Raw genomic sequence first — 57181 nt, 5'->3', positions numbered from 1 at the left:
GTGACGTCGATCGTCGTCGCCCTGGTCTGAGCGCGCTGCTAAGGTGCCTCGTATGTACGCGCCGACCAACCAGAACTGGTGGTGGCCCGCTGAACCGGCGGCCCACTTCATCGCGCGTGCCCACTGACGATCTGAAAACGATCTGACCGATCACCGCGAAGGCCGCCCGAGGGGCGGCCTTCTTCCGTTTCCACGGCCGTTCCTCCCTGACGCACTCCCCGCCACGGAAGGAACGCACCGATGGACATCATCAGCAGACTCCTGGACCACGACGACGGCGCCCGCCCCTTCGCCCTGCTTCGCAGGCGCACCCCGGGCCGCGACCGGGACACCGTCGACGTGCTGGTCGGCCCGGTCCACGAGGCCCAGCGGCTCGCGGACATCCCGGTGGGCGACCTGCCCTCCCTGGCTCTGGTGCCGTTCCGGCAGATCAGGGAGCGCGGCTTCGAGGTGCGGGACGACGGCACCCCGCTCGCGGTGCTGGTCGCGGACGAGGCGTACGAACTGCCGACGGACGAGCTGCTCGACCGGCTGCCCGGGCACGAGGTCCACGTCGAGGGCGGCGGCTTCGACATCGGCGACGAGGAGTACGCCCGGACGGTGCGCCGGGTCATCGAGGACGAGATCGGGCGGGGCGAGGGAGCGAACTTCGTCGTCCGGCGCACCTTCACAGGCGAGATCCCCGGCTTCACCCGGTCCGACGCGCTCGCCCTGTTCAGGCGGCTGCTCGAAGGGGAGCGGGGCGCGTACTGGACGTTCGTCGTGCACACCGGTGACCGCACGCTGGTGGGCGCGAGCCCCGAGGTGCACGTCCGGATGTCGGGCGGGACCGTCGTGATGAACCCGATCAGCGGCACCTACCGCTATCCGTCCGCCGGCCCTTCGGTGGAGGGGCTGCTGGACTTCCTCGCCGACCGCAAGGAGACCGATGAGCTCTCCATGGTCGTGGACGAGGAACTGAAGATGATGTGCACGGTCGGCGACAAGGGCGGTGTGGTGGTCGGCCCTCGGCTCACGGAGATGGCGCACCTCGCACACACCGAGTACGAGTTGCGCGGGCGCTCCTCGCTCGACGTACGGGACGTGCTGCGCGAGACCATGTTCGCCGCGACGGTCACCGGCTCCCCGGTGCAGAACGCCTGCCGGGTGATCGCCCGCCACGAGCCCACGGGCCGCGGCTACTACGCGGGGGCCCTGGCACTGCTCGGGCAGGACGCGAACGAAGCACAGACCCTGGACTCCCCCATCCTGATCCGCACCGCGGACATCGCGGCGTCGGGCGCCCTGCGCGTGCCGGTCGGCGCGACGCTGGTCCGGCACTCCGACCCGCTTTCCGAGGTCGCGGAGACCCACGCCAAGGCGGCGGCGGTGCTGGCCGCACTGGGTGTGGTTCGTCCCGGGGCCGCCGCCGGCGAGGCCGGGTCGGTACGGCCCCGGCTGGCCGCCGACGCCCGGGTGCGGGCGGCGCTCGACGCACGCAGGGACGGCCTGGCGCCGTTCTGGCTGCGGATGCAGTCCCTGCCTCCGGAGGTCACCGGGCATGCCCTGGTGGTGGACGGCGAGGACACCTTCACCGCGATGCTGGCCCATGTGCTGCGCGGGGCGGGCCTGGAGGTGACCGTTCGCCGCTACGACGATCCCGGCGTACGGGACGCGGCCCTCGCCCACGAGGGCCCCGTGGTACTCGGCCCGGGACCGGGCGACCCCTCGGACGGCACCGACCCCAGAATGCGCTTCCTGCGCTCGCTGACGGCGGAGCTCCTGGCCCGTGACCCGGCGCCGCACGGGGTGCTCGGTGTCTGTCTGGGGCACGAGCTGATCGCGGCGGAACTCGGCCTGCCGATCACCCGCAAGGAGACCCCCTTCCAGGGCGCCCAGGTGCGGATCGGGCTCTTCGGCGACGAGGAGACGGTCGGCTTCTACAACAGCTTCACCGCGGTGTGCGACGAGGCCTCGCAGGCACGGCTGTCGGCCTGCGGGACCGAGGTCGCCCGCGACGCCCTGACCCACGAGGTCCATGCGCTGCGCGGGGACGGCTTCGCGGGGATCCAGTTCCACCCGGAGTCGGTGCTGACTCTGCGGGGCCCCGAGATCGTGCGCTCGCTGCTGAGGGGACTGGTCCGGGAGCCTTCGGCACAGGACTGAAGTGCGCCCCCGGGCCGGCCCGGCGGCTGCGGGCGGGCCCAGGGGCCGACTGCGAAGACGCGCTCAGCCGAAGAAGACGCCGGCCTCCCGGTACAGCGAGGGGTCGACCGTCTTCAGCTTGGCCGTCGCCTCGGAGATCGGGACGCGGACGATGTCCGTGCCGCGCAGCGCGACCATCTTTCCGTAGTCGCCGTCGCGCACCGCGTCGATCGCGTGCAGGCCGAAGCGGGTCGCGAGCCAGCGGTCGAAGGCGCTCGGGGTGCCGCCGCGCTGGACATGGCCCAGGACGGTCGTCCTTGCCTCCTTGCCGGTGCGTCGCTCGATCTCCTTGGCGAGCCACTCGCCGACGCCCGAGAGCCGCACATGGCCGAAGGAGTCGCGCGACTCGTCCTTGAGGACCATGTCGCCGTCCCCGGGCACCGCGCCCTCGGCGACCACCACGATCGGCGCGTACGAGGCACGGAAGCGGGAGGTGACCCAGGCGCACACCTGGTCCACGTCGAAGCGCTGCTCGGGGATGAGGATGACGTTCGCGCCGCCCGCCAAGCCGGAGTGCAGGGCGATCCAGCCCGCGTGACGACCCATCACCTCGACGACCAACACCCGCATGTGGGACTCGGCGGTGGTGTGCAGCCGGTCGATGGCCTCGGTGGCGATGCCGACCGCGGTGTCGAAGCCGAAGGTGTAGTCGGTGGCGGACAGGTCGTTGTCGATGGTCTTCGGGACGCCCACGCAGTTGATCCCGTAGTCGTCGGCGAGCCGGGCCGCGACCCCGAGGGTGTCCTCGCCGCCGATCGCGACCAGGGCCTCCACCTCGTGCTTGGCGAGGTTCTCCTTGATCCGGCGGATGCCGTCGCTCTGCTTGAGGGGATTGGTGCGGGACGAGCCGAGGATCGTGCCGCCCCGCGGCAGGATGCCGCGCACGGCGGGGATGTCGAGCTGCACGGTGTCGCCTTCCAGCGGTCCGCGCCAGCCGTCACGGTAGCCCGTGAACTCGTATCCGTACTCCTGGACGCCCTTGCGGACGATGCCGCGGATGACCGCGTTGAGGCCGGGGCAGTCGCCGCCCCCGGTCAGTACTCCGACCCGCATGGAAGTTCCCTTCGCCGTCGGTGGTGGCATAGGGGAACCACGCTAGTAGTGACCCAGGTCACTCCGGGACGGCGCGTCAGGTGAATTCCAGTACGACAGGCGGAAGTTGGCGTCCGCCAGTTCACACCGATTCACTCCGAGGAGTGAACCGGTGGAGGGTGGGGATCAGGCGTCGTCGAGCCCGCGCTCGATCGCGTAGCGCACCAGCTCCACGCGGTTGTGCAGCTGGAGCTTGCCGAGGGTGTTCTGCACGTGGTTCTGCACGGTGCGGTGGGAGATCACGAGCCGCTCGGCGATCTGCTTGTACGAGAGCCCCTTGGCGACCAGCCGCAGCACCTCGGTCTCGCGCTCGGTGAGCTGGGGCGCCTTCGGCTCGTCCGTGCCGGCCAGGGGCGCGGGCTCCGCGGCCAGTCGCCGGTACTCCCCCAGGACCAGCCCGGCGAGCCCGGGCGTGAACACCGGGTCGCCGACGGAGGTCCGCCGCACGGCGTCGATCAGCTCATCCGTGCTGGCCGACTTCAGCAGGTAGCCGGTCGCGCCCGACTTCACCGCCTCCAGTACGTCGGCGTGCTCACCGCTCGCCGAGAGCACCAGCACCCTCAGGGCCGGGTTCGCCGCCACCACTTCCTTGCAGACCTGAACGCCGGGCATCCCGGGCAGATTCAGGTCGAGGACGAGGACATCGGGGGACACGGCCCGGGCGCGGCGCACCGCCTGCGGGCCGTCGGCCGCCGTCGCCACCACATCGCAGCCGGCCGCCGCCAGGTCGCGGGCGACCGCGTCCCGCCACATCGGGTGGTCGTCCACGACCATGACCCGGATCGGCGCGTCGGCGGCCCCTGCCGGATCCGTCGCGTCCGGCCCGCCTGTCGTGTTCCTCATCGTTTCGCCTTCCCCCGTGTCCCGCGCGGGACCTTGAGCTCGACTTCCGTTCCCTGCCCCGGCACCGAGATCAGCTCGGCCGTGCCGCCGATGTCCCGGAGCCGGCCGCGGATCGACTGTGCCACTCCGAGCCTGCCCTCTCCCTCGGCCTGTGCCAGCCGTCCGTCCGGGATGCCCGGGCCGTCGTCCCGCACGGTCACGATCACCTCGTGCGACCAGTCCTCCAGCAGGATCCAGGCCTGGGCTCCGTCACCGGCGTGCCTGCGGACATTGTCCAGGGCGGCACCGACAGCGGCTGCGAGCTCCCGCGCCTGGCGCGGCGACAGCAGCACGGGGGATCCGGGTTCGGACAGGGTGACACTGGCACCGGCATACGGTGTGAGCAGGGGCCGCAGATCGCGCGGGGCCCCGTCGCCGTCGGCTCCCGGGCCCTCGTCCGCCTGCTCACCCGGCTCGTTCACCACCCGTACGAACGCGCCCTGCGTCTCGTCCTCCGAGACCCGCGAGGCGGGCAGCAGACCCCCCGCGACCAGGGTCCGCAGGGCGACTTCCTGTTCGCCCGCCATCCTGCCCAGCTCGGCGGCCTCGCCGCCGAGCGCGGTGCCGCGGCGCTGCACCATGGCCAGCACCTGGAGCACACTGTCGTGGATGTCGCGGGCCAGCCGCTCCCGTTCCCGGGTGGTCGCTTCGATCTCCAGGGCGCGTGCCAGGGTGCGCTCCGATGCGCGGGCGATCTCGACGACGTATCCGATGCCGATGGAGGCGACCCACACCAGCAGCACGTTGTGGAAGGTGTCGCGGCTGGGCTCGCCGCGCTCGATGATGTTGGCCACGGCGACGAGCGATGAGGCGAACCCGGCCCAGCGCCAGCCGCCCTTGATCGCGAAGGCGAGGACCGAACCGGCCGTCCAGATCGACGGCAGCGTCGGCAGGTCCATCCGCTGGGCGTCGGTGTCGGCGAGCGGTGTGAGAAGGATGCCGGTGAGGGCGATGGCGATGTCGACGGCGAGGAAGCGCTTGGTGCAGCTCACCGCGTTCGCCACCTTCGGGAGGGTGGCGAGGGTCCACAGTCCCAGGACGGCGAGATAGCCGATGGCGACCCACGGGTGCTCGAACCTGACGCGGCCGAAGACGAACAGCAGCACCGCGTAGCCCGCCGTCAGCAGGCGGTACGCGGTCAGGGCGCGCCACAGCGGCAGCTCGACCGACATCCGGACGACCCGCTCACGTCTGGGCATGTTCCCCCTCCCTGGCCTGTCTTCGCCCGCCTCCGGGTGCGGCACGGGCCGGACGGCGCTACTCGGCGCCGTGCCGCTCCGCGGTGGCGTCCTTCGCCGCGGCCTTCGCCGCCGCTTTCGCCTCCGCCATCTGGCGCTTGGCGGCGGTGGCGTAGATGTCGACGTACTCCTGGCCGGAAAGCTTCATGATCTCGTACATGACCTCGTCGGTCACCGAGCGCAGGATGAAGCGGTCGTGGTCCATGCCGTGGTAGCGGCTGAAGTCGAGCGGCTTGCCGATCCGGATACCGGGGCGCATCAGCTTGGGGACGACCTTGCCGGGGGGCTGGATCTTCTCCGTGTCGATCATGGCCACCGGAATGACGGGCGCGCCCGTCGCCAGCGCCACCCGCGCGAGGCCGCCCGGCTTGCCGCGGTAGAGCCGGCCGTCGGGCGAGCGGGTTCCCTCGGGGTAGATACCGAACAGCTCCCCGCTCCGGATCACATCGATGCCGCTCTTGATGGCCGCCTCGCCCGCGCCTCGCGCACCGGAGCGGTCCACCGGCAGCTGACCCACGCCCTTGAAGAAGGCCGCGGTCAGCTTGCCCTTGAGGCCAGGCGAGGTGAAGTACTCGGCCTTGGCGATGAAGGTGACCTTGCGGTCCAGTACCGCCGGCAGGAAGAAGGAGTCCGAGAAGGACAGGTGGTTGCTCGCGAGGATCGCGGGCCCCTCGGCGGGAATGTTCTCGAGGCCCTCCACCCAGGGCCTGAAGGCAAGCTTCAGTGACCCTCCGAGGGAGAACTTCATGGCGCCGTAGATCAACTCGAATGCCTTCCTGGTGTCCGACGCAAAGACCTTAACCCGTAAGGGGGTGGCGCCCTGCCGCTTGGTGCCGCGCTGAAGCCCCTTCGGACCTAGTCGGTGTCGGCGCCGTCGCGTACCGTGAAGGCACCTTCGGATCGCTGTCGGATCGGCGTTCGGATCAGGTTCGGATCGGATCGGGAATCCCGCCCGGCCCCGGGACCCGGTCCGCTGCTCACAGATCCCCCTGCGATCCCTTGTGATCCCTTGCACTTCTTCTTGCGATGACCTCTCACGAGCACTTCTCACGAACAGGAGACGCCCGGTGCCGGTACTGCCTGGAGCTGAGCCCTACCGCCACGAGGGCGGCGAAGTCGGTGTCCTTCTCTGCCACGGATTCACCGGTTCCCCCCAGTCGCTGCGCCCCTGGGCGGAGTATCTGGCGGAGCGCGGTCTGACCGTGTCGCTGCCGCTGCTGCCCGGCCACGGCACCAGTTGGCAGGACATGCAGCTGACCGGCTGGCAGGACTGGTACGCGGAGGTGGACAGGGAGCTGCGCGCGCTCACGGAGCGGTGCAGCCAGGTGTTCGTCTGCGGGCTCTCCATGGGCGGTGCGCTGACGCTGCGGCTCGCGGCCAGGCACGGTGACGCGATCAGCGGCATCGTGCTGGTCAACCCGGCGAACAAGATGCACGGCCTCGCGGCCAAGGCACTCCCGGTGGCCCGGCATCTGGTCCCCAGCACCAAGGGCATTGCCAGCGATATCTCCATGGCGGGTTCGGAGGAGGTCGGCTACGACCGGGTGCCGCTGCACGCGGCGCACTCCCTGCGCAATTTCCTCAAGCTGGTCGACGGGGAGCTGCCGCAGGTCACCCAGCCGATGGTGCTTCTGCACAGCCCGCAGGACCATGTGGTGCCGCCGGTCGACTCGGCCCGGATCCTCAGCCGGGTCTCGTCCCAGGACGTCAGGGAGATCCTGCTGGAACAGAGCTACCACGTGGCGACGTTGGACCACGATGCGGAGCTGATTTTCGAGGAGAGCTACGCGTTCATCGGTCGGCTCGCTCCGGGTGCCAGCAGTACACCGAGTGGGGGGAGCGGCGGGAAGAAGGGAAGCACATCCGGTGGCTGAGCAGCACGACGCGGACCGGGACGACCGGGAGCCGGAGCCGATCGACGAGGAGGCCGCCTGGGCGGCGATCGTCGCGGGCTACGGCGAGGAGCCGACGGACCCGCCGGGCGCCAGACCCTTCAGGCCCATCGAGGATCTGGCACTTCCCGACGAGTCGGCCATGGTGGAGAAGCCGGACAAGTCGCGGCACGGCGCGCTGCCCGGGTCCGGGGACGACGCTTCCGGGGACGACGAATCCGAGGACGATGACGACGAGGCCGGGCCCGGCTCCGCAAGGCCGCTGGGCAGCTCGATCGTGTTCGCACCGGGCGTCGGCCCCGGCAATGGCCCGCGGGACTATCAGGCGCCGGAGGCCAGCGACGACGACCTTGACGAGTCGGACGAGGGCCACTTCGTGCCGCCCGAGCCGCCGCCGCTGCCCGAGGCCGACACGACGGCGAAGTTCGCCTGGCTCGCCGTGATCGGCGGACCGGTGCTGCTGCTGCTCGCCGTGCTGCTGGAGTGGAACATGACGTGGTGGCTGACCACGCTCGGGGTCGGCGGATTCGTCGGTGGCTTCATCACCCTGGTGGCGCGGATGGCACACGGGGACGACGAGGACGACGACCCAGGGCGCGGTGCGGTGGTCTGATCCGGCCGGGCTCCGCCTCGTCGGCTGGGCCGTGTGTGAGAACTCCCGCCTGGCTCGCGACGCCAGTTCCAAAAGACGGCCCTAGGCCGGGACGCGCAGGGCCGCCAGTACCGGCAGGTGGTCCGTCGCGGCCCTCAGGTCCTGGGCGCTGACCCCGGGGTGGCCGGAAGGCACTCCGCAGCCGAGGACCTCGACACCGGGTGTCGCGAAGATCGCGTCGATGCGCCGCTGCGGGGCGGTGGTCGTGAAGGTGTACTCGCCGCCCCAGGGGCGTACCCGCCAGCAGTCCCGGAGCTCGGCGGCGAGGCGCCGGAATCCGGGGCCGTCCGGTTGTTCGTTGATGTCCCCCGCGACGATGGCTTGCGGTACGTCCAGGGCCGCGAGCCGCTCCAGCAGCATCCCGGTCTGGGCGTAGCGCTCGTCATCGTCCAGGCTCAGATGGCAGTTCAGCAGTCCGATCCTGGCCCGGCCGAACCGTACGACGGCGGTCGCGAAGCCCCGGCGGTGCAGCCCCGGGGTGAGCGGCAGCAGTACGTCCTCGGTACGCTCGACGGTCGTTCGCAGTGAGCACAGCAGCAGCGGCCCCGCCGCGGTCGCGCCGCCGCCCAGCACGACCAGCTCGCTCTTGGCGGCGAGCCGTGCGGCGTGCTTGCGCCAGCGGAAGAAGCGCGGCGCCTCCTGGAGGAACACGAGGTCGGGCCGGCACGCGCGGATCACCCGGGCGAGTGCGTCCTCGTCGTCCCGCATCGAGCGGACGTTGTAGCTGAGCACCCGAACCACCGCCGAACCGTCCGGTTCGGTGCGGGAGTTGGGCAGCGTGTACGGCTCGGGCGTCGGCATGCGGTCAACATAGCGGGGGCACGGGGGTGCCGTAGCCGACGACGCGGACCCGGGACGCAGCGTGCCCGCCGCCCCGGCTCGAGGGGTGGCGGGCACGCGTGCCTACGGGTGGGTCAGCCCTGACGGGCCAGGTCCGCCGCGCCCACCATGCCGGCCCTGTTGCCGAGCTGGGCGGCGAGCACCTGGGCGTGCGGGCGCCACTGGGCACCGATCAGCCAGCGACGGAAGGACTTGCGGATCGGGTCGAGCACCAGCTCGCCCTCGTCCGAGACACCGCCGCCGACGATGAAGGCGGACGGGTCGAAGAGCGAGGCCAGGTCGGCGAGCCCCGCACCGGCCCAGCGCGCCAGCTCACGGAAGGAGTCGACGGCCACCTTGTCGCCCTGCCGCGCCGCCTCACTGACGTGCCTGCCCTCGATGCCCTCGGGCGTGCCGTCGCCGAGGCCGAGCAGGATCCGCGCGTTCTCCGGGGTGGCGCCCGCGCGCTGCTGGGCGTACCGGACGAGGGCGCGTCCCGACGCGTACTGCTCCCAGCAGCCCTGGCTGCCGCAGCCGCACAGCAGTCCGTCGGGAACCACCCGGATGTGCCCGAATTCCGCCGCCACGCCGAATCGGCCGCGGCGCAGTTTGTTGCCGATGATGATGCCCCCGCCCAGGCCGGTGCCGAGCGTGATGCAGATGACGTCTTCGTGTCCCTGGCCCGCGCCGAAACGGTACTCGCCCCACGCCGCCGCGTTGGCGTCGTTCTCCACGACGACGGGGAGGCTGACGCGCTGTTCGACCTTGTCCTTCAGCGGCTCGTGGCGCCAGTGGATGTTCGGTGCGAAGAGGACGTTGGCACGCTTGTCGTCGACATAGCCGGCGGCGCCGATGCCGACCGCTTCGATGTCGTGCCCCTTACCGGCTCCGGTGACGGCCGCGCAGATCGCATCCACGATCCCGTCGGCGGTGGGCGGAGTGGGCACCGTGTGCGTCTCGAGAATGGCGCCCTCTTCGTCAACCACGCCGGCCGCGATCTTGGTGCCGCCGATGTCGACGCCGATGGTGAGTCCCATGTGTCCCTCAGTTTTCGGTCGTGCCCCGCTAAGGCCAACGGTACCGGAGGGACTCCCCGCCTCAGTCCAGGTCGATCTGCTCGCGCGGTCCGTCATCGGGGCCCTCGCGCCGGTCACCGGGTGCCTCGCCAGACGCCTTACCCGGCGTCTCACCCCGGGTCCAGCGCCGCTCATGGCCCTCCACGGCGGAGCGGTACGCCGCGAGCAGCTCGTTGCCGGCGGCAGCCAGATGGTCGAAGACCTGCGGATTGCGTTCGACGACCGGCTCCACGGCCGCCTTGGCCTGGCTGATCAACTGCTGTACGGCACCCTGTGCCGCCATGCCGAAGAGCGGGTTCTGCAAGGAGGACATCTTGTCGGCCACGGCATCCATCAACTTGCGTAGCTCTTCCGCCGCGGATCCGGTGCCGCTGCTGTGTCCGTACCGCTCCCGGCGGCGGGCCCGCTCGGCCTCCAGGTCCTCGGCACACGCCTCGGCCCAGGGGTCGGCATCGGCGGCGGGACGCTCGGTGGCATCGCTCATGGCGCGCTCCTGGATCAACGGGAGAACGGGACTGCTTGCTGTCGACGGTACCCGAACGGCGCGCCGCCTTTCAGCGGCCCTGCGGCCACACGGCCGGATCCGGGGTGAACCTGACCCGGAGCTCACCGTCCCTGAGGCCCGCGCCCGAGACGGTGCAGCGGCGCAGCACCGACGGCAGGGGCAGGACACGCCGGAACGGACCCACGGTGATCAGCAGTTCATCGCCACGGCGGACCAGCCCGAGCTCCTCCTTCACGGCACCGGGGAGCGGCAGAACCCAGTGGAACTCGTCCTCGTACGCCTTGTCCGACGAGGTCGCCCGCCGGATGTCCCAGGGGTCCACAGGATCGGCCTCCCGTAGCTCCAGGCCTGCGGCGAGGCCGTCGGCGCCGTCATCGCCGGCCAGTGCGGCCAGGTCGTCGAGCCCGCGGGGATCCCTGCCCGCATGGGGCACGGAGAGCAGCGGTGCCGACTGCGGCCGGGACTCCTGGTGCCAGCGGCGCAGCACCTTCTCCTGTTGGGCCTGGAGCCCGGCGAGCCAGAGGTCGGGGGATGCCGTCGGCAGGATCCGGTTGGCCACGAGCGCGTCCACCCGCATCCCGTACAGGGCGAGCCCCAACCGTGCGGTGGGCAGCGCGTCCTCTGCGGCCGGCCCGGGCTCGGCGACCAGCCGGACCGAGGTGTTCCGGTCGTCGATCAGCTCCTGTACGTCGCCGAGCTCCGCATCCCAGCGGGCTGCGGTCTCGTACAGCCACTGCGCGGGCATCGGTACGCCGGCGAGCTGGGCCAGCATCGGGCGCAGTGCCCGGGCTGCCTGGCGTTCCGGTGGGAGGAGGCGGCGCAGGTAGCGGCGGAGCTGCTCGGGAAGTCCGAGCAGGGCGATCGTCTCGCGGACCGGGGGCATGTCGACCACAGCCACATCCCAGCCCCCGCCACGCAGGTCACGCAGCCCGCGCAGCAGCGCGAACTGCTCGCTGCCGGGCAGCTCCGTGAGCTCCTCGTCCTCCAGTTTCCGGGCGCCGAGCAGGTCGAGCGCCGCGGTGCTGCGCTCCTGGAAGGCGAGCAGTTCGCGACGGAAGTGCGCACCGGAGTCGATACGGGCGACCCAGAGCCCCTCGGTCACCTCGCCGGGACCGGTGCCCATGGTGACCCCCGGGACGGGGGCGGGATCCGCCGTGAGCAGCAGGGTGCGCTTGCCGCTGCGGGCCGCGGCGAGCGCGGTGGCCGCCGCGACGGTGGTGCGGCCCGAACCTCCGGGCCCGGTGACGAGGACGATGCGCATCCGAGCGGGAGGCGCGGTCAGGCGCCCGCGCCGGACTCGACGCGCTTCTTCAGACCCGCGAGGGCGCGGTCGATGATGACCTTCTCCGCCTTGCGCTTGATCATGCCGAGCATCGGGATCTTGACGTCCACGGTCAGCTGGTAGGTGACCTCGGTGCGCTTGCCGCCGTCGACCGGCGCCAGCGTGTACGAGCCGTCGAGCTCCCTCAGCATCTGCGACTTGACCAGGGTCCAGGACACCTGGTTCGCCCCGGTCCAGGTGTACGCGAGGGTGTGGTCGTCCTTGATCGCACCGGCGTCCAGCACCAGCCGGACCCGTACCGCACGACCCTGGTCGTCCTTCTCGAGGACCTCGGTCTCCTTCACTTCGCCGGTCCACTCGGGGTAGCGCGCGAAGTCGGCGATCACCCCCATGACATCGGCGGGTGCCGCGTCGATGGTGATGCTCGAGCTGGTGTGTTCCGCCATCGCCGGGCTCCTCCAGTGCTCTCGGGTGCTGTCCGGACAAGGTTGCGGTGTGCAATCTACCGTGACCGTACCGGTCACCATTCCAGGGCCCAGGGCCGCCCCGTGGCGGCGAAGTGCCCGACGTTCACGCACTCGGTGGTGCCGATCCGCATCCGCTGGGCCAGCGGCTGGTGGACGTGTCCGAACAGGGCGTACCGCGGCCGGGTGCGCCGGATGGCCTCCAGCAGGGCGCGGCTTCCGCGCTCGAAGCGGCGCGGGATGACGTCGTAGGTCAGTTCGGGCACGTCCGGTGGGATGTGCGAGCACAGCACGTCGACCTCGCCGAGTGCCTCGACCTTCGCCGCATACTCCTCGTCGGAGACCTCGAAGGGGGTGCGCATGGGGGTGCGCAGTCCGCCTCCGACGAATCCGAAGACCCGGCCGTCGAGCTCGACGCGCTCGCCGTCGAGCACTGTCGTTCCGGGGCGGGCGTACTCCGGCCAGAGGGAGGGGATGTCGACGTTTCCGTAGGTCGCGTACGTCGGCGCCGGGAAGGCGGCGAACATCTCGGCGTACTGCTTGCGCACGGCGGAGAGGATCGCGGCGTCGCGGTCCAGGCCTGCCCACAGCCGCCGGCCGAGATCCCTGGCCTCGTCGAAGCGGCGCGCGGTGCGCAGCTCGACGATCAGATCGGCGTTCTCGACCCCGAAGAGATCGGGGAAGATCCCGCGCGAGTGATCGGCGTAGTCAAGGAAGAGCACCAGGTCACCGAGGCAGATCAGGGCGTCGGCCCCGTCGCCTGCCCTGGCCAGGTCCCTGGTGTTTCCATGTACGTCGCTGACCACGTGAACGCGCATTCACATCACCCCGCGATCACCCTAAATCGAACGGCCCACACTGGATAGAGGGGGTCGGACCTGCACGAACTTCGCGAGCGGGGAGAGGGTGTCATAGGGTTCGCGATGCGGCGCCACGCACATGTGACGCAGCGAACATCTGACCGGGAACCCCTATCCGGAACCAAGTACTGGTCGGTAACGTCCGGGCAGTCCCGGTGCGTACACAGAGCCGTGGCGCCGGCGCCCGATGAGGAGCAGCAGTCTTGCGTGAGTTCAGCCTTCCGGCCCTGTACGAGGTCCCCACGGACGGAAACCTGACGGATCTCATCCGACGTAATGCCACCCAGCATCCGGATGTCGCCGTCATGGGCCGAAAGGTCGGGAACACCTGGACGGATGTCACCGCCACCCAGTTCCTCGCCGAGGTGCGGGCCGCCGCCAAGGGTCTGATCGCCGCGGGCGTCCAGCCCGGCGACCGGGTCGCGCTGATGTCCCGCACCCGCTACGAGTGGATCCAGCTCGACTTCGCGATCTGGAGCGCCGGCGGTGTCACCGTGCCGGTGTACGAGACCAGCTCGCCCGAGCAGGTGCGCTGGATCCTCGGCGACTCCGGTGCGGTCGCGGTCGTCGTGGAAAGCGACGCGCACATCGAGGCGCTGGAGTCGGTGCGGGCCGAGCTGCCCGCCCTCAAGCAGGTCTGGCAGATCGAGCGAGGCGCGATCGACGAGCTGACCGCGGCCGGCGCCGAGGTCAGCGACGCGCTGGTCGACGAGCGCAGCGCGATCGCCAAGGCCGACGACCCGGCGACGATCGTCTACACCTCGGGCACCACCGGCCGCCCCAAGGGCTGTGTGCTCACCCACCGCGCCTTCTTCGCGGAGTGCGGCAACCTGGTCGAGCGCCTGCGGCCACTGTTCCGTACGGGCCACAGCTCCGTGCTGCTGTTCCTGCCCGCCGCGCACGTCTTCGGCCGGATGGTCGCGATCGCGCCCGCGATGGCGCCGATCAAGCTGGGCTGCGCCCCGGACATCAAGAACCTCACCGATGAGCTGGCCGGTTTCCGGCCCACGCTGATCCTCGGTGTGCCGCGGGTCTTCGAGAAGGTCTACAACTCCGCGCGGGCCAAGGCCCAGGCGGAGGGCAAGGGCAAGATCTTCGACAAGGCGGCGGACACGGCGATCGCGTACAGCCGGGCGCTCGACGCCCCGGGCGGCGTGCCGTTCCTGCTGAAGCTCAAGCACAGGGTGTTCGACAAGCTGGTCTTCAGCAAGCTGCGCGCGGTGCTGGGCGGGCGCGGTGAGTACGCCATCTCCGGCGGCGCCCCGCTGGGCGAGCGGCTCGGTCACTTCTACCGGGGTATCGGCTTCACGGTGCTGGAGGGCTACGGCCTGACGGAGACCTGTGCGGCCACGACGTTCAACCCGTGGGACCGGCCGAAGATCGGCACGGTCGGCCAGCCGCTGCCGGGCTCGGTGGTCCGGATCGCCGACGACGGCGAGGTGCTGGTGCACGGCGAGCATGTCTTCTCCGGCTACTGGAACAACGAGGCGGCGACCGCCGAGGCACTGTCCAACGGCTGGTTCCACACCGGTGACATCGGCACGCTGGACGAGGACGGTTACCTCGCGATCACGGGCCGCAAGAAGGAAATACTGGTGACTGCGGGCGGTAAGAACGTCGCTCCGGCGGTCATCGAGGACCGGATCCGGGCACACGCTCTGGTCGCGGAGTGCATGGTCGTGGGCGACGGGCGGCCCTTCGTGGGCGCGCTGATCACCATCGACGAGGAGTTCCTGGCCCGCTGGGCCGCCGACCACGGCAAGCCGGCCGGTTCGACGGCGGCTTCGCTGTGCGAGGACCCGGACCTGCTGGCGGAGGTCCAGCGGGCGGTGGACGAGGGCAACACTGCGGTTTCCAAGGCGGAATCGGTGCGGAAGTTCCGCATCCTGGGCTCCCAGTTCACTGAGGAGGCCGGCCACATCACACCGTCGCTGAAGCTGAAGCGGAATGTGGTGGCGAAGGACTTCGCGGGCGAGATCGAGGCGATCTACGGGGGCTGAGCCCCCGGTCGTCGTCCAGGTCTGGCGCCCAGGCCGCCTCAGGCGGCCTGGGCGTAGTCCTCGGCGAGTACGCGCTCGATGTTGCGTTCGGCGAGCGCGGTGATGGTGACGAACGGATTGACCCCGATGGAGCCCGGGACGAGGGCTCCGTCGGTGACGTAGATGCCCGGCGCCCCGCGCACCCGGCCGTAGTCGTCGGTCGCCCGGCCCAGCACGCAGCCGCCCAGCGGGTGGTACGTGAAGTCGTCGGCGAAGGTCTTGTTGCCGCCGAACAGGTCGTAGCGGTAGATCGTGACGTTGGCCTTGTTGATCCGGTCGAAGAGGGTCTTGGCCGCGTTGACGGACACCTGGCTCTGGGCCTTGGTCCAGTCGAGTCCGAGCGCGCCCGTGGTCGTGTTGTATCTGAAGCTGGCGCGCTGCGGGTTGCGGGTGATCGCCAGATAGAGGCTGATCCAGTGCTCGAAGCCCATGGGCAGGGGGGCGATCTCGGCGAACACGGGGTTGGCGGTGTTGGACCAGTCGTCGATGCCCATGACGGGCATGGTGGCCTGGTTGGCGCCCACCGTGTCCCAGATGTGGTTGGCGCGTGCGGTCATGACATTGCCGTTGGGGCCCCAGCCGCCGCCGATGTCGGCGCTGAGGTCGGGCAGGGTGCCGGTCTCGCGGGCGCGCAGCAGGAGTTCGGTGGTCCCGATGCTGCCGGCACTGAGGAACAGCCGGTCGCAGCCGATCTCCCGGGTGGCGACGACCTTGCCGGCGAGGTCGATCTGGTCGGCGGTGACGACATAGCTGCCGTCGGGCTCCCTGCGGATGCCGCGGGCCCGTTGGAGGGTCTCGATGGTGACGTTCCCGGTGCCGAGGGCAGCGGCGAGATAGGTGCGGTCGAGGCTGCGCTTGCCGTGGTTGTTGCCGTAGATGACCTCTCCGGCGAGCGCCGATCTGGTGGCCTGCCCCGCGGCTTCGCGCTCCATGTACCCGAAGTCGTACACATTGGGCACGAACACGGTCCGCAGCCCCGCCTTGGCGGCATGCTTGCGTGAGACCCGGCTGAAGCGGTACCACTCCGTCGACTCGAACCAGGCGGAGTTGACGGTATTGACGCCGAGCATCGCGTTGGCGCGCGGGAAGTACGTGCCGTACATGGCGTTGGCGTCGACGTTGGGCAGCATCTCGCTGAAGTAGGCCCGTTGCGGGGTGACGGCCATGCCACCGTTGACGAGCGACCCCCCGCCGACGCCGCGCCCCACGTACACGGACATGTTGTCGAAGCGGACCCGGTCGAGGACTCCGGGATACGGGCTGATGTCCTTGTTGACGACGTCGAGCCACAGGAACTGGGCGAGCGGCGCCTCGGTGCGGGTGCGGAACCACATGGACCGCTGGTCGGGGGCGCTGGTGGTACAGAAGACCTTTCCGTCGGACCCCGGGGTGTCCCAGAGGCGGCCCATTTCGAGTACGAGGGTGCTGATTCCGGCCTCCCCGAGGCGCAGCGCGGTGACTGCCCCGCCGTAGCCGGAGCCGACGACGAGGGCGGGGACGCGGACAGTGGCGGACCGTTCGGCAGCCTGGGCCGGGGAGGCCCCGATACGGGTCAGGCCAAGTGCCGCCGCGGTCTGGAGGGCGCCGAGACCCAGAAGGTGACGACGCGTCAGATTTGATGTCATGCGCGCAGCATGGGCGGAATTTTCGATTCCGCCTATAGGATCGCGCAGGAATTTTTCCGCGCGGCGCAAGAGTGCCTAATGCGCCAGGAGTGGCGCGAATGGTGTGGTGTGGCCGTGGGTGCCACCGGCCTGGCACAAGCGGCCCCGGGACACCCCTGGAGGGTCCCGGGACCGGCTGCCGCTCCTGTCCTGGGCCGGCCCAGGACAGGGCCTACAGCAGGGTCTTCAGCTGCTCCGCGAGGAGATCCCAGCGCCACTTCTCCTCGACCCACTCCCGCCCCCGCTCGCCCATCCGGCGGCGCAGCTCTGGGTCCTGCAGGAGGGTCACGATCCGGTCGGCGGACTCCTCGGGGCGGTCACCGCGGACCACCCAGCCCGTCTCACCGTCGAGGACCGCGTCCGGCGCGCCGCCGGAGTCGCCCGCGACCACCGGGAGCCCGGTGGCCGAGGCCTCCAGGTAGACGATGCCGAGGCCCTCGACGTCCAGGCCGCCGCGGCGGGTACGGCAGGGCATGGCGAAGACATCACCGGCGCCGTAGTGGGCGGGCAGTTCCTCCCAGGGGACGGCACCCGTGAAGCGGACGGATTCCGCGACACCGGCCGAGCGGGCGAGCCGGCGCAGGTCGTTCTCGTACGGGCCGCCGCCGACGATCAGCAGCACCGCGTCCGGCACCTCGGCCAGGATCGCGGGCATGGCCTGGATCAGGGTGTCCTGGCCCTTGCGCGGGACGAGCCGGGAGACACAGACGACCACCGGGCGGTCGCTGAGGCCGAGGCGCTCGCGCACGGCGTCGCCGCCCGAGTCGGGGTGGAAGGTCTTCTCGTCGACACCGGGCGGGAGCTGCACCATCCGCCCGGCCGCCTCGGGGGTCAGCGCCGCGGCGATGCGCGAGCGGGTGTACTCCCCCAGGTAGGTGAGGGTGTCCGTGCCCTCGCCGATCCGGCGCAGCAACTGCCGCGCCCCGGGCAGCTGCGCCCAGCCGGCCTCGTGCCCATGAGTGGTGGCGACCAGCCGCCGGGCACCGGCGCGCCGCAGCGCGGGTGCCATCAGGCCGAGCGGGGCCGCGGCCCCGAACCAGACCGAGGTGCAGCCGTGCTCCTTCAGCAGCCCCACCGCCCGCCGGGTGACACGCGGAGTGGGCAGCAGCATGGTCGTACGGTCCCTGATCACCGTGAACGGCTGTTCGGCGTCGAACGCCGCCGTCGCCTCGATGCCCTCACGGCCACGCTTCCAGGTGCTGGCGTAGACGACGAGCCGCTCGGGGTCCAGGCGCAGCGCCATGTTGTGCAGGAATGCCTGGATCCCGCCCGGTCTGGGCGGGAAGTCGTTGGTGACGATCAGGGTCTTGTCCATCGCCGCCGACAGTACCAACGGCGGCGAGGCCGCTCGCTCTCGCTCAGGTGTTCCCGGCATCATGGCAGCTCACGCAAACCGCAGTACGACAACCACGTGAGGTGATCATGAGAGGTGCGGCGCGCACCGTCCTCCCCGTCGCGGTGTGCCTGATCACCAGGATCGTGCTGCTGCTCTGGGTGCTGAAGGTGCTCTATGTCGCCGGGCCCGACGTGACCAGCGATGTCGAGGTCATCTACCAGGGCTGGTACGAGGTGCTCAAGACCGGCACGTTCCCGCTGAACGACGTCACCTGGCAGTACCCGCCCGCGGCAGCCCTCGCGATCCTCTCCCCCGGCGTGCTGCCCTTCCTCGGCTACGCCAAGGCCTTCTTCGTGGTCTCACTGATCTGCGACGCGCTGGTCTTCGGACTGCTCATGTACGCGGGGCGGCACCCGGAAAGGCCGGCACGGTCACTGAGGGGCGTGTGGGTCTGGGTCCTCGGGGTGCCACTGCTCGGGCCGACCGCGTACGCGCGCTATGACCTGATGGTGACCGCGGTGGCGGTGGCGGCCCTGCTCGCGGCGGCCCGCAGACCCGCGCTCGCCGGGGTGCTCACCGGATTCGGCGCGATGCTCAAGGTCTGGCCGCTGCTCCTGCTGGCCGGGATGCGGCGCGGGTCGGTGACCCGGACCTCGTGGACCGCGGCCGGGGCCACGGTGGGCGGACTGCTGCTGGTGTTCGGCGCGGCGATGCCGGGGGCGCTGGCGTTCCTCGGCTTCCAGCGCGACCGGGGCACCGAGGTCGAGTCGCTGGGCGCGCTGGTCTTCCACGTGGCCCGGCACCACGGGTGGGAGGGGCAGGTGCTGCTCAACTACGGCTCGGTGGAGTTCCTCGGCCCGTACGTCCCGCTGGTGAGCCGGGCGGCGCTGGCGCTGACGGCGATGGCGTTCGCCTGGCTGCTGATCTGGCGGCTGCGGGCCCGGGAGTTCACGGCGAGCACGGCGGCGGACGCGGCGTTCACCGCGGTGCTGCTGTTCACCACCACCAGCCGGGTGATCAGCCCCCAGTACATGATCTGGCTGGTGGGCCTCGCGGCGGTGTGCCTGGTGTTCCGTTCGAGCCGGATGACTCTGCCGGCCTGCCTGGTGCTGGTCGCCACGGGGGTCACGTATCTCGAGTTCCCCATCTGGTTCGCGGATGTGGTCGCGAGCAGCCCGCGCGGTATCGCACTGCTGGTCGTCCGCAACGGGCTGCTGGTCGCGGCCACGCTGCTGGCCTGCCGCCGGCTGTGGATCAGTACGGTCCCGGGGGCGGCCCGGCGGGGCACCGGGGACGCCTCGCCGGATCAGCCGCTGCGGGACAGGGAGCTGCTCGGCTCCTGAGGCGCCGCGGCAGCGGGCGCCGTCCGGCGGAACAGCCGCGCGAGCGCCGCGCACTGCACAGCGACGGCCAAGGCCATCGCCAGGCAGACACCGGGCAGGCCGAGGCCTGACAAGCCGTAGGCGAGCGGCAGTTGCAGCAGGGTGCCGGCGATGGTGATACGCAGCAGCCGGGGGCTGCCGCCGCTGCCCTCGAAGACCCCGCCGAGTGCGATACAGCAGGACAGCAGCACGAGATAGGGGCCGACGCAGCGCAGGAACAGCCCACCCGCCCCCACCACCTCCTCGTCCGCGCCGAAGGCCCGCATGACGGTGGGCGCGAGGGCGAGCAGCACCAGGGCCGCGCCCGCTCCGAGCGTTCCGGACACCAGCAGCGCCTGACGGCCCACCGCGCGCCGCTCGTCCCGCCCGGCGCCCAGGAGATGGGCGGTGCGTATGGAGGCCGCCTGCCGTACCGCGTAGAAGGCCATGGTCGCGATGTACATCGCCTTGGTGGCGATGCCGTACGCGGCGACGGCGGTGACGCCGAGCCGGGCGACCACGGCGATCAGCGCGAAGGCGCCCGTCATCCGCACGACGAAGTCCGCCGACATGGGCAGCCCGGTCCTGGCGGTGGCGCGCAGGCAGTCCCGTACCGGCCGGGGGCAGGGGGCGCTCCGGACGGCGCGCAGCACCGCGTTGCGGCGCAGGGAGAGCATCCCGGCGGCGAGCGCGACCGACCGGCCGAGCACGGTCGCGAGGGCGGCGCCCCGGATCCCGTACCGGTCGATGAGCAGCGGGTCGAGCACCAGGATCAGGCCGTTGGCGAGGAAGGAGAGACGCATGGGAGTGCGGGTGTCGCCCGCACCCTTGAGGATCCCGTCCAGCACGTTGGTCGCGAACATGACCGCGGTACCGGGCAGCGAGATGGCGAAGTACTCCGCCGCGAGAGTGCTTGCCGGGCCGCCGTCGCCGCCGAACGCGAGCCGGGCGAGGGGTTCCCGCAGCACCAGGCCGCCGATGGCCACGGGCGGCACCAGCACCGCGCACAGGGCCCAGCCGCCGCGCACGGCGGCCCGCGCCGCCGCCGGGTCCCCTGCGCCACGGGCCCGGGCGACGAGCACGGTGGTGCCGGTGCCCGCCATGAGGATCACTCCGAGGAGCACGTTCTCCACACCGGTCGCGACGGCGACGGCGGCGACCGACGGGCCGCCGAGCCGGGCCACCCAGACCATGTTGACGATTCCGGCCGCGACACCTGCGAGCAGCTCGAAGTAGACCGGGTACGCCAGTGCGACGAGCCGATTCCGGTGTTCCATGTCCCCCACCTCTATCCGTGGTACCTCGTTTCGATGTACCACGGATAGAGCTACCATGAGTCGGTTTCCCTCACAACCCACCGGGAGCGCGCCGTGCTTGAGCTGACCATCCTCGGCTTCCTCGCCGAACAACCCCTGCACGGCTACGAGCTGAAGGAGCGCATCCGTGCCCTGAGCGGGCATGTCCGCCCGGTCAGCGACGGAGCGCTGTACCCCGCGATCACCCGCCTCCTCAAGGCGGGCAAACTCGCCGAGCACACCGAACCGGGCGCGAGCGCGGCCCCCCGGCGCACCCTCTCCCTGACCGAGGCCGGCCGCGCCGACCTGCTGGAGCGGCTGCGCCACCCCAAGGAGGCCGACGTCACCGACGGCCAGCGCTTCTTCACCGTGCTCGCCTTCCTCAGCCTCCTCCCCGACCCCGCGGACCAGGCGGCGGTGCTGCGGCGGCGCAAGGAGTTCCTGGACACCCCGGCGAGCTTCTTCTACCGGGAGGGCTCGCCGGTCCGCGCGGAGGAGATGGCTGATCCGTTCCGCCAGGGAATGCTCCGGGTCGCCCGGGCGACGGGGGCGGAGGAGCGGCGCTGGCTCGACGAGACCCTCGCAACCCTGGCCGGCTGAGCCTCGCCGCCAGGGCGCGCGGGGGGTTCGCGGCGGGCCGCGGCCCACGGGGGCGTGCGGCCCACCGCGATCCCCTGCGGCGTCACCCCGCCGCCGCGCCCAGCCGCTTGTGCAGGTACTCCCGCCACTCCGCCGTGAAGGCCTCCAGCGAGGTGCCCAGCACCTCGCGCAGGGCTTCCTCCACAGCACCGCCGCCCCCGCGCGACGCGGCGCCCACGTGGCGGTACAGCGCCGCAAGGGCCTCGTCCCCATGGCGTTCCGCGATCAGTTCGCAGGCCAGCCAGCCGCCCTCGTACGCGCGGCCCAGGGACTCCGCGTCGGCGCCGAAGCGGAAGTCGGTGTCCGCGGGGAGGGCGGCGGGGACGTCACCGGCACGCACCGCCCGGCGCAGGGTGGGGGCCGCCTCGCCGGGCGGGCGGGGGGCGGCACGGTAGGCGGTCCAGTCGGCGAAGCCCTCCGAGAGCCACATCGGGGTGGCGTCCGAGGTGTCGGCGCGCGTGGCGACATGGGTGGTCTCGTGGGTGAGGACCAGCCGGCGGCCGAACGCGCTCAGCGTTCCGTACGCCTCGGGGTTGACGATCACCCGCTCCGTGGAGCCCGTGCCCGTGGTGACCGCCGCTATGCCCCGGTAGCCCGCCGCGGGCGCGCCCAGCAGCCTTCCCATGGCCTCCAGCGAGTCCGGCACCAGGACCACCACCCGGCCCGCCCAGCGACCGGGCCAGGCGGCCGTCACCTCGGGCACCGCGCGGTCGGCGTCGGCCGCGATCCGGCGCAACCGGGCCTGGTCGCGGCCGGTGCCGAGGACCAGGGTGCGGGTGCCGCGCACCACCTGGACATCGCCCTGCTGCCAGAGCTGCTGGGCTCCGCCCCGCGCCGCGCGGTCGGCGGTGATGTACCAGCGGCCGTCGCGCGCGGCCAGTTCCAGAGTGCGTGGGGTGGTGACGGGTGAGCTGTCGTAGCCGTCGATCCGGTAGCGCAGTTCGGCTTCTGCCGTGGCACGGTCCCCGGAGCGGCGGACACCGGTCAGCCGGTACTCCCACGACCGCAGCGGGACATCCGCGAGGTTCGCGAGCTCCTCGCGTCCCGACGAGCGCAGCCTGCCGTCCAGCGCGGCGAGGTAGCCCGCCTCGTCATGGCGCAGTACCGCCGTGGCCCGGCCGTCCAGGGTGCGCTGGATGGCCTGAGCCGTGACATCCGTGTCCGGCGGTTCCGCTTCCGCGCAGCCGCCGCCGGCCAGGAGCACAGCGGAGGCGACGAGCACCCAGGCCCGCCGCCGCCGTACGGTCCCGCGTCCGGGAGATCCCTGGCCAGCCACCCGGTCGATGGTACGGGGAGCGCGCCGGTGCCCACCGGTTGTCAGGGGCGGGTCACGGAGGCGATGGGCATCATGCCCACCGGGTCGTAGCGCACCGCCGCGCCGGGGTAGGGCGCGTGCACCACCTGGCCGTTGCCGACGTACATCGCCACATGGCTGGCGTCGGACCGGTAGGTCACCAGGTCACCGGGGCGGGCCTCCGAGAGGGACACCTGCCGTCCGGCGGTGCGCTGGGCCTGGGACGTACGGGGCAGACCGACGCCCGCCTTCGCGTAGGACCACTGCATGAGCCCCGAGCAGTCGAAGCCGTTCGGACCGCTCGCGCCCCAGACGTAGGGCCTGCCGAGCGCACTCTTCGCGGCCAGGACGGCGGCGGCGGCGCGCGAGGAGGCCGGGCCTGCGGACAGGTCAGGCGGCAGGCCGTCACGCCCCGAGCGGGAGGACCTGCCGTAGGCGTCGCGCTCGGTGGACGGCAGCGCGTTCAGCAGCCGCCGCGCCTCGGCGAGCTTGGCCTCGACAGTGCGCTTATGGCGGGCCACGGTGGCCCGGCCCTGCTCCAGCGCCACGAGCTTGCGCCCGGCTTCCGCTCGCTCGCGCGCAAGGGTGTGCTGGAAGCGGCGGAGATCGCGCAGGGCGGCCGTCTGCCGGTCGCCGATCCGGCCGAGCAGCTCCGCCTTGCCCAGGTACGAGTCCGGGTCGTCGGAGAGCAGCAGTGCCAGGGCCGGGTCCATGCCGCCCGAGCGGTACTGCGCGCCCGCGACGGCTCCGAGCGCCCCGCGCATGGTGTTGACGCGTTCCTGGCCGCGCGCCGCGCTGTCGCGCAGCGCGGCCACGTCGGTGCGCAGCCGGTCCACGCGTTCCCCGGCCGCGTTGTAGGCCTCGGTGGCTCGCTCCGCCTGCTCGTAGAGCCGGTCGACCTGCTCCCGGCTGGGGGCGGTCGTGGTGCCGTGCGGTTCGGCGGCTGCCGGTGCCGCGCCGAGCGCGGCCGCCGCGGTGGCGGCCGCGGCCGACAGCAGGGTGCCCCGGGCACCACGGGGGATACCGGAGACCCCCGATGACGGGGTGGTTCGGCGATGGGACGCCACAGGAGCCGCACTCCCTTCCGCTGGAGGGGCGGCCCTTCGACCGCCGCGCGGCAGAGAGTAGCCGTGCGGTTACGTGCCACCAAAAGCCCCACAGGGGGCGAAAAGTGACGCCCCGCCGTAGACCGTGAGGTCACCGGCGGGGCGCACTGTCAGCTCCCTGCCCCGCGATTCGCCCGATCGGACGGCACGGAGGGGCGTTCGCGACCGGTCCTCAGATCCGGACGCCGAACTGGAAGGTGCCCATGTAGTCCATCGATTCGTAGCGGACGTAAGCACCCGGCTTCGGGGCGTGCAGGATCTGGTTGTTGCCCGCGTACAGACCCACGTGGGACAGGCCGTTGAAGAAGACCAGGTCGCCGGGCTTGAGCTGGCTGCGGCCGATCTTCACGCCGTCGTTCTGCTGGGTGTAGGTGGTGCGCGAGATACTCACGCCCGCCTGGCGGTACGACCACTGCGTCAGACCGGAGCAGTCATACGAGTTGGGGCCCTCGGCGCCGGAGAAGTAGGGCTTGCCGAGCTGGGTGGCGGCGGCGTTGAGCGCGGCGGCTCCGCGCTGCGATGCGGGCACCTCGTTGCCGAGATCCACCCGCTCACCGGCGGCGCGGCTGGCGCGCTGCTCCTCCTGCTGGAGCTTCGCCCGCTCGGCGGACGTGAGGGTGTTGAGCAGTTCCCGGGCGTCGGCGAGCTTGCCCTGGAAGGCCTTCTTCTTCTCGCCGAGCGTCTTGCGGATGTCCTCGAGGTCGTCGAGCTTCTTGGTCGCCTCGGCCCGCTGCTGGGCCAGGGTCCGCTGCTTGGCCTGGATCTCCTGGAGCGCCTGGGTCTGCTTGGCGCCGAGCTGGTCGATCGCGGACGCCTTCTCGAGGTAGGTGTCCGGGTCGGAGGAGAGGAAGAGCTGGAGAGCCGGGTCCACACCGCCGGAGCGGTACTGGGCGCTGGCCACCGAACCCAGCTTGTCCCGCAGCTCGTTGACCTCGCCCTGACCGCGGGCGACCTGGTCCTGGATCGCGTCGACCTGCTTCTGGAGCTTGGTCTGCTGCTCCTTGGCCCCGTTGTACTCCTCGGTGGCCTTCTCCGCCTCGTGGTAGAGGGCGTCGACCTTCGCCTTGACCTCGTCCTTGCTGGGCTTGGCGGGTGCGGCCTGAGCGGCCTGGGAGGTCAGCGCGACGGCTGCCGCGGCGGTCGCGGTGAGCACGGACACACGAGCGCGGCTGGGCTGCTTGGGTCGACGGTGGGACGCCACGAAGGCGAGCTCCTTCTTCCTCGAGCCGCCTGCCGGGCAGTGGGGTTGAGTCCCCGGCACCATGCAGCCATAACCCCCGAATGGGGCGAACTGCATGAAATCGGCGGTTCCTTCACTGTCACCCCGGATGGATGATCAACCGCGCGAAGGTTCGAGGCCTGACCCTAGTGACCACTCCGTGATCAGTTCAAATCCTCATGAGAAAAAAGTATCTCCAGCAACTCATTTTTTTACACTCATCACACACACGGTGATGGCCAGTTGACCGTACGTCCCGCCAAATCGGACATAGAGCGCATGAGTTACGAGCAGGGCGAGCGGCACAAGTCCGCTCTAGACGCGCGAAAGGCGCTTGAGCAGCATCGCCGACGCCACCGGCCGCGCCCCCGCCTTGGCGACACCGTCGGCGACTTCGCGGTCGGTCGAGACCACGACGACGGGACGCCCCGGCGGCTCCGCCCGGACAAGCTGGCGGATGAGCTCGTCGGCCGTCACTCCGGGCTTGGAGAACAGCACCCGCACACCGCGTGGTGGAGCGAGCAGTACCGGGGCCGCCAGCTCGGCACCGTCGAAGACACAGGTGGTCTCCGCACCGGTCTGCGCGGCCAGCATCGCCAGGCCACCGAGCAGCCGCAGCCGCTGCTTCTCCAGCGGCATCGTCGGATAGCCGCTCTTCGTGACGTTGTAGCCGTCCACCAGCAGATGGACCTGGGGCAGCGCGAGCAACTGGTCGAGCAGCGCCGGATCCGTCTCGGAGAGCGCGCGCGCCGCGACGTCCTTCGGTGACATCCGGCCCGGCTCGACCGCGTCCACCGTGTCGGCGGGATGCAGCGAGGCGGGCGGCAGGGCCAGTTCGCGCCGCAGCCCCTGGGCCGCGTCCAGAACCGTGTCCAGCAGCAGCCGCACCCGCATGTCCTCCAGGGAACGCCCCTCCCTGGAGGCCCTGCGGCTCGCCTCCACGGCCGACTCGGCCTCGCCCAGCCGGCCCTTGAGGCGGCGGGCCTCGCTCTCCGCGGCCGATACCTGGGCCTGGGCTTCGGCCTTCGCCGCCTCGGTCTCGGCGGCGGCACGGCGCAGTGCGGCCTCACCGCGCTTCACATCGCTCTGGGCGCTGCGCAGCTTTCGGTGCAGGGATTCGGCCTCCTTACGGGCCGCCTCCAGCTCGGACCGCAATCGGTCGGCCTCGGCCTTGGACTGGGCCCTGAGCCGCTCGACCTCCTCGCGCAGCCGCGCCAGCTCCCGCCGCGACTCCTCATCGGCGCGCTCGGCGTCCGCACGCTGGGCTTCCTCACCTGCGGCGGCGACCAGCTTGACCCAGCCGGTCGGGCGCAGCACATACGCGGCAGCGGCCACGTCCACCGGGTCGGCCGCCGCGGGCGGCGCGCCCGCTTCGAGCGCCCCGGCCAGCTCCGGCTGCGCCTCGCGCAACCGCTCGCCGATGCGCTGGCGGAACACGGGGTCGCCTTCGAGGGCCGCGGCCATGGCGTTGCCCGCGAACTTGGCGCGGCGGGTGGGGGTGAACCGGGCGTACTGCCGCAGCTGGGCGGGGAGGTCGCCGAACGTCAGCCCGCCGAACGCGTCCGAGACCAGGGCAATCACCTGGCGCCGTACGCCCTCGGGCAGCGGACGGTCCAGCCCCTCCGCGGCGCCACCGGCCGCACCGGCCGGGTCCCCGCCGCTGTCAGGCCGCTCCACGATCCGTCACCTCTGATGTCTCCGTGCGTTCCGGGCGCTCATCTCAGGAATCCGCACCCAGCCGGTTAGATCCGTTCCACCGCGTCCCCCAGCGACACCGGACCGACTCGATGGTCTCACTGACCACCGCATACCACTCTCCCCCGGCGCCGGTCCTCGTGCCGTTCCCGTCTCATCACGCGTACTCCCCGTAACCCTACGACCTCAGGGGCCCGCCGTGACACGGCGAGGCGGCCCTTGCCCACGGCCCAGGTAGGACATGCTCGGGTGCATGACGCAGCGGCAGGCAGCGGCCCGGGCGGAGGTCCGGGGAACCATGAGCGGCCCCGTGGTGACGTACGGGGTGATCGGGCTGTGCTGCCTGGTCTTCGTCATCGGCCCGGTCTCCGGGCTCAACCCCGGTTTCGGCACCGGAGACACCCTGCTCGTCGGTACCACCAGATACTTCGAACGCTGGGGCGTCATCCCGAGCGAGCTCATGCGTGGCTCCCCGCGCGCCCTGCTCACCCCGCTGACCGCTCTGTTCGTCCACGGAAGCTGGCTGCACCTGCTCGGCAACATGCTGTTCCTGTTCGTGTTCGGCGCGATGACCGAGGAGCGGATGGGGCGTGTGCAGTTCGCGCTCTTCTACGTCGGCTGCGGCTATCTGGCACTCCTCGCCTATGCCGTGGCGAACGCACAGTCCACTCAGACGCTCGTGGGCGGCTCGGGAGCGATCTCGGGGGTGCTGGGGGCATTCCTGTGCCTCTTCCCCAAGGCACGGGTGACCAGTCTCTTTCCGTTCCTCTTCTTCCTGCCGCTGCGGTTTCCCGCGTGGATCGTGCTGCTCTTCTGGTTTGCCCTGCAATGGCTGGCGGAGGCGCAGGACACGTCATCGGGCCCCGGAGTCGCCTATCTGGCGCATCTCGTGGGCTTCGGGATCGGCTTCTGCTACGCATGGGCCGGTCTGCGGCTGGGGGCTAGAGTGAAAGCCCAAGCCACGGCCACCGAGGGAGACAGCCAGCCGTGATCACCGCGATCGTGCTCATCAAGACCAGCGTGGACCGCATCCCGGAGATCGCCGAGTCGATCGCCGGTCTTGACAACGTCAGCGAGGTCTTCTCGGTCACCGGCACGTACGACCTCATCGCGATGGTCCGGGTGGCCCAGCACGAGGATCTGGCGGATGTCATCCCGGGCCGGATCAGCAGGATCCCGGGCGTCGAGGCGACGGACACGCATGTCGCGTTCCGTACGTACTCGCAGCACGACCTGGAGGCGGCGTTCGCGATCGGCCTCGACGCGTAGCCGCTCCGCCGCGCGTGCCGCAGGGGGTCCGCCCGGCATGCCTTCGCCGCAGAGCGCGCACGGCCGGGCGGATCACCGTCCCCTCGCTTTGCCCCGCTCAGACGACGGGCACGCAACGGCCGTTCTCGGTGCGGTAGTCCCATCGGGCGCCCTCGCGCACCAGCTCCCTGACGGCTCCGACGAACCGCTCGATGTGCTCGTCCGGGGTGCCGGCACCGAAGCTGACCCGGATCGCGTTCAGGGACCGCTCCCCCGCCGTGGCGTCCGGGGCCCCGCACTCCCCGGCCTCGGCCGGGTCGCTCCCCAGCAGGGTGCTGACCAGCGGGTGGGCGCAGAAGAGTCCGTCGCGGACACCGATGCCGTACTCGGCGGACAGCGCGGCGGCGAAGTGCGAGCTGTTCCAGCCCTCCACGACGAAGGACAGCACCCCGACCCGGGCGGCCTGCTCCCCGAACAGTGACAGCACCCTGACCTCGGGCACCTCGGCGAGGCCCGCGCGGACCCGCTCGATGAGCTCCCGCTCACGTGCGACGAGCTCCTCGAACCCGGCCTCGGTCAGCGCCTTGCAGGCGGAGGCGATGGCGTAGGCGCCGATGACGTTCGGCGAACCGGCCTCATGGCGGGCAGCCGTGGTGTGCCAGTCCACGTCGACACCTCCGTCGGGGCGACGGGACACCGTGCGCGAGGCGCCGCCGCCCGCGAGGTAGGGCTCGGCGGCCTGCAACCAGTCCGCCCGCCCGGCGAGCACACCCGAGCCGAACGGCGCGTACAGCTTGTGCCCCGAGAAGGCCACCCAGTCGACGTCCAGGTCCCGTACGGAGACGGGGTGGTGCGGGGCGAGCTGGGCGGCGTCCAGCACGATCCGTGCGCCGTGGGCGTGCGCGGCGGCGGCGAGTTCCTGTACGGGCCACAGCTCCCCGGTCACATTGGAGGCGCCCGTGACACAGACCAGCGCGGGGCCGTGGAGCTCCCGGTCGGCGAGCGCGGCCTCCAGGGTCCGCACCGCTTCCCCTGGGGTGCGCGGTGCGTCCAGATAGGTGACGTCGGCGTCCCTCCACGGGAGCAGCGCGGCATGGTGCTCGGTCTCGAAGACGAAGACCCGGCAGCCCTCGGGCAGGGCCGCGGCGAGCAGGTTGAGCGAGTCCGTGGTCGAGCGGGTGAAGACCACCTGGTCCGATTCCCGGCAGCCGAGGAACTCATGGACCGTCACCCGGCTGTTCTCGAACAGCTCGGTGGACAGCTGCGAGAGGTACCCCGCGCCCCGGTGGACGCTGCCGTAGTAGGGGGCGTACGCGGCGACGTCGTCCCACACCCGCTGCAAGGCGGGCGCGCTGGCCGCGTAGTCGAGGGCGGCGTAGCTGACTTCGCCACCCAGCACGAGCGGCACGGTGACATCGCGGCCGAGCACGGGCAGCGGGGCGGTGCGGCAGGAGTCGTCGGGGCCGGAGACGGCGGCGGTCTCGGTTGCGGTTGCGGTTGCGGTTGCGGTTGCGGTTGCGGTTGCGACGGTGTTCAGGCGTGCGGGCATGACGGTGTCTCCCGGGTGACAGGGGCGAATGGCTGTGAAGCACCCGCACGGCGGAACAACTGCCGTCCGGTATACGGGTGATGCCTCGACGCGGCGACGACGGGCGCCGGCACGGAGGTGGGGGAAGGGGCCGGGAGGCCCTACCGCATTCGCTTGCTCACGAGAATCGCTCCCTCGAGGACCAGGACCCCAGGGGCGGCAAGGGGTCCGCGCTTGCCGTGGACCTCACTGCCCACAGCCTGGTCTTCACCCGGGGCACCCCGCCACGGACGGAGGGTTGCCGGACAGCGGGCCGGGGCCGTCATCGCTGTCACTCATGACCTTGAAAGGCATCCTGCCATACGACGTGAAACGCGCAAGGCGCAGTCCGCCATCTGGACTGGGCCTCGCGTCACTTCTCCCAGCCTTTCTCAGCGGTTGCTGGCCGCCACCCAGCGCTCCAGTGCCCGCTTCGCCGACCCCGAGTCGATGGACTCCGCCGCCTTGGCCATACCGTCCCGGAGTTGCTCCGCCAGGGTGCCGGCGCCCGGCTCCAGCGCGACCAGCGCAGCCGCCGAGTTCAGCAGTACGGCGTCACGGACGGGGCCCTGCTCGCCGGACAGCAGTCGGCGTGCGACATCGGCGTTGTACGAGGCGTCGGCGCCGCGCAGGGCCTCCACCGGAACCAGCTCGATACCCAGGTCCCGGGGGTCGAAGGCCTCCTCGCGCACCGCGCCGTCGCGTACCACCCAGACCCTGGAGGTCGCGGTCGTGGTGAGCTCGTCCAGGCCGTCGTCGCCGCGGAACACCAGCGCACTCGAACCGCGCTCGGCGAGCACACCTGCCATGATGGGCGCCATCCGGGCGTCCGCGACCCCGGTGGCCTGGGATTTCACCCGTGCGGGGTTGGTCAGCGGACCCAGGAAATTGAACGTCGTGCGGATGCCGAGTTCCTTGCGCGCCGCGGCCACATGGCGCAGCGCGGGGTGGAACTTCACGGCGAAGCAGAAGGTGATCCCGGCTTCCTCGGCGACCGCGGCAACCCGGTCAGGTGTCAGCTCCAGATTGACCCCGAGCTTCTCCAGCACGTCCGACGCACCGCTCGCGCTGGACGCCGCGCGGTTGCCGTGCTTGACCACCTTGGCGCCGGTGCCGGCGACCACGATCGCGGACATGGTGGAGATGTTGACGGTCTTGGCACCGTCGCCACCGGTGCCGACGATGTCCACCGTCCGCCCCGGGACCTCGATCAGTCTGGCGTGCTCGTACATCGTGCGAACCAGGCCGGAGATCTCCTCGACCGTCTCGCCCTTGGCCCGCAGCGCCACCGCGAAACCCGCGATCTGCGCGTCGGTCGCCTCGCCGCGCAGGATGCGGTCCATCGCCCAGGCCGTGTCTTCGGCGCTCTGGTCGCGCCCGTACAGCAGCGAGTCCAGTACCCGGGGCCAGGAACGGCCCGCCGCGGTCAGCCTCCCCCTCGCTCCGCTGGGGGTACCCCCACCAGCGGGGGTCACAGCGCTCATGGTCGCTCCTGGTTGGTCTGTACGAACGGGATGCCCCCACCCTATCCACCCCCGGTTACGGCAAAGAGCCCCGTCCACCGGGTGGACGGGGCTCCTGCCGTGGCGATCAGCGGATCAACAGGTCATGATCAAGCGGAGATCAGTGGTGGCCGTGGCCGCTGGTGATCTCCTGGTACTCCTCGGCGGTTGCCTTGGGGATCTGGTTCCCCTCGCCGAAGAAGCCCTTGCTGAGCTTCGCGCGGAGCTTCTCGGACCGCTTGACCTTGCGCTCGACGCCGTTCTCGTCGACCGTCGGGCCGATCTCGACCTGCTCGTACTGCTCGTGGGCCGTGAGCTTGTACCGGTCCCCCTGCGACAGCGGCTCGTGGATCTCCACGAACTCACCGTGCGGCAGACGCTTGATGATGCCGGACTCGCGTCCGTGCAGCACCTTGTCCTTGTCCCGGCGCTGGAGGCCGAGGCAGATCCGCTTGGTGAGGATGAAGGCGATGACCGGTCCGGCGATGAAGAAGATCCGGACGAACCAGGTGATCGAGTTGATCGACAGGTGGAAGTGGGTCGCCCAGAGGTCGTTTCCACCGCCGATCAGCATGACCATGTACGCCGTCACCCAGGCGACGCCGAACGCGGTACGGGTAGGCGCGTTGCGCGGCCGGTCCGCGATGTGGTGCTCTCGCTTGTCGCCGGTGACCCAGGCCTCGACGAACGGGTAGACCGCGATCAGTCCGAGCACCAGCGGGAACAGCACCAGCGGGATGAGGACGCCCAGGACCAGCGTGTGGCCCCAGAGGTTGATCTCCCAGCCCGGCATGAAGCGGATCAGACCCTCGGCGAAGCCCATGTACCAGTCGGGCTGGGCGCCGGTGGACACCTGGTCCGGGCGGTACGGGCCCATGGCCCAGATCGGGTTGATCTGCGCGATCGCGGCGATCACCGCGATCACACCGAAGACCAGGAAGAAGAAGCCTCCGGCCTTGGCCATGTAGACCGGCAGCAGGGGCATGCCGACGACGTTCTTGTTGGTCCGTCCGGGGCCCGCGAACTGCGTGTGCTTGTGGTAGAAGACCAGGATCAGGTGCGCCACCAGCAGGCCGAGCATGATGCCCGGCAGCAGCAGGATGTGGATCGAGTAGAACCGGGCGACGAAGTCGTCGCCGGGGAACTCCCCGCCGAACAGGAACATCGAGATGTACGTGCCGACGATCGGCATGGACAGGATCGCGCCCTGGGTGAAGCGGACACCGGTGCCGGAGAGCAGGTCGTCCGGGAGCGAGTAACCGGTGAAACCGGTGAACATGCCGAGGACGAACAGCAGGAAGCCGAACAGCCAGTTGATCTCGCGCGGCTTGCGGAAGGCCCCCGTGAAGAAGACGCGCATCATGTGCACGAACATCGCCGCGAGGAAGATCAGCGCCGCCCAGTGGTGGATCTGCCGGATGAGCAGACCGCCGCGGACCTCGAAGCTGATGTTCAGGGTGGAGGCGTACGCCTCCGACATCAGCACACCCTGCATCGGCTCGTACGGGCCGTGGTACTCCACCTCGTTCATCGACGGGTGGAAGAACAGCGTCAGGTACACACCCGTGAGGATGATGATGATGAAGCTGTAGAGCGCGACCTCACCCAGCATGAAGGACCAGTGGTCCGGGAAGATCTTGCGCATGTTGGCTTTGGCCAGGGAGTAGATCCCGAGCCGGCCGTCAGCCCAGTCGGCGATCCGCTCGCCCTTGGAGGCTTCTCGCCTGTTCTCGTCGTTGGTGCTCATCCGCGCTCCCAGAAGGCAGGGCCGACGGGTACCTCGAAGTCGCCGAGCGCCTCGAGGTAGCCCTCGTCATTCACGCCGATCTGCAACTGCGGAAGCGGGTGTCCGGCTGGGCCGAAGATGACGCGGGCGCCGTCGGAGAGGTCGAAGGTGGACTGGTGGCACGGGCACAGGACGTGGTGCGTCTGCTGCTCGTACAGGGAGATCGGGCATCCGACGTGGGTGCAGATCTTCGAGTAGGCCACGATGCCGCCGACCGACCAGTCGAGTTCCTTCTTGTCCTTGATCTCCTCCGGCTGGATCCGGACGAGCATCAGGGCAGCCTTGGCGATCTCGGTCTGGAAGCTGTGGTCGTGCTCCTCGAGCCCATCGGGCTTGGCGAAGCTCAGCGAACCGACGGCGATGTCCTCGGGGCGCAGCGGCTCATTGGTGTTCATGTTGATGAGCAGCTTGCCCTTGGCCCACAGCGTCTTGCGCAGCTTGACCTCGGGCAGCGGGCCCAGGTCGCGCAGCAGCATCACGCCGGACAGCGGGACCATGGCCATCGCGCCGAACATCGTGTTGCGGATGAGCTTGCGGCGGCCGAAGCCGGACTCCTCGGCGCCCGCCTTGAAGTCGGCCATGACCTTGGCCCTGACCTCGGGCTCCGCGGCGACGGCGTGACGCTCGTCGGGGACCTCCACGTCCGACATCAGCGTGCGGGCCCAGTGGACCGCGCCGGCGCCGATGCAGAACAGCGCGATGCCGAGCGTCATGCCGAGCGCGAAGTTCAGCGAGCTGATGTGGCCGATCGGCCAGATGTAGACGATCTGGTCGACCGGGAAGATCACGTACGACGCGATGAAGCCGATGGTGGCCAGCATCGAGAGCGTGAACAGCAGGGCGACAGTGCGCTCGGACCGCCGGGCGGCCCGTTCGTCGATGTCCTGGATGCGCGGCTTGTGTGCCGGCAGCCCGGGGTCCGCGAACGGATCCTCGGTGGTGGCTACCGCTCCGCGCGCGTGGTCCTGCTCAGCGGGCAGGGACTCTTCTGGAATGTCTTGGCTACTCATGACTTCTTGGCCTTAGCGGTGTGGGCCGCGACCCAGATGGCGACTGCGATCAGGGAGCCCAGACCGAAGATCCAGGCGAACAGACCCTCGGTGACGGGGCCGAGGTTGCCCAGGGTCAGACCGCCCGGGGCCTCCGACTCGCCACTGTTGACGGTCTTGATGTACGCGATGATGTCCTTCTTCTCCTGGTCCGGCATGATGCCGTCGCCGAAGGAGGGCATGTTCTGCGGGCCGGTCTGCATGGCCTCGTAGATGTGCTTCTCGGTCACGCCTTCGAGGGTCGGGGCGTACTTGCCGTACGTCAGCGCGCCACCCTCACCGGTGAAGTTGTGGCACTGGGCGCAGTTGGTGCGGAACAGGTCGCCACCACGGGCGATGTCCGCGCCTTCGGGGTTGTACTGGCTCTCGGTCGGAATGGCCGGGCCGGCGCCCAGAGAGGAGATGTAGGCGGCGAGCGCCTTGATCTCGGCCTGGGTGTAGATGACCTTCTTCTTCGGCACCTGGGCACCCGGCTGCTGCGCGGGCATACGGCCGGTGCCGACCTGGAAGTCCACGGCAGCGGCGCCCACGCCGACCAGGGACGGGCCATCAGAGGTGCCCTGACCGCCGTTTCCGTGGCAGCTGCCGCAGCCGACTTCGTAGAGCTTCTTCCCCTCCTCGATGTCGAGGGACTGGGCGGTTTCGTCAGCCTGGGCCTTGTCCGTCGGAGCGAACGCGGCGTACAGCCCCCCAGTGGCCGCCAGCGCGAGGAGTAGGACGACGACTGCCGCCAGCGGATGGCGTCGTCGTACGGAGAGCTTTTTCACGGATTACCCCGGTGTCAGGATCTTCTGCGTCGATGCTTCTGGAATGGGTGCGGGTACGAGCCCGGCTACTTGATCATGTAGATCGTGGCGAAGAGGCCGATCCAGACGACATCGACGAAGTGCCAGTAGTAGGACACGACGATGGCGGCGGTTGCCTGCTCGTGGGTGAACCTCCGGGCCGCGTACGTCCTGCCGAGTACCAGCAGGAAGGCGATCAGACCGCCCGTCACGTGCAGACCGTGGAAGCCGGTGGTGAGGTAGAAGACCGAGCCGTACGGGTCGGACGAGAGCGAGAGGCCCTCGTGCTTGACCAGCTCGGTGTACTCGAACACCTGGCCGCCGATGAAGATCGCACCCATCACGAACGTGATCACGAACCAGGTGCGGAGCTTCTTCACATCACCGCGCTCGGCGGCGAACACGCCGAGCTGGCAGGTGAGGGAGGAGAGCACCAGGATCGTGGTGTTGGTGGCCGAGAAGGGGAAGTTCAGGGCCGAAGCCTGCTCTGCCCAGTACTCGGCACCCATCACCGATCGCAGGGTGAAGTACATCGCGAAGAGGGCCGCGAAGAACATCAGCTCGGAACTCAGCCAGATGATGGTTCCGACGCTGGTGAGGTTCGGCCGATTGACCGACGGGTGCGCGTGCCCGGTTTCTACTGTCGTTGCTGTCGCCACGACCGACATTATGTCGGTCGCTTATCCAGCCCTCACTCCGGGGGGTGCCGTTCGGTGTGTCAGTACCGCTTGTCCAGCCCGAACGGCCCAGCGAAAGCCTGTCGATTGCGGTGCTGACAGGGGGCCGACGGGGGTAGCATCCGCGCATCGGTGCACGGCCGGACGATCTCCCCGACGAAGCGGAGGAACCATGCAGGCGACCGCAAGGGTGCTGGTGTACAGCGACAACGCCAACACGCGCGAACAGGTGCGACTCGCCGCAGGCCGCCGTCCGGCCGCCGATGTTCCCCCGGTCGAGTACATCGAGTGCGCCACTCTGCCCGCAGTGCTGTCCGAGCTGGACAGGGGCGGTATCGACGTCTGCGTACTCGACGGTGAGACCGCCCCCGCGGGCGGTATGGGGGTCTGCCGGCAGATCAAGGACGAGATCTTCCGCTGCCCGCCGGTGCTGGTGCTCATGGGGCGCCCGCAGGACGCCTGGCTGGCCACCTGGAGCCGTGCGGACGCGGCCGTCACTCTTCCGGTGGATCCTGTGGAGTTCGGCGAGTCCCTGGCGGCTCTGCTGCGCACCAGGCTCGCCGCCAACCACTGAGGTCCTGCGGGTCGCGCGGGATCACACCAGGGGGGCGAGCCGGGCGGCGACCGCGGGTCCGGCGCCGTCCCTGGTGCCGTTCAGCACGGCGCTGCCGACCCGCCACTTGTCCCAGGCCAGGTTCCAGTCCCCGAAGCCGTTGCCGAAGGTCTCCATCGTGTCGCCGAGGCTGTTGACGACCTTCACGATGTCCCCTTCGCGCACGGTGTTGAAGAACCACTGGGCGTTGCCCATGGACATCCCGGTGCAGCCGTGGCTGACGTTGGCGTATCCCTGGGAGCCGACCGACCAGGGGGCCGCGTGCACGTACTCGCCGCTCCAGGTGAGCCGGGTCGCGTAGTACACGTCCAGGTCGTAGGAGTCGGAAGTGCCCTCGGGGATGCCGATGCTCGTGCCGCGCATCCGGACGTAGTACTCCTTGCCGAGCACGACCTTGACGCCGTTGCGGGTGGAGAAGCCGGGCTTGCCGGTGGTCACCGGAATGGTGTTGATCACTTCTCCGTTGCGCAGCACCGTCATCTGGTGGGTCGCGGCGTCGGTGATCGCCTCTATTCGGTCGCCTATGGTCAGCGTCAGCGGCTTCGCCGCGCCACCGTAGAGCTTCTTGCCCACCTTGACGCCGTCGAGGTTGCTGTGGACGACGACCGTGGCACCAGCGGGCCAGTAGTCCTTCGGGCGGTAGTGGAGCTGCTTGTCGTCCACCCAGTGCCAGGCACCCTCGACGGCAGGGGTGGAACGCACGGACAGGGCACGCTCTATGGCACTTCTGGACGCCTTGTCCTTCACGGGCGCGCTGAGCTCGACGGTGACGGGCTGACCGACGCCGTAGGTGCCCGCCTTGGGGCCCAGGGTGACCTTGAGCCGGTTCTTGGCCACCGCGGTCTCGAAGGTCTGTGTACGGAGCCCAGGGGCGCCTGCAGCGTCCTCCGTGGCCACTCTGACGGTATAGCGCGTACCGGCCGCCAGCGGGCCCGTGGAGTGCCATCTGCTGCCGTCGGCGGAGAGTTCACCGGCGAGATAGCGGCCGGCCGCGTCGACGGCGGTGACATCGGTGATCCGGCCGTCCCCGCCCTTGGCGGTGACTTCGAGGGGCCTCTCCGGATCCGCCTTGGCGCTTCCGGAGGGCGCGTTGAGAGCGACCTGCCGGGCCGCGTCATACGGCCGCGCCGCCAGCGGGTGGCCCTCGGGGCCGCTGCACGCGGCCATCCCGGCTCCCAGGGACAGGAGCAGCACGGTGCATCCGGTGACGTTGCGTATAGGCGATATGTCGTTCATGAGCACACGCTATGGACAACACCCGGGCGCGGCGCGCCGGAAGACTGCAAACGAGGGGCCCGGACCTCACCCGACTGGGTGAGTGTCCGGGCCCCTGCGTGATGCGGAGCAGCTCGGGAGCTACTGGTTCTGGTTCTCTCCGCGGTAGTACTCGAAGACCCAGCCGAAGACGCCGACCAGGATCATCGGGGCCGAGAAGTACAGCAGCCACCAGCCGATCGCGACCGCGAGGAAGGCCAGGGCACCGCCGATGGCCAGCGACAGCGGCTGCCAGCTGTGCGGCGAGAAGAAGCCGACCTCACCGGCCTCGTCCGCGACGTCGGCCTCCTTGTTGTCCTGGGCCATGGCGTCGACACGCCTGGCCGTGAAGGCCAGGTAGTAGCCGATCATGATGCTCAGGCCGAAGGCCAGGAACAGCGCCGTCGTACCGGCCGGCTCCTTCGACCACACGCCATACAGGATGGCCATGGCCAGGATGAAGACGCTCAGCCAGATGAACATCTTGCCTTGGATCTTCACTTGCCGGCCTCCTTGTCAGCGGTGATGGCACCGAGGCCGGCATGGTCGAGCTGGTCGAGAGCCGCGATCTCCGGGTGGTGCAGATCGAACGCCGGGGACTCGGAGCGGATCCGCGGCAGGGTGAGGAAGTTGTGCCGCGGCGGCGGGCAGGAGGTCGCCCACTCGAGCGAACGGCCGTAGCCCCACGGGTCGTCGACCTCGACCTTCTTGCCGTACTTCGCGGTCTTCCAGACGTTGTAGATGAACGGCAGGACCGACAGGCCCAGCAGGAACGACGCGATGGTCGAGATGGTGTTCAGCGTCGTGAAGCCGTCGGCGGCGAGGTAGTCCGCGTAACGGCGCGGCATGCCCTCGGCACCCAGCCAGTGCTGGACCAGGAACGTGCCGTGGAAGCCGATGAACAGCGTCCAGAAGGTGATCTTGCCAAGCCGCTCGTCCAGCATCTTGCCCGTGAACTTCGGCCACCAGAAGTGGAATCCGGCGAACATCGCGAACACCACGGTGCCGAAGACGACGTAGTGGAAGTGCGCGACGACGAAGTACGAGTCGGAGACGTGGAAGTCCATCGGGGGCGAGGCCAGGATGACACCGGTCAGACCACCGAAGGTGAAGGTGATCAGGAAGCCGATCGTCCAGAGCATCGGGGTCTCGAAGGACAGCGAGCCCTTCCACATGGTGCCGATCCAGTTGAAGAACTTCACACCGGTCGGCACCGCGATCAGGAAGGTCATGAAGGAGAAGAACGGCAGTAGCACTCCACCGGTGACGTACATGTGGTGGGCCCACACGGTCACGGACAGACCGGCGATCGCGACGGTCGCGGCCACCAGACCGATGTAACCGAACATCGGCTTGCGGCTGAAGACCGGGATGATCTCCGAGACGATGCCGAAGAACGGCAGGGCGATGATGTACACCTCTGGATGGCCGAAGAACCAGAAGAGGTGCTGCCACAACAAGGCGCCACCGTTGGCCGCGTCGAAGATGTGCGCGCCGAACTTGCGGTCCGCCTCCAGGGCGAACAGGGCGGCGGCCAGCACCGGGAAGGCGAGCAGGACCAGCACACCGGTCAGCAGCACGTTCCACACGAAGATCGGCATACGGAACATCGTCATGCCCGGTGCGCGCATGCAGATGATCGTGGTGATGAAGTTGACCGAGCCGAGGATCGTGCCGAAGCCGGAGAAGGCAAGACCCATGATCCACATGTCGGCGCCGACACCCGGCGAGCGGACCGCGTCCGACAGCGGGGAGTAGGCGAACCAGCCGAAGTCGGCCGCACCCTGCGGGGTGAGGAAGCCGGCCACCGCGATGATCGAGCCGAAGAGGTACAGCCAGTAGGCGAACATGTTCAGCCGGGGGAACGCCACGTCGGGCGCGCCGATCTGCAGCGGCATGATCCAGTTCGCGAACCCGGCGAACAGCGGCGTCGCGAACATCAGCAGCATGATCGTGCCGTGCATCGTGAACGCCTGGTTGAACTGCTCGTTCGACATGATCTGCGTACCCGGACGGGCGAGCTCGGCGCGCATGAAGAGCGCCATCACGCCGCCGATGCAGAAGAAGACGAACGACGTCGCCAGGTACAGCGTGCCGATGGTCTTGTGGTCGGTGGTGGTCAGCCACTTCACCACCACGTTACCGGGCTGCCGACGCCGGACCGGGAGCTCGTTTTCGTACGCGTCACCGCGCGAGTCGCCCGCGGCGGCACCCTGGGATTCGTTGAGGATGCTCACAGTTGGTTCTTCTCCGCATTCCGGGCCGGGTTCGACTGCTCAATGCCCGACGGGATGAAGCCCTTCTGCCCCTGGTCGGCCAGCTCCTTCAGGTACTCCTGGTACCGCTCCGGGGAGACGACCTTCACGTTGAAGAGCATCCGGGAGTGGTCCACACCGCAGAGCTCGGCACACTTGCCCATGAAGGTGCCCTCCTGGGTGGGAGTCACCTCGAAGACGTTGGTGTGACCGGGGATGACGTCCTGCTTGAACAGGAAGGGAACCACCCAGAAGGAGTGGATCACGTCACGCGAGGTCAGGATGAAGCGGACCTTCTCGCCCTTGGGCAGCACCAGCGTGGGGCCGGGGTTGCCGGTCTGCGGGTTCCGGTCGCCGGGGATACCGGCCTCGTAGACGCCTTCGGCTCCCTTGGGGAAGTCGTTGGTGTACTTGTCCGGAATCGCGTTCAGTTGCTTCTGGGCCGCGGCGTCGCCGGTGGCCGGGTTCCCGTCCACGTCCTCCAGGTAGTTGAAGCCCCAGCTCCACTGGTAGCCGACCACGTTGACGGTGTGGACCGGCTTGTCGGAGAGAGCGAGGAGCTTCGACTCATCGCGCGCGGTGAAGTAGAAGAGCACCGAGACGATGATGAGGGGGACCACGGTGTACAGCGCCTCGATGGGCATGTTGTACCGGGTCTGCGGCGGGACCTCGATCTTGGTGCGGCTGCGCCGGTGGAAGAAGACGCTCCACAGGATCAGACCCCACACCAGCACGCCCACGGCGAGCGCTGCCGCCCACGAGCCCTGCCAGAGGGAGAGGATCCGCGGAGCTTCCTCCGTGACCGGGGTGGGCATTCCGAGGCGGGGGAAGTCTTCCCAGTTGTACGAGCAACCGGTGGCTGTCGCCAGGATCAGGCCCGCAGTCAGCACCTGCGGCAGCTTCCGCCGCATCGGGCGCCGCGGCATGGGGGTGCCTCCCACGCCCTGCGGGCCGTGGGGGAGGTCGGAGCCGTTGGGACTCACGTAGCGCCTTCCCGAGAGTCTCGCCCGCGCGGTCGGCTGCGGCCGTCTCGCTGGTCGGTCGCCGGCCCTGACGCGGGCAGGGGTTTGGATGTTTATGCGGACCAAACCCTACTGGACGCTATTTGGGGTCGCGCGGGGAGGGTGCCCAACGCGCCGTCCGACGACCCGAAGGGGTGGACCGGCCCGTTCCGGCAGCCTCCCCCGAGCCCCTACTACCTGCGCCGCAGCGCCTTCTGACGGCTGCTTCGCGGCCGGTCCCCGGCAGCGCGTTAGCGTGGCTACGTGCCCTATTTCGACAGCGCGTCGTCCGCTCCCCTGCATCCCGTGGCCCGGCAGGCCCTCCAGGCCGCCCTCGACGAGGGCTGGGCCGATCCGGCTCGGCTCTACCGCGAGGGGCGGCGGGCTCGGCTGCTGCTCGACGCCGCCAGGGAGGCGGCAGCGGACGCCGTGGGATGCCGCCCGGACGAGCTCGTTTTCACCGGTTCGGGTACTCGTGCCGTCCACGCGGGACTTGCCGGGGCGATGGCGGGGCGCCGGCGCACCGGGCGGCACCTGGCGGTGTCGGCGGTCGAGCACTCGTCCGTGCTGCACGCCGCCGAGGGCTTCGATGTCACCGAGGTGCCGGTGGACCGCGCCGGCGCGGTGTCACCGGGAGACTTCGGCGCGGCACTGCGCCCGGACACCGCCCTGGCCGCCCTCCAGTCCGCCAACCACGAGGTGGGCACGGTGCAGCCGGTCGCCGAGGTCGCCGGGGTGTGCCGGGCGGCCGGGGTGCCACTGCTCGTCGACGCGGCGCAGTCGCTGGCCTGGGGCCGGGTCGAAGGGGACTGGTCGCTGCTGACCGGCAGCGCACACAAATGGGGCGGACCGGCCGGGGTCGGGCTGCTCGTGGTGCGCAAGGGCGTCCGGTACGCCTCCCAGGACCCCGCGGACGAGCGGGAATCGGGGCGGGCACCCGGCTTCGAGAACATCCCGGCCATCGTGGCCGCGGCGGCGTCGCTGCGCGCCGTACAGGACGAGGCGGTGGCCGAGTCGGCCCGGCTGCGGGCCCTGATCGACCGGATCCGGGCCAGGGTCCCTGAGCTGGTCCCGGATGTCGAGGTGGTCGGTGATCCGGTGCGCCGGCTGCCCCACCTCGTCACCTTCTCCTGTCTCTATGTCGACGGGGAGACGGTGCTGCACGAGCTGGACCGGGCGGGTTTCTCCGTGTCGTCCGGTTCGTCGTGTACGAGTGCGACGCTCGCCCCGAGCCATGTGCTTCGGGCGATGGGGGTGCTGAGCGAGGGCAATGTGCGGGTGTCGCTGCCGCCCGGCACCGCCGAGGGGGACGTGGACCGCTTCCTCGAGGTCCTGCCGGAGGTCGTGGCGGGGGTACGCGCCCACCTCGACGCCCCCGTCTCCCCCGGGCCGTACGCCGGTACGGGTGCCGACGCCGGGACGCTGGTCGTCGACGCACTCGGCAAGCGCTGCCCGATCCCCGTGATCGAGCTGGCCAAGGTCATCGGGAACGTGCCGGTGGGCGGCACGGTCACCGTGCTCTCCGACGACGAGGCGGCGCGCCTGGACATCCCCGCATGGTGCGAGATGCGGGGGCAGGAGTACGCGGGCGAGCACCGTGTGGAAGGCGGCACGGGTTACGTGGTGCGCCGCGTGGACTGACGCGGTCCCCCGCCCCCGGGCGAATCACACACCCGGGGGCCGGGGCCGTGGCTACGACAGGAACGCCTGGACCTCGGCGCCCGCGTCGTGGCCGTACGCCTTGGTGAAACGCTCCATGAAGTGGGCGCGGCGCAGGGTGTACTCCTGGGTGCCCAGGGTCTCGATGACCAGGGTGGCGAGCATGCAGCCGACCTGGGCGGCACGCTCCAGGCCGACGCCCCAGGACAGACCGGAGAGGAAGCCCGCACGGAAGGCGTCGCCCACGCCGGTCGGGTCGACCTTGGAGTCCTCCTCCGGGCATCCCACCTCGATGACGGGCTCGCCCGCGCGCTCGATGCGCACACCGCGCGAACCGAGGGTGGTGACCCGGTGGCCGACGCGGCCCAGGATCTCCTCGTCCGTCCAGCCGGTCTTCGACTCGATGAGCCCCTTCTCGTACTCGTTGGAGAAGAGGTAGGTCGCCCCGTCCAGCAGTATCCGGATCTCGTCGCCGTTCATCCGCGCGATCTGCTGGGAGAAGTCCGACGCGAACGGGATACCGCGGGAGCGGCACTCCTCGGTGTGCCGCAGCATGGCCTCCGGGTCGTCGGCACCGATGAGCACCAGGTCGAGGCCGCCGACGCGGTCCGCGACCGACTTCAGCTCGATCTGGCGAGCCTCGCTCATCGCCCCGGTGTAGAAGGAGCCGATCTGGTTGTGGTCGGCGTCGGTGGTGCAGACGAAGCGTGCGGTGTGCAGGACCTCGGAGATCCGTACGGATTCGGTGTCCACGCCGTGCCGGTCCAGCCAGGCGCGGTACTCGTCGAAGTCGGATCCGGCGGCGCCGACCAGAATCGGGCGGGTCCCGAGCTGTCCCATACCGAAGCAGATGTTGGCGCCGACCCCTCCCCTGCGCACGTCGAGGTTGTCGACCAGGAAGGAGAGGGAGACCGTGTGCAGCTGGTCCGCTACCAGTTGGTCGGCGAAGCGGCCGGGGAAGGTCATGAGATGGTCGGTGGCGATGGAGCCGGTGACTGCGATTCGCACGGCGAGGTGCTCCTGGAGGGAGGCGGCGTTGACAGCTAACGCTACCGGTTTCCGCACCCCGCATTGCAGTACGAAAACTACCCGATAGTAGGTCTTTTTTCCGTCAACCTGACGTGCTTAACGTGCCCGCATGCCCAAAACCTTCGCTCTGCACCACTCATGGGACACCGAGATCAGCCTCGCCGAGCTCCGTGGCCGCAGCGCACGGATGGCCCCGCACTGGGTCGCCGCACCCACCTCCCCGTCCACCCCGGTGCCGCCGTCGCTCATCAACGGGGTGGTCGTGTCCGCCGCCTCGGCACGACTGGTGGGCGCGATGCCTGCATTCGCTGACTGACACTGCCCAGCGCTGACCAGCGCTGCCCAGTACTGCCTGGCGCCGACCAGCACCCACCAGCGCTGACGAGAGCCGACCCGCGTCGGCTGAGGCTCCAGCTCCCGGCACGGCACGGCACGGCACGTACGGGAACCGCACGCCCCCTCGTACCGTCACAGGGGTGTCCTCTGAGACGGACACGTGTGACGGGTACTGAAGGAGCGATGCGGTGAACAGCACGGAGCGGCCCACCAAGAGCACCGGCGCCGAGGACTCGGCTCGGCGGCGTTCCCAGCTGGTCGTCACCTCGGTGGCAGCGGCAGTCCTGCTCGTGGGTGGTGGCGGAGCGTACTGGGCGACCACCGCCTCCGACGGCCCCGACGGCTCCCCCGCCGCCCCGGCCTCCGGCAGCACACCCCCGCCGCTGGCCCTGGACGGTCCGTCGGAGAGCGGCACGCGACCGGGGATCGCCCCGGGCGAGCCCGATCCGAACGGCGCCCGGTACCGCGCGAAGGGGAAGCTGCCCGACGGCCCTCAGAGCGCGCCCGTGTACCGCGCGCAGGGCGCGGTCGCCGAGGCAGACGTCACCCGGCTGGCCGCGGCCCTTGGAGTGGAGGGCACCCCGCGGGCCGTCGGCGACGTATGGCGGATCGCCGCGGAGAAAGAATCCGGCGGGCCGGTACTGCAGGTCGGCCGTCAGGCTCCGGGCACCTGGACGTTCGCCCGGTACGGCGCCGCGCCCAAGGGCGACAACTGCCTCAAGGGCAGGCCCTGCCCTGACGGCGGAGCTGGTACCAGCACGGACGCCGCCAAGGCGACGGTGAGCGAGGAGGCCGCGAAGAAGGCGGCCGCTCCCGTGCTCGCCGCGGTGGGTCAGGGCGGGGCACGGCTGGACGCCTCCCAGACGATGGGGTCGGCCCGGGTGGTGAACGCGGATCCGGAGATCGGGGGCCTGCCGACGTACGGCTGGCTGACCGGGATCCAGGTGGGCGCCGACGGCCAGGTGGTCGGCGGCAGCGGGCAGCTGGCCCAGCCCGTGAAGGGCGCCGAATACCCGGTGATCAGCGCGTACAAGACCCTGGAGCAGCTGAACAAGGCCTCCGGGGGCGCTGCCTCCGGGAACATCGGGGGCTGCGCGACTCCCGTCCCGGCCGCGAACCCGGACGCGCCGGGCGGCCCCGGCAAGCCGATCGCGCCCTGTGAGCCCCACCCGGGCTCCGGCTCCGCCGAGCCCGTGACGATCAGCAAGGCGGTCTTCGGGCTCGCGGTGCACTCCGTGGACGGCAAGCCCGCGCTCGTACCGTCGTGGCTGTTCGAGGTGGACCCTGAGGGTGACGCCAAGCCGTTCACGATCACGCACCCGGCGGTGGACCCGAAGTATCTGAAGCAGCCGGGCCCGGGGGCGTCGCCGTCGAAGTCCCCCGATCCGTCCCAACTGCCGGAGACCACCACGCGCCAGGTCGAGTCGTACGCGGTCTCGGGCGACGGCCGCACCCTCACGCTGCGCTTCTGGGGCGGTGTGTGCAGCGACTACGAGGGCAAGGCGGAGGCGAGCGGGTCCGAGGTCAAGGTGCACATCACCGAGACGCGCAAGGACCCGGGGAAGGTCTGCATCCTGATCGCCAAGGAGCTGACGGCCAAGGTCACGCTTGCTCAGCCGCTGGGTGACCGGAAGGTCGTGGACACCACGGGCCAGACGGTGCCCCTGAAGTAGGCCGGCACGCACGGAAGGGTGGTGACCCCGGCTGGACCGGGGTCACCACCCTTTCGGCGTTCGGATGTGTGGGTGCCTCAGCTGAACGAGTCTCCGCAGGCGCAGGAGCCCGTCGCGTTCGGGTTGTCGATCGTGAAGCCCTGCTTCTCGATGGTGTCGACGAAGTCGATCGAGGCGCCGCCCAGGTACGGAGCGCTCATGCGGTCCGTGACCACCTTCACACCGTCGAAGTCCTTCACGACGTCACCGTCGAGGGTGCGCTCGTCGAAGAAGAGCTGGTACCGCAGGCCGGAGCAGCCGCCGGGCTGAACGGCGACGCGCAGCGCCAGGTCGTCCCGGCCTTCCTGGTCCAGCAGGGCCTTGACCTTGCCCGCGGCGGCGTCGGACAGGAGGATGCCGTCGCTCACGGTGGTGGTCTCGTCCGATACGGACATCTGCTTCTCTCCCGGGTTGTACGGAGACTGCTTGCCGACGTTGGCAACCGGCCGGGCCGCCGATTCATTCCGGGCGCGCCCTAGTCTTTCCCCTTCATGCTCGCACACGCGCTCTCCTGGAGGCACGGACCTGTGGATCGGGAATTGCGTCACATCGACGCTATCGCCATCGTCAAAGTGACGTGAAGCGGTTATGATAGATAGCGTCAAATAGACGAAAAGGATTCCCGGCGACGCAGCCCCGGTCCAACCGGAGCGGCTTCGCCGCGCTGACCGCAGAGAAGAAAGGGTGCGTGACGTGACCACCGCCCACACCGCCCAGACCGCGCCGGTACGGGACGTCCTGGACGTCCAGCCGACGCCGCTCGCCCTGCTGCTGCTCGGCCGGGAGGCCGACCCCAGGAGCGAGCGGGGTGTCGAGTGCCCCGGGGACCTCCCCTCCCCGTCCGACCCGGACCTGGTGGAGCGGGCCCGTGCGGCAAAGGAGAAGCTCGGGCACAAGGTCTTCGTGCTCGGTCACCACTACCAGCGCGACGAGGTCATCCAGTTCGCCGATGTCACCGGCGACTCCTTCAAGCTCGCCAAGGACGCGGCGGCGCGGCCCGAGGCGGAGTACATCGTCTTCTGCGGTGTGCACTTCATGGCGGAGTCCGCGGACATCCTGACCACCGACGACCAGAAGGTCGTGCTGCCGGACCTCGCGGCCGGCTGCTCCATGGCCGACATGGCCACGGCCGAGCAGGTCGCCGAGTGCTGGGACGTCCTCGCCGAGGCGGGCATCACCGACGTGACCGTCCCGGTCTCGTACATGAACTCCTCCGCCGACATCAAGGCGTTCACCGGCAAGCACGGCGGCACCATCTGCACCTCGTCCAACGCCAAGCGGGCCCTCGACTGGGCCTTCGAGCAGGGCGAGAAGGTGCTCTTCCTGCCGGACCAGCACCTCGGCCGGAACACCGCGGTCCGCGACATGGGGATGTCCCTCGACGACTGCGTCGTCTACAACCCGCACAAGCCGAACGGCGGGCTGACGCCGGAGCAGCTCCGGGCCGCGAAGATGATCCTGTGGCGCGGCCACTGCTCGGTGCACGGCCGCTTCTCGCTGGACTCCGTGAACGACGTCCGCGAGCGCATCCCGGGGGTCAACGTGCTGGTGCACCCCGAGTGCAGGCACGAGGTCGTCGCCGCTGCGGACTACGTGGGCTCCACGGAGTACATCATCAAGACCCTCGAGGCGGCTCCGGCCGGCTCCAAGTGGGCGATCGGCACCGAGCTGAACCTGGTACGCCGTCTGGCGAACCGTTTCGCCGACGAGGGCAAGGAGATCGTGTTCCTCGACAAGGCAGTGTGCTTCTGCTCGACGATGAACCGGATCGACCTTCCGCACCTCGTCTGGGCCCTGGAGTCCCTCGCGGAGGGGAACCTGGTGAACCGTATCCAGGTCGACCCGGAGACCGAGAGCTTCGCGAAGCTCGCCCTCGAACGCATGCTCGCATTGCCGTAACGGGGCGCTGCCCCCGTGATCCCGCCGCCCCGTACACGGTTCCTCGCCGCGTGCGGGGCGGCGGTGTTTCCGCGGCCCACCGCACCCCGTGCGGTGGGCCGGGAAACGTGAGACCCCCGGCACCGGGGGTGAATCCGGTACCGGGGGCAGGTCCTACGAGGCCCGAGGGGTCAGACGCCCGCGGGGGTCGGGGACTCCGTGGGCTCGGAAGACGCCGAGGCGGCCCGCTTGGCCGCCCGCTTCGCACGGCGGCGCTCCTTGCGGAGCTCCACCATCGCGTACAGCGTCGGCACCAGCAGCAGCGTGAGCATCGTGGAGGTCACGAGACCACCGATCACCACCACCGCCAGCGGCTGCGCGATGAAGCCGCCCTCTCCCGTGACGCCCAGCGCCATCGGCAGCAGCGCGAAGATCGTCGCGAGAGCGGTCATCAGAATCGGGCGCAGACGGTGCCGCCCGCCCTCGATCACGGCTTCGACCACGCCCAGGCCCTGGGCCCGGTACTGGTTGATGAGGTCGATCAGCACGATCGCGTTGGTCACCACGATGCCGATGAGCATCAGCATGCCGATCATCGCCGGAACGCCCATCGGCGTACCCGTGGCCACCAGCAGACCGATCGCGCCGGTCGCCGCGAAGGGGATGGACACCAGCAGGATCAGCGGCTGGACCAGCGACCTGAAGGTGGCGACCAGCAGCATGAAGACGATCGCGATGGCCGCCAGCATCGCCAGGCCCAGCTGGGCGTTGGCCTCGGCCTGGTCCTCGGAGACACCGCCGATGGAGACGGTCGCGCCCTCGGGCAGATCCAGGCCGTCGATCTTCGCCTGGAGCGCGTTGCCCACCGCACCCGTGTTGTCGTCGGTCGGCTTCGCCTTGATCGTCGCCGCGCGGGCGCCGTCGATGCGGGTCATCGAGACCGGGCCGGGCACCAGCTTGACCTCGGCGATGTCACCGAGCTTCACCGGGCCGAGCGGCAGCTTCTTCAGCTCGGCCATGGTCGTGGCCGGCTTGGCGGAGGTGATGACGACATCCCGCTCGCTGTCGTCGAGGATCGCCTTCGTCGCCGGGGTACCGCGCACCGCCTGGGCCACCGCGAACCCGAGCGTGGTGTCGTTGAAGCCGGCATCCGCCGCCTTCGCGGTGCCCTTGACGGAGATCCGCGGCACGGACTGCGACAGGTCACTCTGCACGTCGGTGACGTCGTCCAGCTTGGCGACCTCGGCACGGACCTGCTCGGACGCCTTGCGCAGCACCTTCGGGTCGGCGGCCTTCACCACGACGCTCAGGTCCTGGTTGTTGAAGCCGTCACCGGCCGCGATGGTCGTGTCGCCGATGCCGTCGAGCTTGCCGAGCTCCTCGTTGATGCGGTCGCGGACCTTCTCGTAGGAGGAGGCGTCCTTGAGCGTCATCTGGTAGGAGGCCTGGTTGGCACCGGTGCCGCCGCCGAAGGCCGCCATGAAGCCGGACGAGCCCACCGTGACCTGGTAGTCCTTGATCTCGGCGATCCCGTCGAGGACCTTCTCGACCTTCGCCGCGGCCGCGTCGGCCGCTTCCAGGCTGGTGCCGGGCTTCAGCTTCTGCTTGACCGACATGACCTCCTGCTCGCCCTGGTCGAAGAAGTTCGTCTTCAGCAGACCGGCCATGCCGAAGGTGCCGAACAGCACGACGAGGGAGAGCACCACGCTGGTGAGGCGGCGGCGTGTCGCGAACCGCAGCACCGGCACATAGCCGCGCTGAAGCAGGCTGCGGGCTTCCTTCTCCTCCGCCTTGCGGCGCGCTTCGTCAGGGTCGAGCCCCCGCACGTCCTTGGGGGCGCGGAGGAACCAGTACGACAGGACGGGGACGACCGTCAGGGACACCAGCAGCGAGGCGAGCAGTGCCGCGGTGACCGTCAGCGAGAACGAGCCGAAGAGCTCGCCGACCATGCCGCCGACCAGACCGATCGGCAGGAAGACGGCGACGGTGGTCAGCGTGGACGAGGTGACGGCACCGGAGACCTCCCGTACGGCGGTGATGATCGCCGCCTCGCGGTCCTCGCCGTAGCCGAGGTGCCGCTTGATGTTCTCCAGGACCACGATCGAGTCGTCGACGACCCGGCCGATGGCGATCGTCAGCGCGCCCAGGGTGAGCACGTTGAGCGAGAGGTCGCGGGTCCACAGCACGATCAGCGCGAGCACGACGGACAGCGGGATGGAGACCGCGGTGACGAGGGTCGAACGCAGCGAGCCGAGGAACACCAGGATGATCACCACCGCGAACAACAGGCCGAGCGCACCCTCGGTGGTCAGGCCCGAGATCGACTTGGAGACGGCCGGTCCCTGGTCCGAGACCACGGACAGCTCGGCGCCGGAGCCGAGGTCCTTGCGGAGCTCGGGCAGCTTGTCCTTGACCGCGTCGGAGATGCGGACGGCGCTGCCGTCCTTGTCCATGGTGGCGAGGACGGCGAGGCTGGGCCTGCCGTTGGTACGGGTGATGGAGACGCGCTGCGACTCCTCCTGCTTCACCGTGGCGATGTCACCCAGGCGCACCGGCTTGCCGCCCTTGTCCGCCCCGGCATCCGGACCGGCCGCGGGTGCGATGCGCAGGTCCTCGATCTGCTTCAGCGAGCGGAAACCCCCGCCGACCTGGACCGTACGGCTGCTGCCCGCCTCGGAGAACGAGCCCGCGGGCATGGTCCCGCCGCCGGCGGTGAGCGCCTCGGTGAGCGCCTGCACGTTCAGCCCGGCCGCGGCCAGCTTCTTGTCGTCGGGGGTGACGGACACCTGGAGGTCCTGGACCCCGTCCACGGTGACCTGACCGACGCCCTCGATGTCCTGAAGCGCCGGCACCACGGTCCGCTCGAGCTGATCGGCCAGCGCCTGCTGGTCCTTGTCCGAGCTGACGGCGAGCACGACGGTCGGCATGTCGTCGGTGGAACCGGCGACCACCTGCGGGTCGACATCGTCGGGGAGCTGGACCCGGGCGCGGTTGACGGCCTGCTGGACATCGGCGACGAGCTGCTTGGTGCCCTCGTCCCCGTAGTCGAACGAGGCCATGATCACGGCGTTGCCCTCGCTCGCCGTGGAGGTGATGCCCTTGATGCCGTCGACGGCCTTGATGGTGTTCTCAAGGGGTTCGACGACCTGCTTCTCGACCACATCGGGAGACGCGCCCTGATAGGGGGCCAGCACCGACACCATCGGGAGTTCGATCGAGGGGAACAGCTGCTGCTTGAGCTGGGGGATGGCGATCGCTCCGAAGATGATCGCGACGATCGACATCAGCCCTATCAGGGCCCTTTGCGCGAGGCTGAATCTGGACAGCCAGGACATGGGGTCTCTCTTCTGTGGCTTCTGCGGCTTACATGGCGTACTCAGGACGGGCGCGGGGGTTGCCCGCTTATACGATCGGCCATTCGCACGGGTGAATCCGTCGCCCCCAGGTCCAGATCCTTATGCCGCGCATACTCCGAACGGAGTACACGCGGGTGGCGTCTCACTCCACCCGAGGACGGACCAGGCCCGATTCATAGGCGAATACCACCAATTGAGCCCTGTCTCTCGCTCCCAGCTTCGCCATCGCCCGGTTGACATGGGTCTTGACCGTCAGCGGGCTGACTTCCAGCCGCACGGCGATCTCGTCGTTGGAGTGCCCGCCCCCGACCAGGACGAGCACCTCGCGCTCACGTCCGGTCAGTGCCGCCAGCCGCTCCGAGTACGCCCCGGAGTCCGGATCGTCGTCCCAACCGCCACCCTGGGCGAGGAAGGTGGCGATGAGCCCCTTCGTCGCGGCGGGTGACAGCAGCGCCTCGCCCGCGGCGGCGATACGGATGGCGCTGAGCAGCTCCTCCGGTTCCGCGCCCTTGCCGAGGAAGCCGGAGGCCCCGGCGCGCAGCGACTGGACCACGTACTCGTCCACCTCGAAGGTCGTCAGCATGACCACCCGCACCGCGGCGAGCGCGGGATCGGCGCTGATCAGGCGGGTGGCGGCGAGCCCGTCCGTGCCCGGCATCCGGATGTCCATGAGCACCACGTCGGGGCACTGCGCGCGGGCCACGGCCACGGCCTCGGCGCCATCCGCCGCCTCACCGACCACTTCCATGTCGGGCTCGGAGTCCACGAGCACCCTGAACGCGCTGCGCAACAGCGCCTGGTCGTCGGCGAGCAGCACCCTGATCGTCATGCGTCCCCCTCCGCATGGGTGTTGATCGGCAGTATCGCCTGCACGCGAAAGCCGCCGCCGTAGCGGGGCCCGGCACTGAGGGTGCCGCCGAGCGCGGTGACCCGCTCGCGCATACCGATGAGCCCATGCCCACCACCGTCGGCATCGCCCGGCGTGGCCTCCGTCCCGCTGTCGAGCACCGTGACCTCGACGGTCCGGCCCACCCGTACGACACTCACCTCGGCCCCGGCCGCCGCCCCCGCGTGCTTCTGCACATTGGTCAGGGCCTCCTGGATGATCCGGTAGGCCGCCAGGTCGACGGCCGCGGGCAGCGTGGTGCCGTGGTCGGTCCTGGCCAGCTCGACCGGCTGTCCCGCCTGGCGGAACGTCTCCAGCAGCCGGTCGAGCCCGGCAAGGCCGGGGGCTGGTTCGGTCGGGGCCTCCGGATCGCCGGACTGCCGCAGCAGACCGACCGTGGCGCGCAGTTCGTTGAGCGCGGACCGGCTGGCCTCCCGTACGTGCCCGAGCGCCTCCTTCGCCTGGTCGGGGCGCTTGTCCATGACATGCGCCGCCACCCCGGCCTGGACGTTGACCAGGGCGATGTGATGCGCCACGACATCGTGCAGGTCCCGGGCGATCCTCAGCCGCTCCTCCGCGACCCGCCTGCGCGCCTCCTCCTCACGGGTCCGCTCGGCTCGCTCGGCACGCTCCCGCATGGCGTCGACGAACGCCCGCCTGCTGCGTACGGCATCGCCCGCCGCGGCTGCCATCCCGGTCCAGGCGAACACCCCGATGTTCTCCTGGCTGTACCAGGGCGCGGAGCTGAACAGCATCGCGGTCGCCGTCAGCACCGTCATCGACAGCAGCCCTACCCGCCAGGTGGTGGGGCGGTCGGTGCGGGCGGCGACCGTGAACAGGGCGACCACCGCCGTCATCACCACCGGCGCGGGCGGATCCCCGACGATGCACTCCACCGCGGACAGGGCGCCCGTGACGGCCAGTACGGGCACCGGCCTGCGGCGCCGGAAGACCAGCACGACCGCGGCGAGCAGCATCAGCACCAAGGCGTGCGGCTGCGGTGTGCGTGCCCCGAAGGTGGGCCCGTGCGGCCCGTGCGGATCGGCGAACGACATGCCGACCATGCAGACGAGCACACCGGACGCCAGCGCGGCATCGAACGCGAGAGGGTGCTCCCGCAGCCAGCCACGGGTGCGCTGAAGCCTGCTGGTTCGGGTCGGTAGGGCCGTCACGACAAGCAACGGTACGGGCTGCCCTCCTGCCCGCGCGGCCCCGCGTCACGGCATCGCGGGAGGTCAGAGCGGGTGATGGGCAGCGCCTTGGTGGCCAAGGTCACGCACGGCCGAGGGAGGGCCCAAGGTCACGCACGGCCAGAGGGAGGGCCACCGGACCGGGGTCGGCCCCCGCCGAAAGGCAGGGGGCCGGAACAGCACCCAGAGTCAACCGGGAATCAGACCGTCGTCGTTGAGCATGTCGCGGACTTCCTGAAGCGTCGCCTCCGGAGAGGGCAGGATCAGCTCCGACGGCTCAAGCGAGTCGTCGGGCAGTGGAGCGCCGAGCCGGCGGACCGCGTCGAGCAGTCCGCACAGCGTGCGGCGGAAGCCGGGCTCGTCACCCGACTCCATTTCCGCGAGGAGCTCGTCGTCCAGCGTGTTCAGCTCGTCGAAGTGACCGTTGTCGACCCTCCACTGGCCCTCCCCCATGATCCTTACGATCATGACGCGCCGTCCCTACCGCTCATCACTGCTTGTTGAGGTTCGGCCGGTCCTGTGTCGAGCCGTCGCCGCCCTCGATGGCCTGCTGCTGAGCGCCGCTGCCTCCCGCCAGCTCGGCCTTCATCCGCTGGAGCTCCAGCTCCACGTCCGTGCCGCCGGAGATCCGGTCCAGCTCGGCGGCGATGTCGTCCTTCGCCATGCCCGTGGGGTCGTCCAGCGCACCGGAGGCGAGCAGTTCGTCGATCGCGCCAGCGCGCGCCTGGAGCTGGGCCGTCTTGTCCTCGGCGCGCTGGATCGCCAGGCCGACGTCGCCCATCTCCTCGGAGATCCCGGAGAACGCCTCGCCGATCCGGGTCTGCGCCTGGGCCGCGGTGTAGGTGGCCTTGATCGTCTCCTTCTTCGTACGGAAGGCGTCGACCTTGGCCTGGAGCCGCTGGGCCGCGAGGGTGAGCTTCTCCTCCTCGCCCTGAAGGGTCTGGTGCTGGGTCTCGAGGTCGGTGACCTGCTGCTGGAGGGCGGCGCGGCGGGACAGCGCCTCACGGGCCAGGTCCTCGCGACCGAGCGCGAGTGCCTTGCGGCCCTGGTCCTCGAGCTTCGAGGACTGGCCCTGGAGCTGGTTGAGCTGCAGCTCCAGGCGTTTGCGGGAGGTCGCCACGTCGGCGACGCCGCGGCGTACCTTCTGCAGCAGCTCAAGCTGCTTCTGGTACGAGTAATCGAGGGTCTCGCGCGGATCCTCGGCCCGGTCAAGGGCCTTGTTTGCCTTCGCGCGGAAGATCATCCCCATACGCTTCATGACACCGCTCATGGGCTTCGCGCGCCCCCTTCTGACGGACTGGCTCCAGCTACTCCAGAACCCACAGTACGGGCCCTGGTTCCATTACCGCACTGTTCGAGCGCGGATGCGCTCCTCCCCAGGAACGACCTGCCGTCCACCCTGATCCAGCGCAGGGAGGAGAAGGCCCTCAGGGACAGAGACGCGCGCCGCACGGGGATCGTTGCAAGGGCCCGGACGGAGTCCGGCGGAAGTCCGGGAAAAGTCCAGGGGGGCCTTCGGCACCGCTGCCTCTCATCACCCCGTACCCTTGTGTTTTGTGTTTGGTAGCCGTTCGAAGGATGAGAAGGCCCCCACCGACAAGGTGACGGCGGACCTCTCCAAGCAGCCCCGCGACCCTGAGGCCCCCAAGGGCAGGCCCACCCCGAAGCGGAATGACGCCCAGGGCCAGCGCCGCCGTGCGCAGTCGGCCCCGGTCGACCGCAAGGACGCCGCGCGCCGCCAGCGCGAGGCGCGCCGTGCCGACCTGTCCAAGCAGCGTGAGGCACTGGCAGGTGGCGACGAGCGCTATCTGCCGCCCCGCGACAAGGGTCCGGTGCGCCGCTTCGTGCGCGACTTCATCGACTCACGCTTCTGTATCGCGGAGTTCTTCCTGCCGCTGGCCGTCGTGATCCTGGTGCTCTCCATGATCCGCGTGCCGCAGCTCCAGAACATCGCGCTGCTGCTGTGGATGGGCGTCATCGTGCTGATCATCGTCGACTCGATCGGCATCTCCATCCGGCTGAAGAAGCAGCTGAAGGAGCGCTTCCCCGACGAGCCGAAGCGCGGCGCGGTGGCGTACGGCCTGATGCGTTCGCTCCAGATGCGCCGGCTGCGGCTGCCGAAGCCCCAGGTCAAGCGCGGAGAGCGGCCCTGAGTACTGACGTTTCCGGGGCGTCGGGTGTCTCCGGCGCCTCCGATGTCTCCCCTCGTGTTCCTGGTGTTTCCGGTTTCGGTGGCGGCGCGGCGGCCTGGATCGAGGGCCTCGGCGGGCTGCGCAACACCGTCCGGCAGGAGCTTGTCGGGCGCCAGCTCGATGAGCAGATAGCGGCGCGCTTCCCGGTGGGACAACGCCTGCGGATCCTCGATGTCGGTATGGGCCAGGGCACCCAGGCCCTGCGGCTGGCACGGGCCGGGCACACGGTGACGGGTCTCGAGGCCGATCCCGGGATGCTGGCGGTGGCGCGTGAGGCGCTGTCGACGGAGCCCGCCGGCATCCAGGAGCGCTTCCGGATGATCGAGGGCGACGGCCGGGACACCGGGGTGCACTTCCTGCCGGGTGCGTTCGACGTGGTGCTGTGCCATGGCGTGCTGATGTACGTGGAGCACCGCGACGCGATGCTCGCGGGGCTGGCCCGGATGCTGGCCCCCGGCGGCCTGCTCTCGCTGCTGGTGCGCAACGGGGACGCGCTGGCCATGCGGCCGGGGCTCGGCGGCGACTGGCCGGGAGCGCTGGCCGCCTTCGACACGGACGCGTACACCAACCGGCTCGGTCTGACCGTGCGGGCCGACCGGCTGTCGGATCTGACGGCGACGCTGGCGGGGATCGCGGCGCCGCTGCACGCCTGGTACGGGGTGCGGGTCTTCACGGACACCATCCCGAACGAGGCGGAGCTGCCGTCCGGCGCGTCGCTGGAGCGTCTGGTGGCGGCGGAGGACCGGGCGGGCCGGACGGACCCGTACCGGGCGGTGGCGGCGCTGCTGCATCTGTGCGGAGTACGCGGCTGACAGGTACACGGCACCGGATCGGGTCCGGTGCCCCGCGGCGGCGGCCGTGGTGGGCCGCCGCCGGGCCGTCGAAACGGGCAGGGGCCTGAGCCGCGTCACGCCCCTTCGGCGTGCAGGCTCATGGGTCCGTAGATCTCGCTGCCGTCCTCGAAGAGGAACACCTGCTCGGCGCCGCCCTCGAGCAACTCCTTCCAGACCTCGCCGATCCAGGACTCGGCGTCTCCCTGGGTGCTGAACTCCTCCGGCTCCACGGACGGGCTGACCTCCGTCCCGTCGGCCTTCTCGAACCGCCACGTCCACGCCATATGCGCCTCCCGGGAACTGATCGGATTGCTGCCCGCAGCGTAGCCGGGCGAGCACCGGCAGCGGCGGCGCGGGAGGATCGTCCTGTGGAAGTGACTCTGCTCGGCACCGGCGCCCCCAGCGGGCTCCCCCGCCCCGACTGCCCCTGCGCCGTCTGCGCGGCCGCTCGCGGCACGGATGCCCGCGCTGTGACCGCTCTGCTGGTCGACGCGGCGCTGCTGCTCGATCTGACCCCCGGGGCCGCGCTGGCCGCCGCCCGGGCGGGGCGCTCGCTGGTGGGCGTACGGCAGGTGCTGCTGACGCATCCGCACGACGGGCCCGCGGTGGAGCTGCCGGTGGGCCTGCCGACCGCCGGGCGGGTGCCGGACGGCCAGGAGTTGACGCTGATCAGCGGACACCGGGTGCGGGCGGTGCCGATGGACTCACCGGGCACGGGCTACGAGGTGACCTCGCCGGACGGCGACAGACTGCTCTACCTGCCGCCCGGCGGAGCGCCCGCGGGGGTCGCGAGCACCGCGAACGGGACGGCTCCGTACGACATGGTTCTCGCCGATGTCATCGGCCGCCCCGACGGTCTCGCCCGGCTGCGCGCCGCAGGGGCGGTGAGCCCGACGACGGATGTGGTCGCGGTCCATGTCGACCACGACGTGCCACCGGGCCCCGAGCTGGACCGCCGGCTCGCGGCGGCGGGGGCGCGGACCGTGCCGGACGGTACGACGCTGACCGTGGGCGACTACCGCGCGGTGCCGGATGTGCCGCTCCGCACCCTGGTCACGGGCGGGGCGCGGTCCGGGAAGTCACTGGAGGCGGAACGCCGGCTGGAGTCCTTCCCCGACGTGCTGTACGTGGCGACCAGCGGGCCCCGCGCCGACGACCAGGACTGGAAGGCCCGGGTCGCGGCCCACCGCGAACGCCGGCCGGGCTCCTGGCGCACGCTGGAGACCTGCGACCTGGTCCCGCTGCTGGCCCAGGACGGAGCCCCGCTGCTGATCGACTGCCTGTCCCTGTGGCTGACCGACGCGATGGACCGGGTGGACGCCTGGGACGACGAGGTGTGGGAGCGCTCGGGCCGGGAGGCGCTCCACCGCCATGTCGTGGACCTCGTCGCGGCGGTGCGCGCCACGCGCCGCACGATCGTCGCGGTCACCAACGAGGTGGGGTCGGGCGTAGTGCCCGCGACGGCGTCGGGCCGCCGCTTCCGCGACGAACTCGGCCGCCTGAACGCGGCGTTCGCCGCCGAGTGCGAGCACCTGCTCCTGGTCGTGGCGGGCCAGCCGGTGGCCCTGCGGGGCTGAGGTCCCGAGCGCTCCGCCAGAATCCCGGTGCGTCACCCGGGCCCCGGAGTGACGGTCCGTCGCGGCCGGCCGCGCAGTTCCCCGCGCCCCCAAGGGGGCGGGGCCGAGGCGGGGGGGGGGGCGGGCCCCCCCACACCCCCCGGGGGGCCCCGCGCCGGATGTATCGGGCGCTCCGCGAAAAAAAAACACGGGTGGGCCACCC

The 57181-nt window shown here is 70.3% G+C and carries 53 protein-coding genes and 1 riboswitch (1 of these 54 running past the window's edge); of the genes, 18 read left to right on the top strand and 35 right to left on the bottom strand.

Annotated elements, in window-relative coordinates; translation table 11 throughout:
* The 3 genes from ACFV6V_RS05065 to ACFV6V_RS05055 form a co-directional block, all read left to right on the top strand.
* Window positions 1-30, top strand: partial view of a hypothetical protein gene (locus ACFV6V_RS05065; protein ID WP_385559238.1) — the end only. 462 nt of this gene lie to the left of the window's left edge; only the last 30 of its 492 coding nucleotides appear in the window; its start codon lies off the left edge, out of view; its stop codon occupies window positions 28-30.
* 22 nt (window positions 31-52) lie between these two features.
* Window positions 53-127, top strand: coding sequence for a trp operon leader peptide (locus tag ACFV6V_RS05060; protein ID WP_385559360.1), 75 nt, complete (start codon window positions 53-55; stop codon window positions 125-127).
* Window positions 128-240: 113 nt separating this feature from the next.
* On the top strand, window positions 241-2145 hold the full coding sequence (locus ACFV6V_RS05055) for an anthranilate synthase family protein (protein WP_385559236.1): 1905 nt from the start codon (window positions 241-243) through the stop codon (window positions 2143-2145).
* A 63-nt stretch (window positions 2146-2208) separates the two neighbouring features.
* Here the strand turns inward: ACFV6V_RS05055 and ACFV6V_RS05050 are convergent, their stop codons facing one another.
* From ACFV6V_RS05050 to ACFV6V_RS05035, 4 genes are all read right to left on the bottom strand, one after another.
* Window positions 2209-3237, bottom strand: a complete 1029-nt coding sequence (locus ACFV6V_RS05050; RefSeq protein ID WP_361278424.1) for a 6-phosphofructokinase — start codon at window positions 3235-3237, stop codon at window positions 2209-2211.
* 165 nt (window positions 3238-3402) lie between these two features.
* Window positions 3403-4119, bottom strand: coding sequence for a response regulator (locus ACFV6V_RS05045; protein ID WP_385559233.1), 717 nt, complete (start codon window positions 4117-4119; stop codon window positions 3403-3405).
* Window positions 4116-5357: a MacS family sensor histidine kinase gene (gene macS, locus ACFV6V_RS05040; protein WP_385559230.1), complete on the bottom strand. Its 1242-nt coding sequence runs from the start codon at window positions 5355-5357 to the stop codon at window positions 4116-4118. The genes ACFV6V_RS05045 and macS overlap by 4 nt, the downstream gene beginning before the upstream one ends.
* A 58-nt stretch (window positions 5358-5415) precedes the next feature.
* Window positions 5416-6144 (bottom strand): lysophospholipid acyltransferase family protein, encoded by a 729-nt coding sequence (locus ACFV6V_RS05035; RefSeq protein ID WP_361278433.1) that lies wholly within the window; start codon window positions 6142-6144, stop codon window positions 5416-5418.
* 319 nt (window positions 6145-6463) lie between these two features.
* On the opposite strand from ACFV6V_RS05035, the gene ACFV6V_RS05030 reads away from it, so the two are divergent.
* Entirely contained in the window at window positions 6464-7270 is an 807-nt protein-coding gene (locus tag ACFV6V_RS05030) for an alpha/beta hydrolase (protein WP_385559227.1), read from the top strand.
* Window positions 7263-7901, top strand: a complete 639-nt coding sequence (locus ACFV6V_RS05025; RefSeq protein ID WP_385559224.1) for a hypothetical protein — start codon at window positions 7263-7265, stop codon at window positions 7899-7901. Before ACFV6V_RS05030 ends, ACFV6V_RS05025 begins: the two co-directional genes overlap by 8 nt.
* Window positions 7902-7982: 81 nt before the next feature.
* Here ACFV6V_RS05025 and ACFV6V_RS05020 read toward each other — a convergent pair whose 3' ends face one another.
* The 6 genes from ACFV6V_RS05020 to ACFV6V_RS04995 form a co-directional block, all read right to left on the bottom strand.
* The gene (locus ACFV6V_RS05020) at window positions 7983-8741 is read right to left on the bottom strand and encodes an endonuclease/exonuclease/phosphatase family protein (RefSeq protein ID WP_385559221.1); all 759 of its coding nucleotides are present in this window, start codon (window positions 8739-8741) and stop codon (window positions 7983-7985) included.
* A 113-nt stretch (window positions 8742-8854) separates the two neighbouring features.
* On the bottom strand, window positions 8855-9796 hold the full coding sequence (locus ACFV6V_RS05015; protein WP_385559218.1) for an ROK family glucokinase: 942 nt from the start codon (window positions 9794-9796) through the stop codon (window positions 8855-8857).
* A gap of 61 nt (window positions 9797-9857) precedes the next feature.
* Window positions 9858-10319 carry a DUF5304 domain-containing protein gene (locus ACFV6V_RS05010; RefSeq protein ID WP_385559215.1) on the bottom strand — a complete coding sequence of 154 codons (462 nt, stop codon included), beginning with the start codon at window positions 10317-10319 and terminating at the stop codon, window positions 9858-9860.
* 70 nt (window positions 10320-10389) lie between these two features.
* Window positions 10390-11601 carry an ArsA family ATPase gene (locus ACFV6V_RS05005; RefSeq protein ID WP_385559212.1) on the bottom strand — a complete coding sequence of 404 codons (1212 nt, stop codon included), beginning with the start codon at window positions 11599-11601 and terminating at the stop codon, window positions 10390-10392.
* 17 nt (window positions 11602-11618) lie between these two features.
* Window positions 11619-12068 (bottom strand): SRPBCC family protein, encoded by a 450-nt coding sequence (locus ACFV6V_RS05000; protein ID WP_385559209.1) that lies wholly within the window; start codon window positions 12066-12068, stop codon window positions 11619-11621.
* A 74-nt stretch (window positions 12069-12142) separates the two neighbouring features.
* Window positions 12143-12904: a metallophosphoesterase gene (locus tag ACFV6V_RS04995; RefSeq protein WP_385559206.1), complete on the bottom strand. Its 762-nt coding sequence runs from the start codon at window positions 12902-12904 to the stop codon at window positions 12143-12145.
* 245 nt (window positions 12905-13149) lie between these two features.
* Between ACFV6V_RS04995 and ACFV6V_RS04990 the strand changes: the two genes are divergently transcribed.
* Complete coding sequence (locus tag ACFV6V_RS04990) at window positions 13150-14946, top strand: AMP-dependent synthetase/ligase (RefSeq protein WP_385559203.1); 1797 nt, start codon at window positions 13150-13152, stop codon at window positions 14944-14946.
* 38 nt (window positions 14947-14984) lie between these two features.
* Here ACFV6V_RS04990 and ACFV6V_RS04985 read toward each other — a convergent pair whose 3' ends face one another.
* Window positions 14985-16610: a GMC oxidoreductase gene (locus ACFV6V_RS04985; RefSeq protein ID WP_385559200.1), complete on the bottom strand. Its 1626-nt coding sequence runs from the start codon at window positions 16608-16610 to the stop codon at window positions 14985-14987.
* Window positions 16611-16821: 211 nt separating this feature from the next.
* Window positions 16822-17964: a glycosyltransferase family 4 protein gene (locus ACFV6V_RS04980; protein WP_385559197.1), complete on the bottom strand. Its 1143-nt coding sequence runs from the start codon at window positions 17962-17964 to the stop codon at window positions 16822-16824.
* A gap of 107 nt (window positions 17965-18071) precedes the next feature.
* Between ACFV6V_RS04980 and ACFV6V_RS04975 the strand changes: the two genes are divergently transcribed.
* Complete coding sequence (locus tag ACFV6V_RS04975; RefSeq protein WP_385559194.1) at window positions 18072-19328, top strand: glycosyltransferase 87 family protein; 1257 nt, start codon at window positions 18072-18074, stop codon at window positions 19326-19328.
* Here the strand turns inward: ACFV6V_RS04975 and ACFV6V_RS04970 are convergent.
* Window positions 19292-20623: an MATE family efflux transporter gene (locus ACFV6V_RS04970; RefSeq protein WP_385559191.1), complete on the bottom strand. Its 1332-nt coding sequence runs from the start codon at window positions 20621-20623 to the stop codon at window positions 19292-19294. The two genes, ACFV6V_RS04975 and ACFV6V_RS04970, sit on opposite strands and share 37 nt — an antisense overlap.
* A 93-nt stretch (window positions 20624-20716) precedes the next feature.
* On the opposite strand from ACFV6V_RS04970, the gene ACFV6V_RS04965 reads away from it, so the two are divergent.
* Entirely contained in the window at window positions 20717-21241 is a 525-nt protein-coding gene (locus ACFV6V_RS04965; protein ID WP_385559188.1) for a PadR family transcriptional regulator, read from the top strand.
* Window positions 21242-21323: 82 nt separating this feature from the next.
* On the opposite strand, the gene ACFV6V_RS04960 is transcribed toward ACFV6V_RS04965, so the two are convergent.
* The 4 genes from ACFV6V_RS04960 to ACFV6V_RS04945 form a co-directional block, all read right to left on the bottom strand.
* The gene (locus ACFV6V_RS04960; RefSeq protein WP_385559185.1) at window positions 21324-22556 is read right to left on the bottom strand and encodes a hypothetical protein; all 1233 of its coding nucleotides are present in this window, start codon (window positions 22554-22556) and stop codon (window positions 21324-21326) included.
* A 41-nt stretch (window positions 22557-22597) separates the two neighbouring features.
* Window positions 22598-23641, bottom strand: coding sequence for an NlpC/P60 family protein (locus tag ACFV6V_RS04955; protein WP_385559182.1), 1044 nt, complete (start codon window positions 23639-23641; stop codon window positions 22598-22600).
* Between the two features lie 211 nt (window positions 23642-23852).
* A complete protein-coding gene (locus ACFV6V_RS04950; RefSeq protein WP_385559179.1) occupies window positions 23853-24881 on the bottom strand; it encodes an NlpC/P60 family protein in 1029 nt (342 codons plus the stop codon).
* 333 nt (window positions 24882-25214) lie between these two features.
* Window positions 25215-26576, bottom strand: a complete 1362-nt coding sequence (locus ACFV6V_RS04945; RefSeq protein ID WP_385559177.1) for an NYN domain-containing protein — start codon at window positions 26574-26576, stop codon at window positions 25215-25217.
* Between the two features lie 271 nt (window positions 26577-26847).
* On the opposite strand from ACFV6V_RS04945, the gene ACFV6V_RS04940 reads away from it, so the two are divergent.
* Window positions 26848-27585, top strand: a complete 738-nt coding sequence (locus ACFV6V_RS04940; protein ID WP_361278476.1) for a rhomboid family intramembrane serine protease — start codon at window positions 26848-26850, stop codon at window positions 27583-27585.
* On the top strand, window positions 27582-27863 hold the full coding sequence (locus ACFV6V_RS04935; protein WP_361278479.1) for an Lrp/AsnC ligand binding domain-containing protein: 282 nt from the start codon (window positions 27582-27584) through the stop codon (window positions 27861-27863). The genes ACFV6V_RS04940 and ACFV6V_RS04935 overlap by 4 nt, the downstream gene beginning before the upstream one ends.
* 97 nt (window positions 27864-27960) lie before the next feature.
* Here the strand turns inward: ACFV6V_RS04935 and ACFV6V_RS04930 are convergent, their stop codons facing one another.
* The 6 genes from ACFV6V_RS04930 to ACFV6V_RS04905 form a co-directional block, all read right to left on the bottom strand.
* The gene (locus tag ACFV6V_RS04930) at window positions 27961-29391 is read right to left on the bottom strand and encodes an aminotransferase class V-fold PLP-dependent enzyme (RefSeq protein ID WP_385559174.1); all 1431 of its coding nucleotides are present in this window, start codon (window positions 29389-29391) and stop codon (window positions 27961-27963) included.
* Between the two features lie 204 nt (window positions 29392-29595).
* Window positions 29596-29713: riboswitch (SAM riboswitch) on the bottom strand.
* A gap of 88 nt (window positions 29714-29801) precedes the next feature.
* The gene (trpD, locus tag ACFV6V_RS04925) at window positions 29802-30893 is read right to left on the bottom strand and encodes an anthranilate phosphoribosyltransferase (protein ID WP_385559171.1); all 1092 of its coding nucleotides are present in this window, start codon (window positions 30891-30893) and stop codon (window positions 29802-29804) included.
* Between the two features lie 139 nt (window positions 30894-31032).
* The gene (locus ACFV6V_RS04920; protein ID WP_385559168.1) at window positions 31033-32658 is read right to left on the bottom strand and encodes a cytochrome bc complex cytochrome b subunit; all 1626 of its coding nucleotides are present in this window, start codon (window positions 32656-32658) and stop codon (window positions 31033-31035) included.
* The gene (locus tag ACFV6V_RS04915; protein WP_385559165.1) at window positions 32655-33707 is read right to left on the bottom strand and encodes a Rieske 2Fe-2S domain-containing protein; all 1053 of its coding nucleotides are present in this window, start codon (window positions 33705-33707) and stop codon (window positions 32655-32657) included. The genes ACFV6V_RS04920 and ACFV6V_RS04915 overlap by 4 nt, the downstream gene beginning before the upstream one ends.
* On the bottom strand, window positions 33704-34513 hold the full coding sequence (locus ACFV6V_RS04910; protein ID WP_385559162.1) for a c-type cytochrome: 810 nt from the start codon (window positions 34511-34513) through the stop codon (window positions 33704-33706). The genes ACFV6V_RS04915 and ACFV6V_RS04910 overlap by 4 nt, the downstream gene beginning before the upstream one ends.
* A 65-nt stretch (window positions 34514-34578) precedes the next feature.
* Complete coding sequence (locus ACFV6V_RS04905) at window positions 34579-35199, bottom strand: heme-copper oxidase subunit III (RefSeq protein WP_242334695.1); 621 nt, start codon at window positions 35197-35199, stop codon at window positions 34579-34581.
* Window positions 35200-35380: 181 nt separating this feature from the next.
* Here ACFV6V_RS04905 and ACFV6V_RS04900 point away from each other — a divergent pair, with 181 nt between their 5' ends.
* A complete protein-coding gene (locus tag ACFV6V_RS04900) occupies window positions 35381-35782 on the top strand; it encodes a hypothetical protein (protein WP_385559159.1) in 402 nt (133 codons plus the stop codon).
* Between the two features lie 21 nt (window positions 35783-35803).
* Here the strand turns inward: ACFV6V_RS04900 and ACFV6V_RS04895 are convergent, their stop codons facing one another.
* The 4 genes from ACFV6V_RS04895 to coxB form a co-directional block, all read right to left on the bottom strand.
* Window positions 35804-37057: an Ig-like domain-containing protein gene (locus ACFV6V_RS04895; RefSeq protein WP_385559156.1), complete on the bottom strand. Its 1254-nt coding sequence runs from the start codon at window positions 37055-37057 to the stop codon at window positions 35804-35806.
* Between the two features lie 120 nt (window positions 37058-37177).
* Window positions 37178-37576, bottom strand: a complete 399-nt coding sequence (locus ACFV6V_RS04890) for a cytochrome c oxidase subunit 4 (protein ID WP_385559153.1) — start codon at window positions 37574-37576, stop codon at window positions 37178-37180.
* A complete protein-coding gene (gene ctaD, locus ACFV6V_RS04885; protein WP_385559150.1) occupies window positions 37573-39312 on the bottom strand; it encodes a cytochrome c oxidase subunit I in 1740 nt (579 codons plus the stop codon). Before ctaD ends, ACFV6V_RS04890 begins: the two co-directional genes overlap by 4 nt.
* Window positions 39309-40313, bottom strand: coding sequence for a cytochrome c oxidase subunit II (coxB, locus tag ACFV6V_RS04880; protein WP_385559147.1), 1005 nt, complete (start codon window positions 40311-40313; stop codon window positions 39309-39311). Before coxB ends, ctaD begins: the two co-directional genes overlap by 4 nt.
* A gap of 282 nt (window positions 40314-40595) precedes the next feature.
* On the opposite strand from coxB, the gene ACFV6V_RS04875 reads away from it, so the two are divergent.
* Entirely contained in the window at window positions 40596-41972 is a 1377-nt protein-coding gene (locus tag ACFV6V_RS04875) for a cysteine desulfurase/sulfurtransferase TusA family protein (RefSeq protein ID WP_385559145.1), read from the top strand.
* Between the two features lie 51 nt (window positions 41973-42023).
* Here the strand turns inward: ACFV6V_RS04875 and ACFV6V_RS04870 are convergent, their stop codons facing one another.
* Complete coding sequence (locus tag ACFV6V_RS04870) at window positions 42024-42998, bottom strand: carbohydrate kinase family protein (RefSeq protein ID WP_385559142.1); 975 nt, start codon at window positions 42996-42998, stop codon at window positions 42024-42026.
* Between the two features lie 130 nt (window positions 42999-43128).
* On the opposite strand from ACFV6V_RS04870, the gene ACFV6V_RS04865 reads away from it, so the two are divergent.
* Together ACFV6V_RS04865 and ACFV6V_RS04860 are read left to right on the top strand one after the other, a co-directional pair.
* Window positions 43129-43335, top strand: a complete 207-nt coding sequence (locus ACFV6V_RS04865) for a hypothetical protein (RefSeq protein ID WP_385559139.1) — start codon at window positions 43129-43131, stop codon at window positions 43333-43335.
* A 208-nt stretch (window positions 43336-43543) separates the two neighbouring features.
* Window positions 43544-45028, top strand: a complete 1485-nt coding sequence (locus ACFV6V_RS04860; protein ID WP_385559137.1) for a hypothetical protein — start codon at window positions 43544-43546, stop codon at window positions 45026-45028.
* Between the two features lie 77 nt (window positions 45029-45105).
* Here ACFV6V_RS04860 and ACFV6V_RS04855 read toward each other — a convergent pair whose 3' ends face one another.
* Entirely contained in the window at window positions 45106-45462 is a 357-nt protein-coding gene (locus ACFV6V_RS04855) for an iron-sulfur cluster assembly accessory protein (protein WP_361278511.1), read from the bottom strand.
* A gap of 289 nt (window positions 45463-45751) precedes the next feature.
* Here ACFV6V_RS04855 and nadA point away from each other — a divergent pair, with 289 nt between their 5' ends.
* Window positions 45752-46966, top strand: coding sequence for a quinolinate synthase NadA (gene nadA / locus ACFV6V_RS04850; protein ID WP_385559134.1), 1215 nt, complete (start codon window positions 45752-45754; stop codon window positions 46964-46966).
* Window positions 46967-47136: 170 nt separating this feature from the next.
* On the opposite strand, the gene ACFV6V_RS04845 is transcribed toward nadA, so the two are convergent.
* The 5 genes from ACFV6V_RS04845 to ACFV6V_RS04825 form a co-directional block, all read right to left on the bottom strand.
* Window positions 47137-50280, bottom strand: a complete 3144-nt coding sequence (locus ACFV6V_RS04845) for an efflux RND transporter permease subunit (protein WP_385559131.1) — start codon at window positions 50278-50280, stop codon at window positions 47137-47139.
* 163 nt (window positions 50281-50443) lie between these two features.
* Window positions 50444-51130, bottom strand: coding sequence for a response regulator (locus ACFV6V_RS04840; RefSeq protein WP_385559129.1), 687 nt, complete (start codon window positions 51128-51130; stop codon window positions 50444-50446).
* Complete coding sequence (locus ACFV6V_RS04835; RefSeq protein WP_385559126.1) at window positions 51127-52359, bottom strand: sensor histidine kinase; 1233 nt, start codon at window positions 52357-52359, stop codon at window positions 51127-51129. The genes ACFV6V_RS04840 and ACFV6V_RS04835 overlap by 4 nt, the downstream gene beginning before the upstream one ends.
* Before the next feature lie 207 nt (window positions 52360-52566).
* Window positions 52567-52845 (bottom strand): hypothetical protein, encoded by a 279-nt coding sequence (locus tag ACFV6V_RS04830; RefSeq protein ID WP_385559123.1) that lies wholly within the window; start codon window positions 52843-52845, stop codon window positions 52567-52569.
* A 22-nt stretch (window positions 52846-52867) separates the two neighbouring features.
* The gene (locus ACFV6V_RS04825; RefSeq protein WP_361278525.1) at window positions 52868-53647 is read right to left on the bottom strand and encodes a PspA/IM30 family protein; all 780 of its coding nucleotides are present in this window, start codon (window positions 53645-53647) and stop codon (window positions 52868-52870) included.
* 286 nt (window positions 53648-53933) lie between these two features.
* On the opposite strand from ACFV6V_RS04825, the gene ACFV6V_RS04820 reads away from it, so the two are divergent.
* Window positions 53934-54530: a DUF3043 domain-containing protein gene (locus ACFV6V_RS04820; protein ID WP_385559120.1), complete on the top strand. Its 597-nt coding sequence runs from the start codon at window positions 53934-53936 to the stop codon at window positions 54528-54530.
* A gap of 116 nt (window positions 54531-54646) precedes the next feature.
* Window positions 54647-55381: a class I SAM-dependent methyltransferase gene (locus ACFV6V_RS04815; RefSeq protein WP_385559357.1), complete on the top strand. Its 735-nt coding sequence runs from the start codon at window positions 54647-54649 to the stop codon at window positions 55379-55381.
* 95 nt (window positions 55382-55476) lie between these two features.
* Here ACFV6V_RS04815 and ACFV6V_RS04810 read toward each other — a convergent pair whose 3' ends face one another.
* Window positions 55477-55686, bottom strand: a complete 210-nt coding sequence (locus ACFV6V_RS04810) for a hypothetical protein (RefSeq protein WP_385559118.1) — start codon at window positions 55684-55686, stop codon at window positions 55477-55479.
* Between the two features lie 84 nt (window positions 55687-55770).
* Between ACFV6V_RS04810 and ACFV6V_RS04805 the strand changes: the two genes are divergently transcribed.
* Window positions 55771-56979 carry a bifunctional adenosylcobinamide kinase/adenosylcobinamide-phosphate guanylyltransferase gene (locus ACFV6V_RS04805; RefSeq protein WP_385559115.1) on the top strand — a complete coding sequence of 403 codons (1209 nt, stop codon included), beginning with the start codon at window positions 55771-55773 and terminating at the stop codon, window positions 56977-56979.
* Window positions 56980-57181 lie beyond the last annotated feature (202 nt).

This window comes from Streptomyces sp. NPDC059828, from assembly GCF_042731955.1.
Lineage (GTDB): Bacteria > Actinomycetota > Actinomycetes > Streptomycetales > Streptomycetaceae > Streptomyces.
The sequence above is the reverse complement of the archived record's forward strand: the minus strand, read 5'-3'. Positions and strand labels throughout refer to the sequence as shown.

Bases quoted from the DNA above. Each gene is read 5' to 3' on its own strand.
- ACFV6V_RS05055 (WP_385559236.1), top strand. From the start codon at position 241: ATGGACATCATCAGCAGACTCCTGGACCACGACGACGGCGCCCGCCCC.
- ACFV6V_RS05050 (WP_361278424.1), bottom strand. From the start codon at position 3,237: ATGCGGGTCGGAGTACTGACCGGGGGCGGCGACTGCCCCGGCCTCAAC.
- ACFV6V_RS05045 (WP_385559233.1), bottom strand. From the start codon at position 4,119: ATGAGGAACACGACAGGCGGGCCGGACGCGACGGATCCGGCAGGGGCC.
- macS (WP_385559230.1), bottom strand. From the start codon at position 5,357: ATGCCCAGACGTGAGCGGGTCGTCCGGATGTCGGTCGAGCTGCCGCTG.
- ACFV6V_RS05035 (WP_361278433.1), bottom strand. From the start codon at position 6,144: ATGAAGTTCTCCCTCGGAGGGTCACTGAAGCTTGCCTTCAGGCCCTGG.
- ACFV6V_RS05020 (WP_385559221.1), bottom strand. From the start codon at position 8,741: ATGCCGACGCCCGAGCCGTACACGCTGCCCAACTCCCGCACCGAACCG.
- ACFV6V_RS05015 (WP_385559218.1), bottom strand. From the start codon at position 9,796: ATGGGACTCACCATCGGCGTCGACATCGGCGGCACCAAGATCGCGGCC.
- ACFV6V_RS05010 (WP_385559215.1), bottom strand. From the start codon at position 10,319: ATGAGCGATGCCACCGAGCGTCCCGCCGCCGATGCCGACCCCTGGGCC.
- ACFV6V_RS05005 (WP_385559212.1), bottom strand. From the start codon at position 11,601: ATGCGCATCGTCCTCGTCACCGGGCCCGGAGGTTCGGGCCGCACCACC.
- ACFV6V_RS05000 (WP_385559209.1), bottom strand. From the start codon at position 12,068: ATGGCGGAACACACCAGCTCGAGCATCACCATCGACGCGGCACCCGCC.
- ACFV6V_RS04995 (WP_385559206.1), bottom strand. From the start codon at position 12,904: ATGCGCGTTCACGTGGTCAGCGACGTACATGGAAACACCAGGGACCTG.
- ACFV6V_RS04985 (WP_385559200.1), bottom strand. From the start codon at position 16,610: ATGACATCAAATCTGACGCGTCGTCACCTTCTGGGTCTCGGCGCCCTC.
- ACFV6V_RS04980 (WP_385559197.1), bottom strand. From the start codon at position 17,964: ATGGACAAGACCCTGATCGTCACCAACGACTTCCCGCCCAGACCGGGC.
- ACFV6V_RS04975 (WP_385559194.1), top strand. From the start codon at position 18,072: ATGAGAGGTGCGGCGCGCACCGTCCTCCCCGTCGCGGTGTGCCTGATC.
- ACFV6V_RS04970 (WP_385559191.1), bottom strand. From the start codon at position 20,623: ATGGAACACCGGAATCGGCTCGTCGCACTGGCGTACCCGGTCTACTTC.
- ACFV6V_RS04940 (WP_361278476.1), top strand. From the start codon at position 26,848: ATGACGCAGCGGCAGGCAGCGGCCCGGGCGGAGGTCCGGGGAACCATG.
- ACFV6V_RS04930 (WP_385559174.1), bottom strand. From the start codon at position 29,391: ATGCCCGCACGCCTGAACACCGTCGCAACCGCAACCGCAACCGCAACC.
- trpD (WP_385559171.1), bottom strand. From the start codon at position 30,893: ATGAGCGCTGTGACCCCCGCTGGTGGGGGTACCCCCAGCGGAGCGAGG.
- ACFV6V_RS04920 (WP_385559168.1), bottom strand. From the start codon at position 32,658: ATGAGCACCAACGACGAGAACAGGCGAGAAGCCTCCAAGGGCGAGCGG.
- ACFV6V_RS04915 (WP_385559165.1), bottom strand. From the start codon at position 33,707: ATGAGTAGCCAAGACATTCCAGAAGAGTCCCTGCCCGCTGAGCAGGAC.
- ACFV6V_RS04905 (WP_242334695.1), bottom strand. From the start codon at position 35,199: ATGTCGGTCGTGGCGACAGCAACGACAGTAGAAACCGGGCACGCGCAC.
- ACFV6V_RS04900 (WP_385559159.1), top strand. From the start codon at position 35,381: ATGCAGGCGACCGCAAGGGTGCTGGTGTACAGCGACAACGCCAACACG.
- ACFV6V_RS04895 (WP_385559156.1), bottom strand. From the start codon at position 37,057: ATGAACGACATATCGCCTATACGCAACGTCACCGGATGCACCGTGCTG.
- ACFV6V_RS04865 (WP_385559139.1), top strand. From the start codon at position 43,129: ATGCCCAAAACCTTCGCTCTGCACCACTCATGGGACACCGAGATCAGC.
- ACFV6V_RS04855 (WP_361278511.1), bottom strand. From the start codon at position 45,462: ATGTCCGTATCGGACGAGACCACCACCGTGAGCGACGGCATCCTCCTG.
- ACFV6V_RS04845 (WP_385559131.1), bottom strand. From the start codon at position 50,280: ATGTCCTGGCTGTCCAGATTCAGCCTCGCGCAAAGGGCCCTGATAGGG.
- ACFV6V_RS04840 (WP_385559129.1), bottom strand. From the start codon at position 51,130: ATGACGATCAGGGTGCTGCTCGCCGACGACCAGGCGCTGTTGCGCAGC.
- ACFV6V_RS04830 (WP_385559123.1), bottom strand. From the start codon at position 52,845: ATGATCGTAAGGATCATGGGGGAGGGCCAGTGGAGGGTCGACAACGGT.
- ACFV6V_RS04825 (WP_361278525.1), bottom strand. From the start codon at position 53,647: ATGAGCGGTGTCATGAAGCGTATGGGGATGATCTTCCGCGCGAAGGCA.
- ACFV6V_RS04810 (WP_385559118.1), bottom strand. From the start codon at position 55,686: ATGGCGTGGACGTGGCGGTTCGAGAAGGCCGACGGGACGGAGGTCAGC.